This window comes from Pseudomonas sp. MWU318, from assembly GCF_016756945.1.
Lineage (GTDB): Bacteria > Pseudomonadota > Gammaproteobacteria > Pseudomonadales > Pseudomonadaceae > Aquipseudomonas > Aquipseudomonas putida_A.
In genome coordinates this window covers 173,015-230,685 of record NZ_JAESJL010000001.1, presented here as the reverse complement: position 1 = coordinate 230,685, position 57,671 = coordinate 173,015, and the positions used below count along the sequence as shown (strand labels likewise).

General features: G+C 59.8%; 47 protein-coding genes (1 of these 47 cut by a window edge). 31 read left to right on the top strand and 16 right to left on the bottom strand.

The window, feature by feature from the left end; genetic code table 11:
• Positions 1-77: the 3' portion of a hypothetical protein gene (locus JN524_RS00975; RefSeq protein ID WP_202368143.1), read on the top strand. Its footprint begins 940 nt before the window's first position; only the last 77 of its 1,017 coding nucleotides appear in the window; its start codon lies off the left edge, out of view; the stop codon is at positions 75-77.
• Between the two features lie 254 nt (positions 78-331).
• On the opposite strand, the gene JN524_RS00970 is transcribed toward JN524_RS00975, so the two are convergent.
• Positions 332-754, bottom strand: coding sequence for a hypothetical protein (locus JN524_RS00970; RefSeq protein ID WP_202368142.1), 423 nt, complete (start codon positions 752-754; stop codon positions 332-334).
• Positions 755-1,620: 866 nt separating this feature from the next.
• On the opposite strand from JN524_RS00970, the gene JN524_RS00965 reads away from it, so the two are divergent.
• Positions 1,621-2,844, top strand: a complete 1,224-nt coding sequence (locus tag JN524_RS00965) for a hypothetical protein (RefSeq protein WP_202368141.1) — start codon at positions 1,621-1,623, stop codon at positions 2,842-2,844.
• Positions 2,845-3,388: 544 nt separating this feature from the next.
• Here the strand turns inward: JN524_RS00965 and JN524_RS00960 are convergent.
• The 6 genes from JN524_RS00960 to JN524_RS00935 all read right to left on the bottom strand — a co-directional run bounded on the left by JN524_RS00960 (position 3,389) and on the right by JN524_RS00935 (position 10,763).
• Positions 3,389-4,582: a hypothetical protein gene (locus JN524_RS00960; protein WP_140669154.1), complete on the bottom strand. Its 1,194-nt coding sequence runs from the start codon at positions 4,580-4,582 to the stop codon at positions 3,389-3,391.
• Positions 4,583-5,185: 603 nt separating this feature from the next.
• Positions 5,186-5,701, bottom strand: a complete 516-nt coding sequence (locus JN524_RS00955; protein WP_202368140.1) for a cupin domain-containing protein — start codon at positions 5,699-5,701, stop codon at positions 5,186-5,188.
• A gap of 134 nt (positions 5,702-5,835) precedes the next feature.
• On the bottom strand, positions 5,836-8,232 hold the full coding sequence (locus tag JN524_RS00950) for a TonB-dependent receptor (protein WP_202368139.1): 2,397 nt from the start codon (positions 8,230-8,232) through the stop codon (positions 5,836-5,838).
• 67 nt (positions 8,233-8,299) lie between these two features.
• Positions 8,300-9,262, bottom strand: coding sequence for a FecR domain-containing protein (locus JN524_RS00945; protein ID WP_202368138.1), 963 nt, complete (start codon positions 9,260-9,262; stop codon positions 8,300-8,302).
• On the bottom strand, positions 9,262-9,771 hold the full coding sequence (locus tag JN524_RS00940) for a sigma-70 family RNA polymerase sigma factor (RefSeq protein WP_096796042.1): 510 nt from the start codon (positions 9,769-9,771) through the stop codon (positions 9,262-9,264). The genes JN524_RS00945 and JN524_RS00940 overlap by 1 nt, the downstream gene beginning before the upstream one ends.
• A gap of 95 nt (positions 9,772-9,866) precedes the next feature.
• The gene (locus JN524_RS00935) at positions 9,867-10,763 is read right to left on the bottom strand and encodes a helix-turn-helix domain-containing protein (protein WP_103367165.1); all 897 of its coding nucleotides are present in this window, start codon (positions 10,761-10,763) and stop codon (positions 9,867-9,869) included.
• A gap of 161 nt (positions 10,764-10,924) precedes the next feature.
• On the opposite strand from JN524_RS00935, the gene JN524_RS00930 reads away from it, so the two are divergent.
• The 5 genes from JN524_RS00930 to JN524_RS00910 all read left to right on the top strand — a co-directional run bounded on the left by JN524_RS00930 (position 10,925) and on the right by JN524_RS00910 (position 17,283).
• Entirely contained in the window at positions 10,925-12,283 is a 1,359-nt protein-coding gene (locus JN524_RS00930) for a glutamine synthetase family protein (protein ID WP_027611935.1), read from the top strand.
• A gap of 204 nt (positions 12,284-12,487) precedes the next feature.
• A complete protein-coding gene (locus tag JN524_RS00925) occupies positions 12,488-13,576 on the top strand; it encodes a polyamine ABC transporter substrate-binding protein (protein ID WP_202368137.1) in 1,089 nt (362 codons plus the stop codon).
• Positions 13,573-14,874 carry an NAD(P)/FAD-dependent oxidoreductase gene (locus JN524_RS00920; protein ID WP_202368136.1) on the top strand — a complete coding sequence of 434 codons (1,302 nt, stop codon included), beginning with the start codon at positions 13,573-13,575 and terminating at the stop codon, positions 14,872-14,874. Before JN524_RS00925 ends, JN524_RS00920 begins: the two co-directional genes overlap by 4 nt.
• A gap of 185 nt (positions 14,875-15,059) precedes the next feature.
• Positions 15,060-16,715, top strand: a complete 1,656-nt coding sequence (locus JN524_RS00915; protein ID WP_202368135.1) for a PqiB family protein — start codon at positions 15,060-15,062, stop codon at positions 16,713-16,715.
• Positions 16,716-16,731: 16 nt separating this feature from the next.
• Positions 16,732-17,283, top strand: coding sequence for a PqiC family protein (locus JN524_RS00910; protein ID WP_202368134.1), 552 nt, complete (start codon positions 16,732-16,734; stop codon positions 17,281-17,283).
• Here the strand turns inward: JN524_RS00910 and JN524_RS00905 are convergent.
• Positions 17,241-18,551 (bottom strand): sensor histidine kinase, encoded by a 1,311-nt coding sequence (locus tag JN524_RS00905; RefSeq protein ID WP_202368133.1) that lies wholly within the window; start codon positions 18,549-18,551, stop codon positions 17,241-17,243. The two genes, JN524_RS00910 and JN524_RS00905, sit on opposite strands and share 43 nt — an antisense overlap.
• Before the next feature lie 316 nt (positions 18,552-18,867).
• Here JN524_RS00905 and JN524_RS00900 point away from each other — a divergent pair, with 316 nt between their 5' ends.
• The 6 genes from JN524_RS00900 (at position 18,868) to JN524_RS00875 (ending at position 26,932) form a co-directional block, all read left to right on the top strand.
• Positions 18,868-19,548, top strand: a complete 681-nt coding sequence (locus JN524_RS00900) for a histidine phosphatase family protein (RefSeq protein WP_134786358.1) — start codon at positions 18,868-18,870, stop codon at positions 19,546-19,548.
• Between the two features lie 294 nt (positions 19,549-19,842).
• Positions 19,843-21,564, top strand: a complete 1,722-nt coding sequence (gene arnT, locus JN524_RS00895; RefSeq protein WP_202368132.1) for a lipid IV(A) 4-amino-4-deoxy-L-arabinosyltransferase — start codon at positions 19,843-19,845, stop codon at positions 21,562-21,564.
• The gene (locus JN524_RS00890) at positions 21,561-23,078 is read left to right on the top strand and encodes an ArnT family glycosyltransferase (protein ID WP_202368131.1); all 1,518 of its coding nucleotides are present in this window, start codon (positions 21,561-21,563) and stop codon (positions 23,076-23,078) included. Before arnT (JN524_RS00895) ends, JN524_RS00890 begins: the two co-directional genes overlap by 4 nt.
• Positions 23,079-23,264: 186 nt before the next feature.
• A complete protein-coding gene (locus JN524_RS00885) occupies positions 23,265-24,278 on the top strand; it encodes an iron ABC transporter substrate-binding protein (RefSeq protein WP_098963999.1) in 1,014 nt (337 codons plus the stop codon).
• A 3-nt stretch (positions 24,279-24,281) separates the two neighbouring features.
• On the top strand, positions 24,282-25,877 hold the full coding sequence (locus JN524_RS00880; protein WP_202368130.1) for an ABC transporter permease: 1,596 nt from the start codon (positions 24,282-24,284) through the stop codon (positions 25,875-25,877).
• On the top strand, positions 25,874-26,932 hold the full coding sequence (locus JN524_RS00875; protein WP_202368129.1) for an ABC transporter ATP-binding protein: 1,059 nt from the start codon (positions 25,874-25,876) through the stop codon (positions 26,930-26,932). Before JN524_RS00880 ends, JN524_RS00875 begins: the two co-directional genes overlap by 4 nt.
• Here JN524_RS00875 and JN524_RS00870 read toward each other — a convergent pair whose 3' ends face one another.
• On the bottom strand, positions 26,933-27,823 hold the full coding sequence (locus JN524_RS00870; RefSeq protein WP_027611947.1) for a site-specific integrase: 891 nt from the start codon (positions 27,821-27,823) through the stop codon (positions 26,933-26,935). It abuts the gene before it with no gap.
• Between the two features lie 438 nt (positions 27,824-28,261).
• Between JN524_RS00870 and arnB the strand changes: the two genes are divergently transcribed.
• From arnB to JN524_RS00800, 14 genes are all read left to right on the top strand, one after another.
• Positions 28,262-29,410: a UDP-4-amino-4-deoxy-L-arabinose aminotransferase gene (arnB, locus tag JN524_RS00865; RefSeq protein ID WP_202368128.1), complete on the top strand. Its 1,149-nt coding sequence runs from the start codon at positions 28,262-28,264 to the stop codon at positions 29,408-29,410.
• Positions 29,407-30,438 carry an undecaprenyl-phosphate 4-deoxy-4-formamido-L-arabinose transferase gene (gene arnC, locus JN524_RS00860; RefSeq protein ID WP_134786352.1) on the top strand — a complete coding sequence of 344 codons (1,032 nt, stop codon included), beginning with the start codon at positions 29,407-29,409 and terminating at the stop codon, positions 30,436-30,438. Before arnB ends, arnC begins: the two co-directional genes overlap by 4 nt.
• Positions 30,435-32,426: a bifunctional UDP-4-amino-4-deoxy-L-arabinose formyltransferase/UDP-glucuronic acid oxidase ArnA gene (gene arnA / locus JN524_RS00855; RefSeq protein WP_135295781.1), complete on the top strand. Its 1,992-nt coding sequence runs from the start codon at positions 30,435-30,437 to the stop codon at positions 32,424-32,426. The genes arnC and arnA overlap by 4 nt, the downstream gene beginning before the upstream one ends.
• On the top strand, positions 32,426-33,310 hold the full coding sequence (arnD, locus tag JN524_RS00850) for a 4-deoxy-4-formamido-L-arabinose-phosphoundecaprenol deformylase (RefSeq protein WP_202368127.1): 885 nt from the start codon (positions 32,426-32,428) through the stop codon (positions 33,308-33,310). Before arnA ends, arnD begins: the two co-directional genes overlap by 1 nt.
• Positions 33,307-34,956, top strand: a complete 1,650-nt coding sequence (gene arnT, locus JN524_RS00845; protein WP_183785028.1) for a lipid IV(A) 4-amino-4-deoxy-L-arabinosyltransferase — start codon at positions 33,307-33,309, stop codon at positions 34,954-34,956. Before arnD ends, arnT (JN524_RS00845) begins: the two co-directional genes overlap by 4 nt.
• Positions 34,953-35,297: a 4-amino-4-deoxy-L-arabinose-phosphoundecaprenol flippase subunit ArnE gene (arnE, locus tag JN524_RS00840; protein ID WP_098963994.1), complete on the top strand. Its 345-nt coding sequence runs from the start codon at positions 34,953-34,955 to the stop codon at positions 35,295-35,297. Before arnT (JN524_RS00845) ends, arnE begins: the two co-directional genes overlap by 4 nt.
• Entirely contained in the window at positions 35,294-35,707 is a 414-nt protein-coding gene (arnF, locus tag JN524_RS00835) for a 4-amino-4-deoxy-L-arabinose-phosphoundecaprenol flippase subunit ArnF (RefSeq protein WP_183785023.1), read from the top strand. The genes arnE and arnF overlap by 4 nt, the downstream gene beginning before the upstream one ends.
• Positions 35,704-37,083 (top strand): UDP-glucose dehydrogenase family protein, encoded by a 1,380-nt coding sequence (locus JN524_RS00830; RefSeq protein WP_186351698.1) that lies wholly within the window; start codon positions 35,704-35,706, stop codon positions 37,081-37,083. The genes arnF and JN524_RS00830 overlap by 4 nt, the downstream gene beginning before the upstream one ends.
• Entirely contained in the window at positions 37,080-38,678 is a 1,599-nt protein-coding gene (locus JN524_RS00825; protein WP_202368126.1) for an ArnT family glycosyltransferase, read from the top strand. Before JN524_RS00830 ends, JN524_RS00825 begins: the two co-directional genes overlap by 4 nt.
• Before the next feature lie 79 nt (positions 38,679-38,757).
• Complete coding sequence (locus JN524_RS00820; protein ID WP_202368125.1) at positions 38,758-39,276, top strand: GNAT family N-acetyltransferase; 519 nt, start codon at positions 38,758-38,760, stop codon at positions 39,274-39,276.
• A gap of 142 nt (positions 39,277-39,418) precedes the next feature.
• On the top strand, positions 39,419-40,597 hold the full coding sequence (locus JN524_RS00815) for an MFS transporter (protein WP_202368124.1): 1,179 nt from the start codon (positions 39,419-39,421) through the stop codon (positions 40,595-40,597).
• Between the two features lie 154 nt (positions 40,598-40,751).
• Positions 40,752-41,438: an HPP family protein gene (locus JN524_RS00810; protein WP_202368123.1), complete on the top strand. Its 687-nt coding sequence runs from the start codon at positions 40,752-40,754 to the stop codon at positions 41,436-41,438.
• Positions 41,439-42,085: 647 nt separating this feature from the next.
• Positions 42,086-43,192, top strand: coding sequence for an enoyl-CoA hydratase/isomerase family protein (locus JN524_RS00805; protein ID WP_202368122.1), 1,107 nt, complete (start codon positions 42,086-42,088; stop codon positions 43,190-43,192).
• A gap of 3 nt (positions 43,193-43,195) precedes the next feature.
• On the top strand, positions 43,196-44,347 hold the full coding sequence (locus JN524_RS00800; protein WP_202368121.1) for an acyl-CoA dehydrogenase family protein: 1,152 nt from the start codon (positions 43,196-43,198) through the stop codon (positions 44,345-44,347).
• 186 nt (positions 44,348-44,533) lie between these two features.
• On the opposite strand, the gene JN524_RS00795 is transcribed toward JN524_RS00800, so the two are convergent.
• The 6 genes from JN524_RS00795 to JN524_RS00770 form a co-directional block, all read right to left on the bottom strand.
• Positions 44,534-45,307 (bottom strand): enoyl-CoA hydratase, encoded by a 774-nt coding sequence (locus JN524_RS00795; protein WP_202368120.1) that lies wholly within the window; start codon positions 45,305-45,307, stop codon positions 44,534-44,536.
• Between the two features lie 15 nt (positions 45,308-45,322).
• The gene (locus tag JN524_RS00790; protein WP_027611962.1) at positions 45,323-46,450 is read right to left on the bottom strand and encodes an acyl-CoA dehydrogenase; all 1,128 of its coding nucleotides are present in this window, start codon (positions 46,448-46,450) and stop codon (positions 45,323-45,325) included.
• A gap of 131 nt (positions 46,451-46,581) precedes the next feature.
• Positions 46,582-47,775, bottom strand: a complete 1,194-nt coding sequence (locus JN524_RS00785; RefSeq protein WP_115989821.1) for an acetyl-CoA C-acyltransferase — start codon at positions 47,773-47,775, stop codon at positions 46,582-46,584.
• Between the two features lie 12 nt (positions 47,776-47,787).
• Positions 47,788-48,549: an SDR family NAD(P)-dependent oxidoreductase gene (locus JN524_RS00780; RefSeq protein ID WP_202368119.1), complete on the bottom strand. Its 762-nt coding sequence runs from the start codon at positions 48,547-48,549 to the stop codon at positions 47,788-47,790.
• Positions 48,550-48,564: 15 nt separating this feature from the next.
• Entirely contained in the window at positions 48,565-50,229 is a 1,665-nt protein-coding gene (locus JN524_RS00775) for an AMP-binding protein (protein WP_202368118.1), read from the bottom strand.
• A 261-nt stretch (positions 50,230-50,490) separates the two neighbouring features.
• The gene (locus JN524_RS00770) at positions 50,491-51,507 is read right to left on the bottom strand and encodes an AraC family transcriptional regulator (protein WP_202368117.1); all 1,017 of its coding nucleotides are present in this window, start codon (positions 51,505-51,507) and stop codon (positions 50,491-50,493) included.
• A gap of 288 nt (positions 51,508-51,795) precedes the next feature.
• Between JN524_RS00770 and efeU the strand changes: the two genes are divergently transcribed.
• From efeU to efeO (JN524_RS00750), 4 genes are read left to right on the top strand one after another with little or no spacing between them, the layout of a single operon-like run.
• Entirely contained in the window at positions 51,796-52,650 is an 855-nt protein-coding gene (gene efeU / locus JN524_RS00765) for an iron uptake transporter permease EfeU (protein ID WP_202368116.1), read from the top strand.
• A gap of 8 nt (positions 52,651-52,658) precedes the next feature.
• The gene (gene efeO, locus JN524_RS00760) at positions 52,659-53,858 is read left to right on the top strand and encodes an iron uptake system protein EfeO (RefSeq protein ID WP_202368115.1); all 1,200 of its coding nucleotides are present in this window, start codon (positions 52,659-52,661) and stop codon (positions 53,856-53,858) included.
• Between the two features lie 17 nt (positions 53,859-53,875).
• Complete coding sequence (efeB, locus tag JN524_RS00755) at positions 53,876-55,174, top strand: iron uptake transporter deferrochelatase/peroxidase subunit (RefSeq protein WP_202368114.1); 1,299 nt, start codon at positions 53,876-53,878, stop codon at positions 55,172-55,174.
• Between the two features lie 25 nt (positions 55,175-55,199).
• Positions 55,200-56,024, top strand: coding sequence for an iron uptake system protein EfeO (efeO, locus tag JN524_RS00750; protein ID WP_027611970.1), 825 nt, complete (start codon positions 55,200-55,202; stop codon positions 56,022-56,024).
• Between the two features lie 109 nt (positions 56,025-56,133).
• Here efeO (JN524_RS00750) and pssA read toward each other — a convergent pair whose 3' ends face one another.
• Positions 56,134-57,477, bottom strand: coding sequence for a CDP-diacylglycerol--serine O-phosphatidyltransferase (gene pssA / locus JN524_RS00745; protein WP_202368113.1), 1,344 nt, complete (start codon positions 57,475-57,477; stop codon positions 56,134-56,136).
• Positions 57,478-57,671 lie beyond the last annotated feature (194 nt).

Here is a 57,671-nt window from a genome sequence, read left to right as displayed (position 1 = left end):
TACGAGCGGACTACCTGGCGACGGGTTGCGAGGGATTGGCGGACTGGTCATTTGACAACGTTCGAGATGTACGGTGATCCGCATGAATGGCCAGAGCACCTTGGGGGAGGGCGCCGCTGGAAAGATGCGCAGGGCAGCGCTCAAAACAGCGGGGCGGTCGATCTTGGAGCCGACAGCACAGGCTCCGAGGCCATAGCTACTGCGTTGCTTCCGTTACGCGCGGGGCACATGGACGTTTCGCAAGCGCTCGAAGTACTGATCACATTCAAGCGCATTAGGAGGCCATGAGCCTTCCCTCGGCATTACAGGTTGGTATCTGATCCCATTCCACTTAATTGGGATCGTTCATCCATGCTTCGACTTCGGTACTCCAATCCTTAGCGCAAAAATCTAGTGTCGGCCAATAGTTCTGTAATTTGCTGTAATCAAGTTTTAATGCCTCCGCCCTGGATTTTTTGTCAATAACGATCCAAGCGGAATACATTCTAACTTTCCAGCTATCCGCGGAGAGCAATACATCCCCAATATCTAGACGCCCCCCTAATCCATAAAATCGCGTATTGAAAAAATCAACTCCAACGCGAGCATAGTTAGGCTGGCGCCGGGCGATTTCGTCAACCATGTGGTATAGCAGACCGATTCCTTGAAAAATTGATCGTTCAATTGACTCTTTTTTTTCTGTGGTGTGTTCTGCCTCTAACACGCGCCCAACATGAGTTTGTAATAGCCGAACATCGATGGAAAAGGTAGGCATGATCTGATCCTAATTTAATATCATGATTATCAGGCTAACAATGGATTTTTGGATGGCGCAAGAGTTTTCGGGTTGACAATTCAAATAAGAAGGTTAGAGAACTGGCCGTTATTAGGCAAAGTCTGCCGTGGATCGGATAAAATTTAAACATAATTACTGCGATGAATGGCTTCCGGAATCAGGATTGCAAACATTCGGCCAGTTACCTCGTGGTTGGCAGCACACTGTCTTTAGCTCAGAATGTACAAACGCGAGCTCTCTTCGTCCGAAGCTGTCCTTGATAGCTCATAGCAGAACAAAACAGATATCGCAGTTTTCTATAATAAAAAACTATGACCGTAAGGATAGAAGAAGAGAGCAGCCCACAAGCAACGGCCCCCTATAAAACAAAAGCCGTCCTATTTATCGCTATAATTATCGTCAATCTATTTATGTAATAATCGAGCGTCGTATCTATCTGATATAAAACGAATCTGCAGATTTTAGGTAAGGCTCCGTGTATTCTTTGTGTTTAATATTCGGCGCCGCGACCCTGAAACTTAATTTTCAATAAACACCTAATTAAACGAATCCTCAATATTCGGCTAATACGCACTAAAGCCGCTCGTCATCGCGACACCTTGGAAACCTTGACATGCAGCTTTGCTCAGCTACCGTAAACTATCGAGCACTTACACAAGTTGTATTGAGCCAAACTCAAAAATTATCACCCAATAAACACGTACAAACAATAGAGGACTTAATTTAAAAAGAAACTCATTAGGCGCACTTTTAAGACAAAATCACCAGATGAGTTATCCAACATTTATCACAATCACTCTCGATTCGAATGCGACATTCAGGGCCACAATCACTTGGAGACGACGATGGCTAATTTCATTGATAAGGCAGCCGATGATGCCGCAACAATATTGTTTCTTTCGGGTACAGAGGTCGATTACTCGATATTGAAGGAGGTTCTGGCGGGATGCCTTGGCTATGAATCTTTCAGTGCGCTAGAAAACGACGAAAATAACCTCGAACTCCCATACCATCTTGAGGATGCTGAGGCACTGGTGATAAACGTGGCTAGGGGAGCAGTGCGCGCTACCCAGCTATTTGGCCAATCCGAACCCATCATGGCAGCTTGTATAGGCGCCATTGAACGCACCTGTCAAATCTACCCGCAGCCCAAATTGGTTTCGCCTTCGAGTGGCTTTTCGGCTGACGCTAAAGCCTCCGGAATATCGGTTTATCTCGGGCTCGAGGACTTTTACTCCCGCCACGGTATCAACGCTATAAGGCGCTCCCTAGCCGCTAATGAAGATCTTGCCGTGAAGTTTGGTGAAGGCTGGATGGCGGTTGGCCGTTTTTGTGTGTCCAATACTCTTAGCCACTGCGTGACCGAGAACTTCTGGTGTGCTAGCGAGTATTGGACACTAAGGGGTGACTGTACCTGGCAACGTCCAGGCCACCCCGGGTGCTCAATTGACGGGCTGATCACGTATGCGAGAGCGGGGCGGACGGGACTGATCTTTGACTCGCAAGACTTCAACGTGGGCAACACCCATAAGCTCACTGTGAAGCTTAAAATTTTCACCCCTGAAATTTTCGTCCAGAGAAAGGACGGCTCAATGCACCAACCTCAAATTGCGCTCATCTACGACCCCATATCCCAGTGCATTTTGGCAAGTGCGGTATCCGTTGAGGGCGACACTACGCAATTGGCAATGGGTGCCATTCAGGATTCATTCCGGGGATCCAGGGCTAGCGGCGCTGCGGGACAATCAGAGATCCGCCAATTCGTACTAGACACCGTTGAAATGGTAGACAGGCGCGATATCAGAGCGATGAGTGAACTCTGTAAGCAGTTGGGCATTGTTGTTGAGCCTGCGCGAACAAGGTATGCAGGACGCACGGAGCGCTTCATCTCATCGATGAACAAGCGCATTGTTAATCACTTAGGCGACAGTGCGAAGTCGCCCACGGTACTTTCACTAGACCAGGCAATTGACTGCGTGGCGAATCTGAAAGTGCAGTACAACAACACCGTCCGTGTCGATGTTCCAGAAACCCCCATTCAAAGCCGGAAGCGTTACCTCAAATCCTGACTCTTCACTATCCGTGGCGCCGCGCCAGCTAGGTTTTTGCAATGCACTTATGAAAATGCCTCGCTGGCTTGGCGCGATCGTCCAACGGAAACGAACGAGCCATGCGTGGAAGGTCTGACAGCGCCAAGGGCGCTCCACACCGAATCAAACCTTTGGATTTATTAATGCGTAACTCGAATTGCACCACATCCGGGTCACCATGCATCGTGTTAGCAATCGCGGCAATATTAGGGTTGTGGGGCAGGGGATTGAGCTCATTCCAATCCGAATGCCCCAGCCTCAACTGATTTTCCTACCGGCCAAGCCGCCGGCCGGGAACCCTATAATCGCTCCCCAAACCCAGCAACTCCCGAGCTAACACTGCAAGCGGAGCGCGCAGGCGTGAGGATGGATGCCCGCCAGGGTCAAGACACGCGCAGGGCGCGGGCTTGATTCACGACAGCCGCGCTCGAAGAGCCACGCCCATCGTTACTTCTTCTGCCAATGAGTTCGACACGGAGGGCCGTGCAGCTTCACATTGTCAGATGTAGGCGCCCCGTGAATATCATCGAGACCACCTATGAGTGGTCGGTTTTTTACAGGCGAGTTCCAGATTCGCACGTGCCGAACGCCTCACTTGGCTGAACGTCAACTGGGCGAGTTTTGCCGCGGTTTCTGCTGCGTCTAGCAATGTCTCATCATTCCTTGCAGCATCAGCAATAGCGACCCGATGTCGCCGAATCATGGTCTGGACACCTTCGCTAGCCATGACTTTCGAACTCTGAGTTTCCGTCAACGTGCAGACATCAGGGAGCGCACCTCCGGTTGGCAGTCCTCGAGATTCAACATAATCCTTCAAAATCCCAATGAACTGGGTGCAGAGCGGGCGCTCAGTTTCCAGAGGTGCCCCCGGGTTATCAATGTATACCCAGGAACTGCAGCGAGGCGGATCAACAGGTTCGGGCGGGTGCTGGTAAGTCATAAATTGGCTGAGCAAACCTACGTGCTGGCCGTCCCGAGACAAGCCGGATAGCGGAATAGTCGTGAATCTGGCCACCGCGAGCATGAATCGGCACATCTCGTACTCAGGACTGGTTAGGCGCCAGCGTTCGAGGTGTGCGAAGAGCCAATCCATTTCGAGGGGCGATAGATTGGCAGCGTCCAAGGCCTTATCAGACGGGGTTTCAGGAGGCTTGGCCATCACAGGAGCCGGCTGTTTTCGAACGCCGATACGCCACAAATATTGGAGAAAATGGAAAGTAACTCCATGGACTTGGCGCATCACCGTGCTGACGATCGGGGCCTTGGGGTCGGGTCGGTAACATGGGCGCCAGCTCGGATTGATTGGCTGATTTGTGAGAGCCGGATAGCCACTGAGCAAGAAGCGAAATCCAGCCGGACTCTGAGCGACCCAATTGTCGTCAGGCTGTTTTATAAAGTGTAGAAATCGCGTCAGGCTCTCGGTATCCCACTCGGTCATGGGCCGCCGGTCAACCAGGAAACTCCAGTTCAGGGCCATATGCAGCACAGAGGTGTAGTCGCTGTATCGACCTGCCCAAGGTGTTTGCTTGATTTGCATCGATTCGAGGATGAAATCCGCCGCGTGACGGCACATTTCGACTGGGCGGCAGGACGGGTCAATGTCGGATAACCGTCGCAGAACATGGATGTTTGCGGGGAAATCCATGCCTTCGTCTAAGCAGCGAACGAACACCCACATCGTAGGGAAAATGGGGAACGGGTTTGACGTCCAGTTCATAAGAAATGCACGTTTTGTGAGCTCAGGAAAAGTGTAGTTCGGAGAACTCAATGTGGCCGACGTAGGACTCGCCGTGATTATTTTGGAACGGTGATCCGCGGAAATGCTTTGATGCGGTGTCGAAGTCTTCGTCGATAAACGATCGCGAGATGCTTCAACTTATTGGCAAGAGATGCTTACGCCGGCGAGCAGATGTCGATTGTTACTTGTCGCTTGTCGGCCGATGGAGATCCGTCGATGGGTGGATGTTTGGCAGATCAAGGGAAGGAGTATGATCAATCGACTGGAGATTCTCGGGGCTGAGATTTCACGCCCAGAGCATCCAGTATCAAAAAACGATTCTGAAGACACAGGATCGAGCAGAAAAGGGCAAGCCTATGAATTCTCAAAGGTTCTTGCGTCCAGATTTAGAAATTTTCCGTCCAGTAATTACGAAAGGCTGACACATGAACATCTATGACATAGCCTGTCGTTTAACATAATATACATTACACGTAACAAGATGTTTCTGGATTAGCCCGGTTGCACGCCAGATTTCAATCCAGCGTATTCCCCCAAAACCTCACTTTTCAAAACCTCGGCCTTGCCTGCAATTGGCGACCTTCAATCAGTATCCCGCGTCAGCTTTTCAATCAGCATCCGGTGCTGTGGAAATCGCGCAATCAGTTTGCGTCGATCACCCATCTCCATGTCCGCAAAATCAAATCCCGGCGACACGGCCTCGCTGATCAAGCCAAATCCATGTTCTCCCTCGAGCAATCGCGAAGCTTTCCAGATTCCGCCAGGCACGTGCATTTGCAGATGCTGTCCCGCCAGAATGTCGTTGCCCATTACCAGCGTCTCCAGCGAGCCGTCAGCATGGATCATGCTGTACTCGATGGGATCGCCCAGATGGAAAAAATGCACAATGTCGGAATGATTGAAATGAAACTGGCCCACTGGTGATTGTTCGGTCAACAGGTAGTAAATCGAGGTCATCAGGTACCGTGGGCCACCGTCGGTATCGAGCATCTCTCTATGATCGGCCTGATAGGTTCTGCGAAAGTAACCGCCTTCCACGTGAGATTGCAGATCCAGCGCCTGAATCAAGGCCTGTGCGTTTACTGTGCGTTGAGACATGCTCTGCTCCGGTGGATGGCGGCGTATTTTACGATAGCTCTACTAAACGGCTATTTAGTGTAGTTAACAGTAGATCGCTGAATTTAGAAGATTTTACCCTCCTTTTAAGCGACCCTTTTACTCAAGAAAGCAATTCAGAAATCCACCGTTGCCGATAGCAGATAAGTCCGTGGCGTCGAAAGCGTCAAACCGGGTTCACTGTCATCTGATGCGCCCGCCGAACTCCAATAGCGTTTATCCAATACGTTCTCGACATTGGCGCGTACGGTGATGGTCTTGTCGTCCAGTTTAAAGGCGTAACGCGTCCCCACGTCGAATCGCTCCCATGAGTCGATTTCCTTCTGGTTGGACTGATCCAGATACTGCGAACTCGAATAGATTCCGCGCCCGGTCAGCGTCAGCCCCTGCACATTGGGTACATCCCACTCTGCGCCGAGATTGACGTTGTATTTAGGGGTCGCGGGCGCGCGGTTACCGTCAAAGGTTCCATTGGTGGTCTGGGTCAGTTCGCTGTCGATGTACATCACGCCGCCGAGCAATCGAAACCCTTTGAACGGCTCGCCGAACACACTCAATTCCACACCATCGTTTTGTCGTTTGCCGTTCGGGCCGAAGACTCGTGTCGAGGCGTTGGTTTCGTACGCAGGCTGCTTGATCCGAAACACAGACGCTGTCAGCGCATACGAACCCGCGTCATATTTGGCCCCGACTTCGACTTGTCGGCTGATAAAAGGCGGGAAGATTTCATCCTCGTTGATCGACGTCGATGGCGCAATTTTCCCTTGGCTGAGGCCTTCCATGTAGTTGGCGTAGAGCGACAGCTTTTCCGTCGCCTTGAACAGAATGCCGCCCGATGGCGAGAGTTTTTCTTCGTCATAGGCTGTGTCGCCCTTCACATCATCGCTCCAGTCGTCGACTTGAACCCTTTGCCAGCGGGCGCCGAGGGTCAGCAACAGGCGATCATCGAAGAACCCCAGCGTATCGGACAGTGCTACGCCGCTGAAGCGGTTTTCCGTGTAGACCCTGGCGTCGTAGCGTGTTGGCGTGCGCGGCTTTGCGGTTTCCACCGGGTCATACAGATTGCTGCGCCCTGCTGCATACCGCGCGCCGCCATTTTCGAAATCCATGTAGAAGTAGCTGGCCGCCAGATTGACCTCGTGGCTGACTGAACCGGTATGGAACCAGTTGCGCACACCTGCCGTGGCAGTCCGGACATTTTCGTCACGGGTAAAATCCCGCGGTTGAACGCTGAAGTCGCCGGCGTCGTTGGTCACCGACACCGCATGCCGAAGGAAATCGTGGTTACTTTTACGGGCGCCGACGCCGCCATACAACATGACCGAATCGCTGACGTCGAACTCGCCATTGAGCGTGCCAAACGTATCTTTGGTTCGCGCCTGGCTCCAGGGTTGCGCGTAGTTGTCGCGCACATCATCAGCATCCGGAACTTTAGCGTTTGCACCGACCTGCACACGTTCTTGCGGTGCATCGGTATCGCGCTCGGTGTGACCGATATCGGTGGAAAGCCGCAGGCGCTCACCGCGAAAATCCAGGCCCAGCACTGCCATGTCGCGATCGACGCTCTGGTGATCCCATTCAGTGTCACCCGATTGTTTGACGCCGTTGAAACGCAGGCCGAACTGGTTGTCCTCACCAAAGCGACGGCCGATGTCGACGGCGCCGCCGAGCTGATTGTTCGAGGCGTAACTGGCCGTCAGCGATGTATTCGGCTGATCGCCGGCGCGCTTGGGCACCACGTTGATCCCCCCTCCTACACTGCCCCGCGGCGAAATGCCGTTGATCAGTTGGCTCGGGCCCTTGAGGATATCGACGCGCTCGGCCATTTCCATGTCGATCGTATAAGTGGGCAGAACCCCGTAGAGCCCGTTGTAGGAAACATCGCTGTTGAACAAGCTGAAACCGCGGATGGTGAATTGCTCATAACGGCCGCCTGCGGGGTTGGTCGCGCGCACCGAGGGATCGCTGGCGATCAGATCGCCCAGAGTGCGGGCCTGCTGGTTTTTCACCGTTTCGCTGGTGTAGGTGGTCATGCTGAACGGGGTCTCCATGAAATCCCTGGAACCCAGCAGTCCTTGCGATCCCCGGCGCGCCACCTGGCCACCGGCAAAAGAATCCGTGCTACCCGTCGATCCAAGAATCGACGTGGCTGCCAGTTCCAGACTGCCGCCGTCCGGCGCTGGAATGACTGTGTAAGCACTCTCGCCCGCCGGTTGCAGCTGTAGACCGGACCCCTGCAACAACCGGGTGAAGCCCTCCTCCACGCCGAACTCACCCGACAAACCATTGCTGTTGCGCCCGCTGACCAGGGCCGGATCTACCGACAGATTGACCCCGGCCAGTCCGGCAAAACGGGTCAGCGCCGCACCCAGGCTGCCGGCAGGCACCTGATAACCGCGCCGGTCGGCGCTTTCCGCCCAACTGCAGGGGATCAACACAGGGCTGGCACTCAGGCTCAACAAAAGGCTCAACTGCAACAACGGACGCAAACGACCTGGAAATACTGCAGGCATAGGAACAAGCTCTCGATTGGGTTCACTTGCCTGGAATGACCAGCGAGGCGAAAAAAAGGGACAGATCTCAAGCTGTTTTTTTAGACTGAGAGGGATTTCGCGGAACGAGAGAGACCCAAAAGCGCGTGCGCTTCTGCACGTCGATCGGCAGGCTGGCCGCCAATAGCGAGAGCACTTGATCGGTGTTATCCAGGCGAAAACTGCCGGTGATGCGCAGCGACTCCAGCTCCGGATCCCAGCGCAAAACACCTGGGCGATAACGGCTCAATTCGCGCAGAAAATCCCCCAGCGGCTGGTTTTGCGCCATCAATACACCGTCGCGCCAGCTCGGCATCGAGGCGTCAAACGCTCGGACAGCTCCCGCGCCAGAAGTCTGCAGCCTGATCTGCTGGCCCTGATCGAGGATCAGCGCCGGCCCGCTTGACGGTTGCAACTGCACCGAGCCACGGACCACCGACACATTGCAGTCACGCTCATTGAGACGCACGCAAATCTCGCTGTGACTGACGATGATCCGCCCGAACGGCAGATTGATGATCAGCGCTGAGTTGCCTGGTACATCAACGGCCATCTCTCCCCGCACCAGCGTCAGCTGACCGGCGGCAAGATCCAGATTGACGGCGCTGTCGGTATTGAGCTGCAACGAACTGCCATCGGCGAGCGGCAATTTTTTGCGTTCACCGGTGCCCGTCTGCAAATCAGCGCGCCAGACGTCCAGCGGCAGTTGCCGACTGATCAGCCAGGCAGCCGGCACAAGTGCCGCGATACCAAGCGCGCGTTTCAGCACGGCTCGACGCGCTGCGTCCGGACGATCCAGCGTAGCCATGGCCAGCGCAGAAGGCAGTGCGGAAAACCGTTCGCGCAAACGCTGGATTTTCTGCCACGCGTGTTCATGTCGGCTATCGCTGTTACGCCAGGCCTGCAATTGCGCATGATCGTCAGCGCCCGCTTCGCCGGACTCAATCAACGCCAGCCATTGCGCGGCGGCGCGGGCGACCTCGCGGGCTTCATCACTGGGGGCAACGCGCATCAAAGATCCACCAGCAGACAATGCTCGTAGGCCTGCGCCATGTAACGTTTGACGGTGCGCTCGGACACTTGCAGGCGCTCGGCGATTTCGCGGTAACCGAGGCCTTCAAGCTGACTCCACAAAAACGCTCGACGCACTGCTCGGGGCAATCCATCGAGTAACTCATCCAGTGCTTGCAGGGTTTCCAGCAGCAGCCAACGCTGCTCAGGCGATGGCACGCACTCGTCCGGCAGTTGCGCGAGGGCTTCGAGGTAGGCTTTTTCCAGACTGCGACGGGTGTAGAAGTTGCTCAGTAGACGCTTGCCCACGGTCAGCAGATAGGCACGAGGCTCACGCATGTCGGCAATCGGTTGCGCGCTGCACAGCACGCGCATGAAGGTGTCCTGGCTCAGATCCGCCGCATCCCAAGCGTTGCCCATGCGTCGACGCAGCCAGGTTTCCAGCCAGCCTCGGTGATCGCGGTACAGCGCGTGCAGGCTCTGCTCAGATGGCGTGGCGGCTTCAATCATCTCAAGAGACCTTGCGCGAAGTTAGATTCAAATGAGACTGATTCTATTTAACTTCGCTTGGGACAAAAAGATCTTTTTGTCCGTGACGGCAATCTCTAGCGTTTCAGCGTCTCGCTCGGCAGCTCTTTGAACAGCGCCCGATAACTGCTGGAAAACCGCCCCAGATGCCAGAACGACCAGCGCATCGCCACCTCAGCCACGGTGGTTTCCGTGGGCCGGCGCTTGAGCAATTCGCGGTGTGCACTGTTCAGCCGGCGCAGGCGCAACCAGTGACTCGGGGTCATCCCGGTATAGGCTTTGAACGCCTGCTGTAATTGCCGCAACGGCACCCCTGCGACCTTCGACAGTTCGAGCAGATTGACGGTGTCTTCCGGCGAATCCGCCGCCCACTCCCCTACTCGCTTCATGATCATCCGTTCTTCGCTACGCCGCTGTAATCCGCCGCGATCAAGACGGGTGTGTGCGTTGTCGAGGATGAACAGGCAGTCTTCGAGCAACTGCTGAGTCAGTGAGTCTTTATCAAACGGATCAACAGCTTGCGACAACTTCGTGAGAGTTGAGCTTAACCAGCGACTGAACAAGGCGTTCTGCCCGCAGTTAAGCGGCGCCATGAACAATCCTTCGAGTCTCGCCACCTCCAGACCATGCTGACGGACGAATTCCGGGCCGAACACCACGGCAATTTCCTGGTAGTTCTCCGGGGTGATCCAGATGTTGCGGCTGTCTTCGTTGAGCAGATACAGCGCGTTGTCGCTGCGATCGAAACAGAAGGCCAAGGCCCCCGATGGCGCGCTGAACGTCTGCTCGACGCGAGTGTTCATCTGTTCTTCGTAGACCTGCACACCCTCCAGGTCCAGATAGCGGATCTGCCCGGCGAAATGCCCGGGAGACATCTGCTGGTAATGCTGAACCCAACCCGGCGTGGCGCGGATCTGTTCGCTGACATCAGCGGTATTGAAAGCCTGAACCTGTAGCGGATTACACGTTGTCATGGGAGACCTTGCGCACTCTTTTGGTGCGCTTTGGTGCTGCTTAAAGTGGATAGATGGAACTGCAAGGCACGCCCAAGATAGTCGTCAACGCGCCACAGGGGAAGGGGCGGAAGATGAAACCCGACCTCCCCGGCGTCTATAAAACCAATAACGAGGTCTTTATGAATGCCCCTTTCGATCAGCTGTTCACGTGGCTGAAAGATCACAAGATTACCGAAGTTGAATGTGTGGTCAGCGACCTGACCGGCATCGCCCGCGGCAAGATCGCACCGACCAACAAGTTCCTGCATGAGCGAGGCATGCGCCTGCCGGAAAGTGTGCTGCTGCAAACGGTAACCGGGGATTTTGTCGACGACGATATCTACTACGACCTGCTCGACCCGGCCGACATCGACATGGTCTGCAAACCGGTGAGCGACGCCGTGTATGTGATTCCATGGGCGATCGAGCCGACCGCCATCGTCATCCACGACACCTTCGACAAGTTCGGCAACCCGATCGAACTGTCGCCGCGCAACGTGCTGAAGAAAGTCCTGCAGCTGTACACCGACAAGGGCTGGAAGCCGATCGTTGCGCCGGAAATGGAGTTCTACCTGACCCAGCGCTGCGAAGACCCGGACCTGCCGCTCAAGGCACCGCTGGGTCGTTCGGGCCGTGCGGAAAGCGGTCGGCAGTCGTTCTCGATCGATGCCGCCAACGAATTCGATCCGCTGTTCGAAGACGTCTACGACTGGTGCGAGCTGCAAGGCCTTGATCTGGACACGCTGATCCACGAAGACGGCCCGGCGCAGATGGAAATCAACTTCCGGCACGGCGACGCACTGGACCTGGCCGACCAGATCACCGTATTCAAACGCACCCTGCGTGAAGCGGCACTCAAGCACAACGTCACCGCCACGTTCATGGCCAAGCCGATTGGCGACGAACCCGGCAGCGCCATGCACCTGCACCAGAGCGTGGTGGAGATCGCCACCGGCAAGCCGATTTTCGCCAATGCCGACGGCACAATGAGCGAGCTGTTCCGCCATCACATCGGCGGCCTGCAGAAGTACATCCCGAAAGTCCTGCCGATGTTCGCGCCCAACGTCAACTCGTTCCGCCGCTTCCTGCCGGACACTTCGGCACCGGTCAACGTCGAGTGGGGCGAAGAAAACCGCACCGTCGGCCTGCGTGTGCCGACCTCCGGGCCGGAATCCATGCGCGTGGAAAACCGCCTGCCGGGCGCCGACGCCAATCCGTATCTGGCGATCGCCGCCAGCCTGCTGTGTGGCTACATCGGCATGGTCGAAGGCATCGAGCCGAGTGCCGCCGTCGAAGGCCGCGCCTACGAACGCCGCAACCTGCGCCTGCCGATCACCATCGAAGACGCGCTGACGCAAATGGAAGAGTGCGACACCGTTGCGCGTTACCTGGGCAACAAGTTCGTGCGCGGTTACGTCGCGGTCAAACGCGCCGAGCATGAAAACTTCAAGCGCGTGATCAGCTCCTGGGAGCGCGAGTTCCTGCTGCTGAGCGTCTGACTCCAGCACAAATCCCCTTCCTCCATGGCATGGCTTTTTGTGGGAGGGGGCTTGCTCCCGAAAGCGGTGTATCAGCCAGCTGTAATGTTGGAGGTACCGGCCTCTTCGGGAGCAAGCCCCCTCCCACAAAGAGCAGGGGAACAATGATCCATCTGAAAATCCAGAACCACCCGAAAAACTCCAATAACTCCAAGAGGTGTCGATATGCGTCTATTGAAATCCATGGTTCCCGCCGCGCTGGCGCTGTTGTGCAGCACCGCAGCCCTGGCCCAGCCACAGGTCAGCGTCTACAACTGGACCGACTACATCGGTGAAACCACCCTCGCCGACTTCCAGGCCAATACCGGGATCAAGGTGATCTATGACGTGTTCGACTCCAACGAGACCCTGGAAGGCAAGCTGCTCGCTGGCCGTACCGGCTATGACGTGGTGGTGCCATCCAACCACTTTCTCGCGCGTCAGGTGAAGGCCGGGGCGTTCCTCAAACTCGATCGCGAGCAGTTACCGAACTGGAAAAATCTCGATCCCAAGCTGCTCGAATTGCTTGAGAAGAACGACCCGGGCAACCAGCACTCCGTGCCATACCTGTGGGGCACCAACGGCATCGGCTACAACGTCGACAAGGTCAAGGCTGTGCTCGGCATCGATCACATCGACTCCTGGGCCGTGCTGTTCGAGCCGGAGAATCTGAAGAAACTCACCCAGTGCGGCGTGTCGATGATGGACTCGGCGGACGAAGTGTTCCCGGCGATCCTCAACTACATGGGCATGGACCCACGCAGCGAAAACCCGGAAGACTATAAAAAGGCCGAAGCGAAACTGCTGAGCATTCGCCCGTACATCACCTATTTCCATTCCTCGAAATACGTTTCCGACCTGGCCAATGGCGACATCTGCGTAGCCTTCGGCTACTCCGGCGATGTGTTCCAGGCGGCCAACCGCGCCAAGGAAGCCAAGAACGGGGTGAACATCGCTTACGCGATTCCGAAGGAAGGCGCCAACCTGTGGTTCGACCTGCTGGCGATCCCTGCCGATGCCAGCAACACCAAGGAAGCCCACGCCTTCATCAATTACCTGCTCGATCCGCAAGTGATCGCCAAGGTCAGCGCTTCGGTCGGTTACGCCAACCCGAACCCGGCCGCCAAGCAGTACATGGATCAGGCGCTGGTGAACAATCCCGAGGTCTACCCGTCGCAGGCGGTGCTGGACAAGCTCTACATCTCCTCTACCCCGCCCCAGTCGATCATGCGGCTGATGACCCGGTCCTGGAGCAAAGTGAAGTCGAACAAATGAATCAGTACAGCAAAGAACACGCCCGCTCCTATTACGCAGCTTCGGCCCGGGCCAGTACGCCCTGGCCGGCACTCGACGGTGACTTCACCGCCGATGTCTGCGTGATCGGCGGCGGTTTCACCGGGGTCAACACCGCGATTGAACTGGCGCAGCGCGGGCTGTCGGTGGTGTTGATTGAAGCCCGACGCATTGGCTGGGGCGCCAGCGGGCGCAACGGCGGTCAGTTGATTCGCGGCATCGGTCACGAGGTCGAAGGCTTTGCCCGCTATGTCGGCAATGACGGCGTGCGTTACTTGCAGCGCGCCGGGATCGACTCGGTGGAACTGGTGCGCCAGCGCATCACCGAGAACGCCATCGAGTGCGACCTGCGTTGGGGCTTCTGCGAGCTGGCCAACACTCCGGCGCAATTCGCAGCGTTCAAGGACGAACAGGCCAGCCTCGACGAACTCGGTTATCAACACCAGACCCGTCTGGTCGGCCCGGAGCTGATCCGCCAGCAAGTGGTCAACGCCGACGGCTACGCGGGTGGTCTGATCGACATGGGGTCCGGTCATCTGCACCCGCTGGATCTGGTGCAAGGCGAAGCGCGTCTGGCGGCGTCCCTCGGTGTGCGAATCTTCGAGCAAAGCCCGGTGCTGCAGATCATTCATGGCGAAACCGTTGAAGTGCGCTGCGCCACCGGCAGCGTTCGCGCCGGCAGTCTGGTGCTCGGTTGCAACGCGCATCTGGATGAACTCGAACAGCAACTCAGCGGCAAGGTACTGCCGGCCGGCAGTTACATCATCGCCACCGAGCCGCTGTCCGAGGAACGTGCCGCGCAATTGATCCCGCACAACCTCGCGTTGTGCGACCAGAAAGTCGGCCTCGATTACTACCGGCTCTCGGCGGATCGACGCCTGCTGTTCGGCGGCGCCTGTCATTATTCCGGGCGCGATCCGGCGGACATCGCCGCCTACATGCGCCCGAAGATGCTCAAGGTCTTCCCGCAACTGGCGGACGTGCGCATCGACTATCAATGGGGCGGCAAGATCGGCATCACCGCCAACCGCTTCCCGCAGGTCGGCCGGCTCCAGCAGCAGCCGAACGTGTTCTACGCTCAGGGTTACTCCGGGCACGGCCTCAACGTCACGCACTGGTGCGCCAAGCTGCTGGGCGAAGCGATTCACGCCGGGCACAGTCAGGGCATGGACGTGTTCAGCGCGGTGCCGCACATGACTTTCCCCGGCGGCCCGGCCCTGCGTTCGCCGCTGCTGGCACTGGGCATGTTCTGGTATCGCCTGCGCGAAATCCTCGGCTAACGCTCGCCCCTGTAGGAGCTGCCGAAGGCTGCGATCTTTTGACCTTAAAAACCAAGATCAAAAGATCGCAGCCTTCGGCAGCTCCTACACGTAACCTTATTTGCTCTATGGCCAAGCACTTCTATATTGATGAAGTGCTTTTGCGTTCCTGACGCTCAGCATCCACAAAACCGAGGAGGACATGGATGAAGTCGTCAGCCGCCGATGAGCCACGAGCACCGGGCCAAGCGCCGATCAAGACGCGTCGCTTCAGTATTTCACTGGTGTGGATCGTGCCGATCGTCGCGGTGCTGGTCGGTATTTCGCTGGTGGTGCACAACCTGATGCAGGAAGGCCCGACCATCGTCGTCAACTTCAAGACCGGCAGCGGCCTGACCGCCAACAAAACCGAAGTCAAATACCGCAATGTGGTGATCGGTCAGGTGACGGATGTCGAGTTGAGCGGCGATCAGAAGAGCGTCGACGCCACGATCAAACTGGCCAAGCAGGCCGAAACCTTTACCCGCGAAGACTCACACTTCTGGGTCGTGCGCCCGCGCATCGGCGCTGGTGGTGTGTCGGGCATCGACACCCTGCTCTCCGGCGACTACATCGGCGCCGACATCGGCCAGTCCGACAGCCGCGCCAAACACTTCAAGGGCCTGGAGAACCCGCCCCCGATCACTTACGGCGAACCGGGCAAGCGTTTCATGCTGCATGCGCCGGATCTCGGCTCGCTGGACATTGGTTCGCCGGTTTACTACCGCAAGATTCCGGTCGGTCAGGTGGTTACTTACACCCTCAATCCCGAGGGCAAAGGCGTGGACATCGAGGTGTTCATCCATTCGCCGAACGACGCGTTCGTCACCGAAAACACCCGGTTCTGGAACGCCAGCGGCATCGACATCAATGTCGGCGCCAACGGCTTTGCGGTGAAGACCGAATCGCTGTCGACCATGCTGGTCGGCGGCATTGCCTTCCGTGCGCCGGATTACAGCCCCAACGACGTTGCTGCCACGGACGACAAAGACTTCGAGCTGTTCGCCGATCAGCAGACCGCCCTCGCCCCGCCCAATGGCAAAGCGCAATACATGGTGCTGCGTTTCGAGCAGTCCTTGCGCGGGCTCAAGGTCGATGCGCCGGTGGAATTTCTCGGCATGGAAATTGGCCGGGTGGTCGGCATCAATCTCGATTTCGACGCTAAAAAACGCAGCTTCCCGCTGAACGTCGGCATCGTCATTTACCCGCAGCGCCTCGGTCAGGCCTACAAAAAAATGCTCACCGAATTCAAGCACGATCCCGACGACGAAGCCGCCGGCATTCGTTTGCTCGGTACCTTCGTCGACAACGGTCTGCGCGCCCAGGCCCGCAGCGGCAACCTGCTGACCGGGCAACTGTACATTGCGCTGGATTTCTTCCCGAAAGCCGAGAAAGTCGCCTTCGACGCGACGGCCCGGCCGGTGGTCTTGCCAACCGTGCCCGGCAGCCTCGAACAGTTGCAGGAAAAACTCGAAGCCGTGGTCGACAAGCTCAACAAACTGCCGGTCGAACGGATTGCCGGCAACCTCGACAGCAACCTCGTCGAGCTGCGCAAAGGCCTGACCCAGTTCAACGCGAAAACCCTGCCAAGCGTGCAGACCACCCTGGCCGACGTCAGCAAGACCTTGCAATCCGCCAGTTCGACCCTGGCCGAAGATTCGCCGCAGCGCGAGAAACTCACCGAGACCCTCGACGAACTCGGGCGCATGTCGCGTTCGCTGCGTGAGCTGTCGGATTATCTCGGTCGCCATCCGGAATCGCTGATTCGCGGTCGTCCCGACAACGCGGCGCCGCTGGATCTGAAAGGACCGCCGCGCAATTGAGCACAGGAGCTCCCCCATGGCTTTACCGCTGAAGATCACCCTGCTCGCTGCGTTCATGCTGTTGGGCGCCTGCCGCAGCGAGCCGATCAACTTTCACACCCTGACCCCGGTGCAACTGCCGGCGTCCCGCTCGGGCGCGCAGATTCCGATCGAGGGGATCAGCGTGCCGCCACAAGTCGACCGCCCGCAAATCGTCATCCGCCAGGGCAACAATGGCCTGGCGATTCTGGAAACCCAGTGGTGGGGGGCGAGTCTGGCGGATGAGCTGCGCAGTGCCTTGAACGATCAACTGAGCAATACCGGCAGTCGCGGCAACGTCTCGGTGCGCATCGATGTGCAGCGTTTCGACTCGATCCCCGGCCAGTACGGGCTGATCGACGTCAAATGGCGCCTGCGTCCCAGCGGTGCGGCGGACAATGCTCTGCTGACCTGCCATTCAACCTTGCAAACTCCGTCCGGCCCGAGCATCGACGACCTGGTGGCCGCGCAACAGAACAACGTCAAACGCCTGGCTGCCCTGATCAATCAGGCGGCGGGCAATTCTCGCGTCTGCCCTTCGGCCTCCTGAGCCGCCGACAGCGTGACGGTGAAACGGCAGCCGTTGGGTTCGCGAGTCACCAACTGAACCTGCCAGCGCTGATGGCTGCAGATCCGCTGCACCAGCGACAATCCCAACCCAAGACCTTCACCGCGCTGTTCGTCACCGCGCACGAATGGCTGGAACATCGCGTGACGTTTCTCTTCCGGAATACCGATGCCGCTGTCCTCGACCACAAAGCTGTCCTTGAGCAGGGTCAACCTTACAAAGCCCTGATCAGTGTAGTGCCAGGCATTGCGCAGCAGATTGCCCATGACCGACTGCAAGAACGTCAGGTCATAACGCGTGCTGCCCGCCAGTTGCGGCTCGTAGATGAATTCCAGGCCCTTTTCACGAATCAGTCGCCCCCAGATTTCCACCTGGGCGTCGGCGATCGATTTGAGTGTGCAGGTGGATTCGGTGCCAAGCTCTTCCGGCTTGCGCGCCAGCATCAAGAAAGTTTCGACCAGTTGGCGCATTTCAGCGCTGGCCCGGGCAATGCGTTTGACCTGCTGAGTGGAACGCTGATCCAGCGAGGGGTTGGCCAGCAACAGCTCGCAGGAGCTGGCCAGAATCATCAACGGTGTGCGCAGTTCATGACTGACATCACTGGTGAAGAGTTTTTCGCGGTTAAGGGTTTCGCGTAACCGGCCGAGTGTCTGGTCGAAAGACAGGGCCAGCTCCCCTACTTCATCATCGGCGTAATCCGGATGCAGGGCCGGCGCCAGCGCGATCAACTGATCACGATGCCGCACCTGCCCCGCCAGGCGAATCACCGGCGCCATGACCTGCCGCGCCAGCAGCCTGCCGAGCGCAACCGCCAGGATGACGCTGAGGATGAACCCGACTATCACCACCACGAACAGCAAGTGCTCGCGTTGTTCGAAGCTTTCCTGATTGCGCAGCAACACATACTTGCGTCCGCCGACTGCCTCGACCATCGCGTAAAAGTCATCACCGTTGAAGGTGATCTCCTGAAAACCCTGGGGCAGTGCTGCCAGTTGCGGCGTCAGCGCCATGGGCCCCGGGCCGTTTTCGAAAAAAAACAGTTCGCTCTTTTCCGGCTCGTGGCGCCACTGGTTGATGTCGTCCATCGCCAACAACCGGCGCAGCCCACCGCTGAGGGCGGTCATGGTCAACTTGTGCTCCACGACATGCACGGTAGCCACAATGCCCATCGCGAAGACACCGGCCACCACCGCGCTCATCAAGGCGAACACAATCACGATCCGATTGGCGAGGCTTTGCTTGAGGTCCATCCGGTTCAATGACTCCAGTGCTGATGTCGGGGGCTGAAAGCAGCTGCGCCACGACGTTATCCAAAGTCGCAGCTTCGCCTCCACTGGCGCCATTGTTAAGTGGCCAAAACAAACAAAACGACTATTTGAGTTTAGTTATCAAATAGACTTTTCCGCTAATACCTGCGCTTCTCTCGCAAATTTTTCACATGTTCTTCACTGCCCCGCCACGACTCTGAACGTAGTGTTCAGCAGCCATTCAAGCAGATCCCCGTAAAGTAACTAATCTCCTGGAGCTTACGTTGCACTTTGCGTGTTGACTGAATGGAACTCGGGAATGACAAGGGGCAACGTTGTGGTTGAATTAGTACAAGTACAATCAGCGTCCAAGCGATGGGACCTGTCTCGTCCGCGCACCTGGGCAATCATTGCCGTCGGTTTGCTGCTGATCGCACTGATTTGCGGCTTCGTCTGGATGCAACGTTCGCCCGCCAACCTGCGCTATGCGAGTGCGTCGGCTACCCAGGAATGGGTGAAGGCCTGGCAGGCCGGTGAGGTCGTCGCACTGGTGCGACATACCGAACGTTGCGACCGCTCGACCAATCCCTGTCTGGGGCCGGCGGACGGTATCACCCAGGCTGGCAGCATTGCTGCAGCCGACGTCGGCCGTGGCTTTACGCAACTGGGCCTGGAAAAGACCCAGTTCTTCAGCAGCCCGTTGACGCGCACCATGCAGACTGCGCATTACATGCTCGGCCACGATGCCGTGGCGGCGGAATGGCTGGAAACCTGTGGCCCGACGATGCGCAATGAATTGGTGGCGCACAAGACCCCGGGACAGAACATGATTCTGGTAACCCACAGCGGCTGCATTGCCGATTTCGAACGGCAGACCGGTTACCCGCGCGCGGTCGCCGCCGAATATGGCAGCACTGTTTTGGCCCGGATAGATGCGCAAGGAAAACTTGATGTAATCGGCATCATGAATCCCGAAGGCTGGCAACGATTGGCCAAGTAATCATCAAACTTAGTCGAGAACAAACGGCTCGGCCAATGCTCTGGCACAGGGTATTGGCGTGTATGAAATTTGTAATAAGAAATGTTTTTTACTTTCCAGAACTGGAAATATTTCATTTTAAAGCTTGTCTTCCCGAGGAGAACTTAAAGCTGGAAGCAGACCCGTTCTCTGAATGCAGGACACGCCCCTCGGCCGTGCTCGCCTCTGCATTCATTCAACCCAGTGCCGCGCCTGCTACGGAAATCGCCGGGCCGTCACTGAAACGCACACTTTGTACTGCACCAAGGTCCAGTCATGACGTCTGAGAACAAACCGCTGCACCATGCAGCGCTGAATTTGCCGCGCCTCCACCAGAGCTCCCTGATCGAACGCTTTGCGATACCCGGTCTGGTGCTGGCATTCGTGGTGTTTTATCTGCTGCCGCTGATGACTCACGGTCTGTGGATTCCCGATGAAACCCGTTATGGGCAGATCAGCCAGGAAATGCTGCAGAGCGGCAACTGGGTGGCGCCGCACTTCATGGGCATTCGCTACTTCGAAAAACCGATCGCCGGCTACTGGATGATCGCCATCGGCCAAGCGATTTTCGGTGAAAACCTGTTCGGCGTGCGCATCGCCTCGGCACTCAGCTCCGGGGTTAGCGTGTGGCTGGCCTACCTGTTGGCCCGGCGCCTGTGGAACAACCCGCGAATCAGCGCCGCGTGCGCCCTCCTTTATATGAGCTTCGGCCTGATCGCAGGACAAGCCGGCTATGCCAACCTCGATCCGCAGTTCACCTTGTGGGTCAACCTGAGTCTGGTGGCGATCTGGTTTGCCATCGACAGCAACACCCCGCGCGCGCGCCTGGGCGGCTGGGCTTTGTTGGGATTTGCCTGCGGCATGGGCCTGATGACCAAAGGTTTCCTCGCCCTGATGCTGCCGGTGCTGATCGCCCTGCCCTACATGATCTGGCAACGGCGCTTCGGTGAACTGGTGCGTTATGGACTGGTTGCCGTGGCGGTGGCCGCGCTGGTCAGCGTGCCATGGGCACTGGCCGTGCATGCGCGTGAACCGGATTTCTGGCGGTTCTTCTTCTGGCACGAACACATCCGCCGCTTCGCCGCCGGTGAAGACGCACAGCACGCACGACCATGGTGGTTCTACCTGCCGCTGCTGTTTGCGTCCACCTTGCCGTGGGCACTGCTGTTGCCTTCGACGCTGCTGCGTACTTGGCGCGAAAAGCGTGATCCGAAAATCGCCTTCCTCGCCTTGTGGTTCCTGCTGCCGCTGGCTTTTTTCAGCGCGAGCAGCGGCAAACTGCCGACTTACATCATGCCGTGCCTGCTGCCATTGGCTCTGTTGATGGGCTACACCGTGATGAACTGGATAGCTGACCAGAACGGCCGCGTCTTACGCATCAACGGTGTGGTCAACGTAGTGCTGGCCATCGCCGCACTGATCGCGCTGATTTATCTGCAAGCGACCCGTGAAATTTACGAACACACCGAAATGTTCAGCCTGTCGCTGGGCTATATCGTGCTGCTCGGCTGGCTGATTGCCGGATCGCTGCAAGCCTTGCGCCCTCTGGCGCTGTGGGCGATGCCGGCGTTGGGCATCGGCCTGCTCGTCGCATTGCTGCCAGCGGCGATGCCGGCGACCATCGTCAACAGCAAGATGCCGGATCAGTTCATTGCCGAACATCAGCAGGAACTGAGCGAAACCAGCTCGTTGCTGAGTAACGATCTGGGAGCCGCTTCGGCATTGTCATGGCGTTTGCGCCGCCCGCAAGTCGACCTGTTCAACACCGTTGGCGAGCTCAAGTACGGCCTCGATGACCCGGCCATGGCGTCACGCAAGGTCAGCCTCGACGGCGTAGGCGAATGGATGACCGAAGCACGCAAAAAAGGCTCGGTGGGCGTGGTGATGCGCGTCAACAGCACCTCTGACGAGCAACAACTGGAGCTGTTGCCGATAGACGGCAAGCACTACCGCCGTGGGCAGATCGAAATCCTCATCTTCAGCCAGAGCCAGCCATGACCCGGACCAGGACTGAACGGAGGCAATTGCTGCTTCTGCTGGCGGCGACTGCCCTGCTGTTATTGCTCGGCCTGGGCAGTCGCGAGCTGTGGGGGCCGGAGACCCGTTGGGCCAACATCGCCTTGCAGATGCTGCAAAGCGGCGATTATTTCGACCCCTATCTCAAGGGCAGTCCTTATTACGACAAACCGCTGCTGTCGTACTGGCTGATCACCGCCACCTCGTGGTTCACCGGCGGGCTGGGGCATTGGTCGTTGCGCCTGTCATCGGTGATTTCCGCGTGGTTCAGCGTGTGGCTGGTGTATCTGCTCGGCGAGCAACTGTTCCGCAAAGGCACCGGGCTGATCGCCGGCTGGATGCTGGCGACCACCTTCTATTTCGTGTTCTGGGCGCGAGTCGCCACCGCCGACATTCTCACCGTCTGCGGCGTGCTGGCGGCCGTCTGGTGGTACTGGCGCGGCCCGGATGACACCCGGTTCTGGCGCTATGTGGTGTTTTTCGGCTTGCTGTCGCTGACCTCGCTGTTCAAAGGCCTGATCGGTTTCATCCTGCCGGGGCTGGTGCTGCTGCCGCACCTGCTCAGCGAACACCGCTGGAAGCGCCACCTGAACTTGCGACTGTTCGGCGCGCTATTGATCGCCGGGGCGTTTTACATGGCGCCGTTCCTGTTGTCTCACCTCTACGGTGCGCCCAACTACGAACAAAGCGGCCTCGGCCTGGTGCTGCGTGAAAACGTGGTACGGTTTTTCCAGCCGTTCGATCAATTCGGACCGATTTACACCTACTTGATCTACCTGCCGGTCTACACCCTGCCATGGGCGCCGTACTGGTTGATCGCCTTGTGGGTGGCCGCGCGCAACTGGAAGCACATCGAACCGGATACCCGCTGGCTGATTCAAGGGCTTGCGCTGCTGATGCTGTTCTTCACCGCCAGTGGCAGTCGCCGCAGCTACTACGTCTTGCCGCTGGTGCCCTTCGCGCAATTGCTGGGTGCCTGGTGGGTGACCCGGCGCATGGCCGCCCGCAACAGCGAAGGCCGTGGGCTGAAGATCGGCTTCGCTGTCACTACTGTGTTGCTCGCTGCGGTACTGGGTGTGCTTTACCCATGGACCAACAGCGGCGGCGGTGTCATCCGCTTCGGCGAGCAGGTTCGCGAACAGGCCAGTCAGCAGGCACCGTTGAATCAATGGCGCATGGTCATGATCGAGGTCGACAACAAAGTACCGATGTACCTGCAAACCGGTGGTGCACCGTTCTACTACGTGCCGGAAACGATCGAGGACTTCCCGCACAATGGCAACACCGCGACGCTGATCGCCTGGCTGGAAAGGACCAGCGGGGAACATTGGGATCCGCAACGCACGATTTTCGTCGCGCAATACCGTTCCGGTGACGCCGTGCCACTGGATGCGCTGAAGGCTGATCATCAGGTCATCACCACCACCCCGACCCGTGGCGAACAGGTATTCCACGGGCGTGCAGACCAGAGCGTGGCTTACATTCCCCACTCCTGAGCAATGACGTTAAGACAAAAGGAGAGAGTCGCGGTAAATTTGAATGGCAATGACAAGTATTAACGGCTTCTTTGACGTTTTTTTCTCATTTGCCACCCTACATTGCCGCGACTCGACACTTGCAAATCGTTCGCATTGTTTCCTGCGAGGGTTTGCTCATAACGTCTGAAAACAGGAGCTGCCCGAATGAATCCACGCTTTCCATCCTTCTTCAAGCGCGCATTGCTGGCCACTGCGTTGCTCGGCACCGGGCAGGCTTTTGCCGCCGATTCGGTGGGTCTGGTGGTTTACAACGCCCAGCATGAAACCCTGACCAAGGCCTGGGTGGCCGGGTTCACCGAAGAAACCGGCATTCCGGTGACCATTCGCAACGGCGATGACACCGAGATGGGCAACCAGCTCGTGCAGGAAGGCGCCGCCTCGCCGGCAGACGTATTCCTCACCGAAAACTCGCCGGCGATGGTGCTGGTGGACAACGCCAAACTGTTCGCCCCGTTGGCGCCGACAACCCTTGAGCAAGTCGATTCCGCCTACCGTCCGGCCCACGGCAATTGGGTCGGCATCGCCGCCCGTTCCACCGTGTTCGTCTACAACCCAAGCAAACTGACTGAAAAGGACTTGCCCAAATCCCTGCTCGACCTCGCCACCCCGGCCTGGAAAGGCCGTTGGGCCGCCTCCCCGGCTGGCGCGGACTTCCAGGCGATCGTCGCCGCCGTCCTGCAACAGAAAGGTGAAGCTGCCACGCTGGAATGGCTCAAGGGCATGAAGACCAACGCAACGATCTATCGCGGCAACAGTGCGGTGCTCAAAGCGGTGAACGCCGGACAGATCGACAGCGGCGTGATCTATCACTATTACAGCTTCGTTGATCAGTCCAAGACCGGCGAAAACAGCAAAAACACCAAGCTGTACTACTTCAAACATCAGGATCCGGGCGCGTTCGTCAGCACCTCCGGCGCTGGCGTGCTGGCCTCGAGCAAGCATCAGGATGAAGCGCAGAAATTCGTCAAATACATCACCAGCAAGGAAGGTCAGGAAGTTCTCGAAACCGGCACCTCCTTCGAATACGCCGTGGGTAAAGACGCGCCGTCCAATCCGAAGCTGACCCCGCTGAAAACCCTCGACGCGCCGAAAGTCGATGCGTCGACCCTCGACAGCAAAAAAGCCGTCGAGTTGATGACCCAGGCCGGATTGCTCTGAGTGATGCCCGAAACCTTGCCTGCACCGGCCGTTGCGACGGCCCCCGCCAGCCTCCTTCATACGCCCCGCGCGCTGGGCGGGCGTGGCAGCTCGTGGGTGGTGAGCTCGGCGGTGCTGGTGTCATTGCTGTCACTGCTGCCGATTGCGTTCGTGATCGGCGTGGCGTGGTACACCGGTTGGGCAACCATCGAAGCCCTGATATTTCGCCCGCGGGTCGGCGAATTGCTGATCAACACCGTGCTGCTGGTGCTGATCACCCTGCCGCTGTGCATCCTGCTCGGAACCACCCTGGCCTGGCTGACCGAACGCAGCAATCTGCCCGGCCGACGCTTGTGGTCAGTGCTGGCGGTCGCACCGCTGGCCGTGCCGGCGTTCGTCCACAGTTATGCGTGGGTCAGCCTGATTCCGTCGATCCACGGTCTGCCGGCCGGTGTGCTGGTGTCGGTGATCGCCTATTTCCCGTTTCTGTATTTGCCGATTGCCGCGACCTTGCGCCGTCTCGATCCGGCGATTGAAGATGTCGCGCAATCCTTGGGACTCAAGCCGTGGGCGGTGTTCTTTCGGGTGGTGTTGCCGCAATTGCGCTTGGCAATCTGCGGTGGCGCGTTGTTGGTCGGTCTGCATTTGCTGGCCGAGTACGGCTTGTACGCGATGATCCGTTTCGACACCTTCACCACGGCGATCTTCGATCAGTTCAAATCGACGTTTAACGGCCCGGCGGCCAACATGCTCGCTGGCGTTCTGGCGCTGTGCTGTCTGGCGATGCTCACCGCCGAATCTGCCGCCCGTGGCAACGCCCGCTACGCGCGAGTCGGTTCCGGCAGCGCCCGCGATCAGCGCAGCGTGCGACTGAACCGAGGCGTGACAACCCTGGCTTTATTGCTGCAAACCTTGACCTGCCTGCTCGCGCTCGGTGTGCCGTTGCTCACGCTGGGCCGCTGGCTGCTGGCCGGTGGCGTGCAGGTCTGGCAAGGTGACGAGTTGCTGCCGGCGCTGCTGCAGACCTTGTCTTACGGCGTGGCCGGCGCATTGCTGACCAGTGTCGCGGCGATTCCCATCGCGTGGCTGTCGATCCGCTCGCCGGGCAAACTGCAGCGCTTGCTGGAAGGCTGCAACTACATCACCAGCTCCCTGCCCGGCATTGTCGTCGCGCTGGCGTTGGTCACTGTGACCATCCATTTCGCCCGGCCGATCTACCAGACCACCATCACCGTGCTGCTGGCTTACCTGCTGATGTTCTTGCCGCGAGCACTGGTCAGCCTGCGCGCCGGTTTCGCACAGGCCCCGGTCGAGCTGGAAAACATCGCACAAAGCCTTGGCCGCTCGCCGATACGCGCATTGTGGTTGATCACCGTGCGCCTGGCGGCCCCCGGCGCGGCGGCAGGTGCAGCGCTGGTGTTCCTGGCAATCACCAATGAGCTGACCGCGACCCTGCTGCTCGCACCCAACGGCACACGCACCCTCGCCACCGGTTTCTGGGCGATGACCAGCGAAATCGATTACGCCGCCGCAGCGCCGTATGCGCTGCTGATGATCCTGCTTTCCCTGCCGCTGACGGCCATCCTCTATCACCAATCCAGGCGTACCGCTGGCCGATGAACGCTCTCGAACTGCTCAACCTCAGTAAAACCTTCGGCGCGCAAAAGGCGCTCGACGACGTCAGCCTCAACGTGCCGACCGGCAGCCGCACGGTGATCGTCGGCCCCTCCGGCTCCGGCAAAACCACGCTGTTGCGGATGATCGCCGGCTTCGAGTTTCCCGACAGCGGCAGCCTCACCCTCAACGGCCAGACGCTGGTCGACCGCAGCCACGCAGTGCCGGCCTATCAACGGCAGATCGGCTACGTCCCGCAGGACGGCGCGTTGTTCCCGCACATGACGGTGGCGGCGAACATCGGTTTCGGCCTGGCCCTGACCGGTGCTGCGCGCCATCAACGCATTCTGCAATTGATGGACAGCGTCGCCCTCGACGCCAACATGGCCAACCGTTGGCCCCACGAATTGTCCGGCGGCCAGCAACAGCGGGTCTCGCTGGCCCGTGCACTGGCGCAACAGCCACGGCTGATGCTGCTCGACGAGCCGTTCTCCGCCCTCGACACCGGTTTGCGCAGTGCCATGCGCAAAATGGTCGCGCGCCTGCTCGAAGACGCCGGCGTCACCACCATTCTGGTGACCCACGACCAAAGCGAAGCGTTGTCGTTTGCCGATCAGTTGGCGGTGATGCGCAGTGGCCGGCTGGTGCAGTCCGGGCATCCGATGGATCTCTACCGCTATCCGCAGGATGAGCAGACCGCACACTTTCTCGGCGAAGCGGTGGTCCTGCCCGCGCGAATCGAGGCGGGTTGGGCGCATTGCGATCTGGGTCAGGTGGCGGTGAACAGCAACGGCTTCAGCGGCGCCGCGCAGATCATGCTGCGCCCCGAGCAATTGCAGATCGCCGAAGGGGCATCTGACAGTCAAGGCTGCCATGCGCTGGTCACCGACCGTGACTTTGCCGGCAACACCTGCACCCTGACGGTTGAACTGAGCTCATCCGCGACTCAGGATCCGGCCCGTTCGATTCTGGTGCGCAGCTCCGGCATGCACGCGCCGCCCGCCGGCAGCGCGGTGCAGCTGTCGGTACTCGGTGCGGCGCATGTGTTTGGCCTGAGCTGATCAGAGATCGAAGCGATCCACCGCCCGCCGCCGCTCGTTGTCATCGCGCACATCGTAGTTGGCGGTGGTCTGGATGTTGCTGTGATGCGCCAGTTTCTGTGCGATCGACAGGTCGTGCTCCTCGATCACCCGAGTGATGAACGAGCGACGGAAATCGTGGGGCATGATCTTCACCCCGACCTGCGTGCCGCGCTGGCGAGCGATGTAGTAGATCGCATGCTTGGTGATCCGCTCGCGGGTGATGTGGCTGCCACGGCGAATACGGTTGAACAGGAAGGCATCGTCGCTCTCGCCTTCCTTGAGCTGCGAGCGGCGCAGTTCGAGCCATGCATCGAGCTTGCTGAAAGCCCATGCCGGCGCGTACTTGATCAACTGCTTGTTGCCCTTGGCGGTGACGCACAGGCTGCGCTCGCTGAAGTCGACCTGATTCAGGTCCAGATCCACCGATTCCGACTTGCGCATGCCGGTGCCGTACAGCAACGCGATGATTGCCGCATCACGCAGGCCCTGCGGGCGTGGGTCGGCGGCGCAGACTTCCATCAATTCGTGAATCAGCGTGCGCTTGAGATTGCGCCCCTGAGACAGCCGCGTGCCGGCAATGCCCTTGACCGAGCGCATCTTCAACAGATGTTCCTGGCTGATCAGACTCATGCGCCAGGCCTCATTCATCACCCCGCGCACCGCATTCACATACAACGAAGAAGTGTTCGGTGCGTAGTTGTCTGCGCGTAATGCAGCGACCAGCGCTACAACATCTTCCGGTTGCAAGGCATGCCAGGGAATCTCTTCGACATTCATGTCTTCAAAGCCCAGGCGATCGGCCGCATCTTGCAGCACATAGCGCATGGTCAGTTGGCTGGAAGGCGCCAAACGCGCGAGGTACAGGCTCATCGGGTTGGTTTTTGGAGCGTCGGGGGTTGCAGCAACTAAATCAATCAAACGTTAAACCTTGAGTAAAAAATGTACAGCACTACAACAACTAACAAATGCAATGTACTTGAAGTAAAGAAGGTACTTGAGCGGCACTGTCCGACAAAAAACTGCGATGGACGGCAGAAGCCTGAACAGCGGCTGTATAAGTGACAGATAAACGATTCGCCAACCGGTTTTTCATGTTCCTTTCACAAAAACCGGCATAACCTTAATTCCCATAGGTTCGGTAGTGGCTATGCCCCAACCTGCCGGGCAAATCGTGAAAAGTCAATCAATCCCCGACGTCATGCTTTTTTTGCCAAGTTATTGATGCAGGAGCGCTTTTCTGTGTCTACGCTGTGGTTGGATCCAACAGTTACGTGAGTCCATCCTTTTATTTTTTGCAATGAGGTGCCCATGAGTCAGGCGTTTCTCCCCTTCTCCCGCCCAAGTATTGGCGATGAGGAAATTGCCGCTGTCGAGCAGGTGTTGCGCTCGGGCTGGATCACCACGGGGCCGAAAAACCAGGCACTCGAAGAGCAGTTTGCGCAGTACGTGGGTTGCAAGCACGCAGTGGCCTTGTCTTCGGCCACCGGCGGCATGCACATCACGCTGCTGGCCCTGGGCATCGGCCCGGGCGACGAAGTCATCACCCCGTCGCAGACCTGGGTCTCGACCGCCAACATGATCTCCCTGCTGGGCGCCAAACCGGTGTTTGTCGATGTCGACCGCGACACGCTGATGACCGACGCTGCGCGCATCGAAGCGGCCATCACCCCGCGGACCAAGGCAATCATTCCGGTGCACTACGCCGGCGCTGCGTTCGATCTTGATCCGCTGTACGCCCTGGCCGACAAGCACGGCATCCCGGTCATCGAAGACGCCGCCCACGCCGCCGGCACCCGCTACAAGGGGCGCCACGTCGGTTCGCAAGGCACGGCGATCTTCTCGTTCCATGCGATCAAGAACATGACCTGTGCCGAAGGGGCGATGTTCGTCACCGACGACGAAGCGCTCGCCAGCCGCGTGCGCATGCTCAAATTCCACGGCTTGGGCGTTGACGCCTATGACCGTCTGACCGGTGGCCGCAAGCCGCAGGCGCAAGTGATGGAACCGGGCTTCAAGTACAACCTGGCCGACATCAACGCCGCGATTGCCCTGGTGCAGCTGCAACGTCTGGACGAAATCAACGCCCGGCGCACCGAACTGGCCACCAGCTACCTGCAAAAATTCGAAGGCCTGCCGGTGCAACCGCTGGCCCTGCCCGTCTATGCCCAGCAACACGCCTGGCACCTGTTCATCCTGCGCATCGACAGCGAGCGTTGCGGCATGGATCGCGAAGCCTTCATGAAGGCGTTGCAGGATCAGGGCATCGGCACCGGTATCCATTTCATCGCCACCCACCTGCACACCTGGTATCGCCAGCGTGACCCCGACCTGTACCTGCCAAACACCGAATGGAACTCGGCGCGGCTGTGCTCGATTCCGCTGTTCCCCGACATGACCGGTCAAGACCTTGACCGGGTGGTCGGTGCCATCGCACACATCATGGAAAAACGCCTGTGAAACCTTATCCAATCCGTAGCGTGTCGATCGTCATCCCGGTCTACAACGAACAGGAAAGCCTGCCAGAGCTGCTGCGTCGTACCGAGGCGGCCTGCCGCCAACTGAATCACGATTTCGAAATCGTGCTGGTCGACGACGGCAGCCGCGACGAATCGGCGAACATGCTCGAAGAAGCCGCCGGGCGTGAAAACAGCCCGTTCGTGGCGGTCATTCTCAACCGCAACTATGGTCAGCACGCCGCGATCATGGCCGGTTTCGAACAGTGCAAGGGCGACGTGGTGATCACCCTCGATGCCGACCTGCAGAACCCGCCGGAGGAAATCCCCCGGCTGGTGGCCGAAGCCGAAAAAGGTTACGACGTGGTCGGCACCGTGCGCGGCAATCGTCAGGACTCGGCGCTGCGACGTTATCCTTCGAAGCTGATCAATCTGGCCGTGCAACGCTCCACCGGCGTCGCCATGAGCGACTACGGCTGCATGCTGCGCGCCTACCGCCGCACCATCATCGACGCGATGCTCGCCTGCCGTGAACGCAGCACGTTCATCCCGATCCTGGCCAACAGCTTCGCCCGTCACACCACCGAAATCGTCGTGGCCCACGCCGAGCGTGAACACGGCGACTCGAAATACAGCCCGATGCGCCTGATCAACCTGATGTTCGATCTGGTCACCTGCATGACCACCACCCCGCTGCGTCTGTTGAGCATCGTCGGCTTCGCCATGGCCGGATTGGGCGTGCTGTTCGCGATTGCGTTGATTGTCTTGCGTCTGGCCTTCGGTGCCGGTTGGGCCGGTGACGGTACCTTCGTGCTGTTCGCCGTACTGTTCGTGTTCACCGGTGGTCAGTTCATCGGCATGGGGCTGCTGGGTGAATACCTCGGCCGCATGTACAGCGATGTGCGCGCCCGTCCACGTTTCTTCATCGAAAAGGTGTTGCGCAGCCAGCCGGCCGATCCGGCCCCTGCCGTCACCGTCGATGGTCTTTCTTCTACCGCTACTTCTTCCACTTCCGATCAGGTTCTCTCATGAGTGCAAAAACTGTTGTCTTCGCCTACCACGATATTGGCTGCGCCGGCATTGAAGCCCTGCTCAACAGCGGCTTTGACATTGCAGCAGTGTTCACTCACGCCGACGATCCGAAAGAAAACGCGTTCTATGCGTCGGTTGCCCAGCTGTGCGCCAACAAAGGCATCCCGGTACACGCACCGGAAGACGCCAACCACCCACTGTGGATCGAGCGCATCGCCAAGCTGGACCCGGAGTACATTTTCTCCTTCTACTACCGCAACCTGCTGAGCGAGCCACTGCTGGCCCTGGCCAAAAAAGGCGCGTTCAACCTGCACGGTTCGCTGCTGCCACGCTATCGCGGCCGCGCTCCGGCGAACTGGGTGCTGGTCAACGGCGAAACCGAAACCGGCGTTACCCTGCACCGCATGGTCAAGCGCGCTGATGCCGGCGCCATCGTTGCCCAGCAGCGCGTTGCCATCGACCGCAGCGATACCGGCCTGACCCTGCACGCCAAACTGCGCACCGCCGCCAGCGACCTGCTGCGCGACACCCTGCCGAACATGCTGCAAGGCAAGATCACTGAAACCCCACAGGACGAATCGAAAGCCACCGTGTTCGGTCGCCGCACCCCGGCGGACGGCAAACTGGTCTGGGCCAAACCGGCGGAAGAACTGTTCAACCTGGTGCGCGCCGTCACCCGTCCTTACCCGGGCGCGTTCTGCGCCGTGGGCGAACACAAACTGATCGTCTGGAGCGCTGAAGTCGTCAAGGGCAACGAAGGCCAGGCGCCAGGTCGCGTGATCAGCGTCGATCCGCTGCGCATTGCCTGCGGTCAGGACTCGCTGGTGATCAACGCCGGTCAGCGCAACGACAACGGTCTGTACCTCAGCGGCCCGCAACTGGCCAACGAACTGGGTCTGGTCGATGGCTCGTTGCTGCGCGGCGCCGAATCCGGTCGTGCGCCACGTCGTACTCGCGTACTGATCCTGGGCGTCAACGGTTTCATCGGTAACCACCTGTCCGAGCGCCTGCTGCGTGACGACCGCTACGAAGTCTACGGTCTGGACATCGGCTCCGACGCCATCGAGCGTCTGCGCAGCCACCCGAACTTCCACTTCGTCGAAGGCGACATCAGCATTCACTCCGAGTGGATCGAGTACCACATCAAGAAGTGCGACGTGGTCCTGCCGCTGGTGGCCATCGCCACCCCGATCGAATACACCCGCAACCCACTGCGCGTATTCGAGCTGGACTTCGAGGAAAACCTGAAACTGGTTCGCTACTGCGTCAAGTACAACAAGCGCGTGATTTTCCCGTCGACTTCGGAAGTCTATGGCATGTGCCAGGACAAGAACTTCGACGAAGACAGCTCGAACCTGATCGTTGGCCCGATCAACAAGCAGCGCTGGATCTACTCGGTCTCCAAGCAACTGCTGGACCGCGTGATCTGGGCTTACGGGGCCAAGGGCCTGAACTTCACCCTGTTCCGTCCGTTCAACTGGATGGGCCCGCGTCTGGACCGTCTGGATTCAGCGCGTATCGGCAGCTCCCGCGCCATCACCCAGTTGATCCTCAACCTGGTGGAAGGTACGCCGATCCGTCTGTTCGACGGTGGCGAGCAGAAGCGTTGCTTCACTGACATCGCTGACGGCGTTGAAGCCCTGGCGCGGATCATCGACAACGACAACGATGTCTGCAACGGCCAGATCATCAACATCGGCAACCCGGACAACGAAGCCAGCATCCGTCAGTTGGGCGAAGAGCTGCTGCGTCAGTTCGAAGCGCACCCGCTGCGTCACAACTTCCCTCCGTTCGCCGGTTTCCGCGACGTGGAAAGCAAGGCGTTCTACGGTGCCGGTTACCAGGACGTGGAACACCGCAAGCCAAGCATCGCCAACGCCAAGCGCCTGCTGAACTGGGAGCCGACCGTGGAAATGCGCGAGACCATCGGCAACACCCTGGACTTCTTCCTGCGTGAAGCCATGCTCGAAATCGCGGACAAGAAGTAATGCAGGCAGGTCTTCGTATCGATGTCGACACCTACCGTGGCACCCGAGAAGGTGTGCCGCGGCTGCTGGAGATGCTCGACGAGGCGCAGGTCAAGGCAACGTTTTTCTTCAGTGTCGGCCCGGACAACATGGGTCGGCATCTGTGGCGCCTGATCCGCCCGCAGTTCCTCTGGAAAATGCTGCGCTCCAACGCTGCCGGCCTCTACGGCTGGGACATTTTGCTGGCCGGCACTGCCTGGCCCGGCAAACCGATTGGCCGTGATCTCGGGCACCTGATGCGTCAGGCCCGGGATGCCGGTCACGAAGTCGGCCTGCACGCCTGGGATCACCATGGCTGGCAGGCCAACGCCGGGCGCTGGAGCGACGCGCAACTGATCGAACAGATCCGGCGCGGCGTCGACACCTTGAGCGACATCCTTGGAGAAAAGATCCAGTGTTCGGCCGCCGCCGGTTGGCGTGCGGACGAGCGCGTGATCGAGGCCAAGCAGACCTTCGGCTTTCGCTATAACAGCGATTGCCGCGGGCAGAGCCTGTTCCGTCCGCTGCTGGCGGACGGTTCGCTGGGCACTCCGCAGATTCCGGTGGACCTGCCGACCTTCGACGAAGTCGTCGGCCCGCACGTGGCGGCGAAGGAGTTCAACTCCTTCATCCTCGACCGGTTCCAGGCGCAAGCACTCAACGTCTACACCATTCATGCCGAAGTAGAAGGGATTCTGATGGCTCAGGACTTTCGTCAATTGCTGGCCGATGCACGCCAGCGCAATATTGACTTCAAACCCTTGGGCGACTTGTTGCCCGAGTTTTTCAACACCCTGCCCGTGGGCCGCGTGCAACGCGGTGTGCTCGAAGGCCGTGAAGGCTGGCTGGGAGTGCAAGGCGCATGACCAGACGCTGGGCACTGCCGCTGTTGGTCGGCCTCTGTCTGCTGGCCTATCTGTTGCCGTTGAGCACCCATGGCCTGTGGATCCCCGACGAAACCCGCTACGCACAGATCAGCCAGGACATGCTGCTCAGTGGCAACTGGGTGTCGCCGCATTTCATGGGGCTGCGGTATTTCGAGAAACCGATTGCCGGCTACTGGATGATCGCCATCGGCCAGGAATTGTTCGGACAGAACCTGTTCGGCGTGCGCTTCGCGTCGGCACTCAGCACGGCGTTGAGTGTGCTCCTGGCCTACCTGGTCGCGCGGCGGTTGTGGAACGATCCGCGCAAGAGCTTCGTCTGCGCCCTGCTCTACATGAGCTTTACAGTCGTCGCCGGTCAGGCCGGGTATGCCAACCTCGATCCGCAATTCACCTTCTGGGTCAACCTGAGCCTGGTGGCGCTGTGGTTTGCGCTCGACAGCAAAAGCACCGGGCACCGTCTGGGCGCCTGGGCGCTGCTGGGGCTGGCCTGCGGCATGGGTTTCATGACCAAGGGCTTTCTCGCCTGGTTGCTGCCGGTACTGATCGCGTTGCCGTGGATGCTCTGGCAGAAACGCTGGCGTGAACTACTGGTGTTCGGTCCGGTGGCGATCGCCATCGCGATCATCGTCAGCTTGCCGTGGGCGCTGGCGGTGCACGCACAGGAACCGGATTACTGGCGGTTCTTCTTCTGGCACGAACACATCCGGCGCTTTGCCGGTGACGATGCGCAGCACGATGCACCGTGGTGGTTCTACTTGCCGCTGCTGGTGGCATTCAGTCTGCCGTGGGTTGGCCTGTTGCCGACCGCGTTCAAGCAAGCCTGGCAAACCCGGGCCCAGCCGAACATGGTCTTTCTGTTGTTGTGGTTGTGGCTGCCGCTGGGCTTTTTCAGCCTGAGCAACGGCAAGCTGCCGACCTACATTCTGCCGTGCCTGTTGCCATTGGCACTGCTGCTGGGTAATGCGCTGGCTGATCGCCTGCGTCTGGAACAAGGTCGGGCACTGGGGATCAACGGTCTGCTGAACCTGCTGCTGGGTGTGGTCACGCTGATCGCACTGGTTTACCTGCAACTGAACAAACCGGTGTACGACCACGAACTGCACAGCCTGGTGCTGGTGTTCATCGCCCTGATCGGCTGGATCATCGCCAACCTGGCGCAAGCGTTCCTGCCGTTGCAGTGCTGGGCGGCGCCGGCGCTGGGCAGTCTGTTACTGGCCGGGATCCTGCCGGCGGCGTTGCCCAAGTCGGTGGTGGCCAACAAAACCCCGGATCAGTTCATCCGCCACCATGTCACCGAACTGTCCGGCGCCACGCACCTGCTGAGCAATGATCTGGGCGCGGCGGCAGCGCTGGCCTGGCGCATGAAACAACCGGAGGTCGCGCTGTACAACACCGTCGGCGAACTCAAATACGGTCTTTCCTACCCGGAAGGCGCCGAGCGCCGACTCACCAAGGACAACGTTCAACAATGGGTACGCGAAGCGCGCCGCAGCGGATCGGTCGGTGTGCTGATGCGTGTCAAGGGCCAGGACGAGCTCGAAGAGCTGGACCTGCTGCCCAAGGACGGTACCCGTTACGAATCGGGCAATCTGGTGATCATGGTGCTGCCCAAGGATCCGTCATGAGTTGGTTGCTGTTACTGACGGCGTGTCTGCTGACGTGCCTGGGGCAAGTCGCGCAGAAATTCGCCGTGGAGAGCTGGCGCGGCGTTGAGTCGTCGTGGGCCGCCAAACTGCGTTCGCCATGGTTGTGGCTGGCGCTGTTTTCGCTGGGTAGCGGGCTGCTGGTCTGGCTGCTGGTGTTGCAACGTCTTGAAGTGGGCATCGCTTACCCGATGCTCAGCCTCAACTTCGTGCTGATCACCCTGATCGCCCGCTTCGTCTTTCGCGAGCCCATCGACCGCCAGCATTGGCTGGGCGTGGCGCTGGTGATCGGCGGCGTGGTTTTGCTGGGGCAACAGTCATGAACCAGGCTCGAGGAATCGGTTTTGCTCTGGGCAGCGTAATGCTGGTCAGTGGCGCCCAACTGGGCATGCGCTGGAGCATGACGCGCCTGCCGCAACCGGAACAATGGCTGACGGCGCTGAGTGCCGGCAGTGTCGATCTGTCGGCAATGGCCGTGGTGGTGGCGGCGATTTTCGCCTACGCCCTGTCGATGCTCTGCTGGCTCGCGGCATTGCGCGATCTGCCGTTGGGCCGGGCTTATTCACTATTGAGCATCAGCTACGCGCTGGTGTACCTGCTGGCGGCCAGTCTGCCGCTGTTCAACGAATCGTTCAGTTTCACTAAATCGCTGGGCGTGGCACTGGTCATGCTCGGGGTCATCACTATTAACACTCGTCCGTCTCGTGCGCCCGAATTCAGGAGTGCTCCATGAAAATCACAGTATTTGGTAGCGGTTATGTCGGCCTGGTACAGGCCGCCGTGTTGGCCGAAGTCGGTCACGACGTCGTGTGCATGGACATCGATCAGAAGAAAGTCGAACTGCTGCGCCAGGGTCACGTCAGCATCTTCGAACCGGGCCTGTCGAGCCTGGTGCGCGAAGGCCTGGACTCCGGCCGCCTGCATTTCACTTCCGATGAAAAACTCGCCGTACAACACGGTCGCGTCGCGTTCATCGCCGTCGGTACACCGTCCAGCGAAGACGGCTCGGCCGATCTGAAATACGTGCTGTCGGTGGGTGACGCCGTGGCGCGCCACCGTGAGCAGCCGCTGATCCTGGTGGAGAAATCCACCGTACCGGTCGGCACCGGCGACACCCTGCGTGCGCACATTCAGGCCGCGCTGGACAAGGCCGGTCGTGAGCTGCAGTTCGATATCGTCTCCAACCCGGAATTTCTCAAGGAAGGTTCGGCGGTGTCCGACTGCCGTCGTCCGGACCGCATCGTCATCGGCTGCGAAGGTGACGAAGTGCGCGATGTGATGCGCGACCTGTACTCGCCATTCAACCGCAACCATGACCGCATCATGTTCATGGACCTGCGCAGCGCCGAGCTGACCAAGTACGCCGCCAACTGCATGCTGGCGACCAAGATCAGCTTCATCAATCAGATCGCCGAACTGGCCGAACACCTGGGCGCCGACATCGAGTCGGTCCGTCAGGGCATCGGTGCCGACACGCGCATCGGTTACCACTTCATCTACCCCGGCTGCGGTTATGGCGGTTCGTGCTTCCCCAAAGACATGCGCGCGCTGATCCACAGTGCCGAACAGGCGCATTGCTCCAGCGACCTGCTGCAAGCGGTCGAAGCGATCAACGAGCGGCAGAAGCACAAGCTGTTCGACCGCATCAATGCGTTCTACAAAGGTGATCTGCGCGGTAAGACCTTCGCCCTGTGGGGCCTGGCGTTCAAGCCAAACACCGACGACATGCGCGACGCGCCGAGCCGTGTCCTGCTCGATTCGTTGTTCGCCGCTGGCGCCAGCGTTCGCGCGTTCGACCCGGAAGCGATGCAGGAAACCCAGCATCTGTATCCGAACGAAGAAAAACTGATGCTGATGGGCACTCCGGAATCGGTGCTGGCGGGTTCCGATGCGCTGATCATCTGCACCGAATGGCAGCAGTTCAAGGCGCCGGACTTCGACCTGATCGAGCAACGCCTGAAAGCCCCGGTGATCTTCGACGGCCGCAACCTGTACGACGCCGAGCGTCTGGCGCGCAACGGCTTCAAGTACTTCCCGATCGGCCGTGGTGACTCGCGCAAACTGCCGATGCCGCTGCAGCAGTGGCCTAACACTGCGGACGTCGCTTGATCACGTTGTCGCCTGTCATCCGCCGGCAGTCCCTGATCGCAGGGCTGCTGGCACTGCTGTTGTTTATCGCCGGGGTTTACGGACAGGCTCCCATTGGCTTCGATTCACGGTTCGTACTGTTTGCCCAGGAAATGCTGAGACACGGGCCGACCGTATTCCCGACCACTTACGGTCAACCTTACGCCGACTATTCAGCCCTCTCGACGCTGTTCATCTGGTTGTTGTCGTTGCCCTTCGGCGCGATCAACACCCTGACGGCATGGCTGCCGAGCGCCATTGCCGGCGGCGTGATCGTGACGTTGATGTATCGCTTGCTGGCGGTGCATTCGCAGCGCTGGGCCTTGATCAGCATTGCGCTGTTGATGCTCACCAGCACCTTCGTCACCGAAGTGCGCGCCGTGTCGCAAGACCTGATGCTCGCCGCCGTGGCGCTGTCGGTGTTTTACCTGGGTTACGCGCACGACCACTTCGGCTCACGCCGTCGCTGGCCGCTGATCTTTGTCCTGCTGTTGCTGGGCTTCGGGATTCGCGGGCCTATCGGCCTGGTGGTACCGACCGGCATGCTCTGCAGTTACTACCTGCTCAACCGTGAGTGGAAACGCCTCTTCGTGTTCGGCGTGATCGCTTCTGTGTTACTCGCAGCGTGTGTCAGCCTGCTGTTGTGGCTGGCGAAACTCAGCGGTGGCGAAGCCTTCCTGCAGGACGTGATCCGCATGCAGTTCATGGGGCGCATGGACGGCAGTGAGGGCGTCAGTGGTTCGCTGTATTACTTCACCAGCTCCATCGGCAACTACGCACTGGCGTATCCGCTGGCGATTCTGGCGTTGGCCGCGACCTGGCTGAGCAAACCGCATCAACGCGGCCCGGCGTTGCGTCTGGTGCAATATTGCGCGGCTGCCGGGCTGATCGTCATGGTCGGTCTGTCGATTCCACAGGCGAAGAAGGCGCGTTACCTGCTGCCGATGTTGCCGATGGCGGCGATCATCGCGGCGTACCCGTTCCAGGTGCTGCACGGGCGGGTGTTCCGTGTATTGCGCGGGGTGATTCAAGGTATCTGGCTGGTGACGCCGGGACTGTTGATGGTAGCCCTGCTGGTTGCCAAGCGCCGCTTTCCCGAGCAACTCGACGGCATCACTCTGGTGCTGATCGTACTCGGCGTTCTGCAATTGCTCGCACTGTCGCGCCTGTTGATGCCGCGCCGGCGTGCCGAAGTATTGGCGCTGTGCTCGGTGTTAGCCTTGTGGACGGTGTATGCCGCGGTGTTCGAACCGGTGGAGCGACGTCTGTACGACACGCAGGCCTTCAGTCGTGCTGCCTTCGCGCAGGTGCAGCAGAACCCGGCACCGCTGGTGCTGCACGGCATGGGCAAAGACGCCAAGGCGATCAAGTTCATGGTCAACGTCGAGCAGGACCTGCAACCGCAGTTCACCGAAACGGTGCAGCAACTCGAAGCCCTCAAAGGCCCGGCCTGGCTGATGATGGACAGCAAGGACCTGCAATCGCTACAGGGCACCCCGCTGGCCAGCCTGCAACCGGTGCTGACCGGGCGTTTCGACAAGAACGATTACGTGCTGTTGTATCTGAAGCCCTTGTAGGAACTGATTGAGGCTGCGATCTTTTGCGCTTTCAGGAAAAAGATCGCAGCCTGCGGCAGCTCCTACAGGGATTTTTACCATGAGTTTTGTTGTACGCCGGGCGCGGCAGAATGATGCCGCCGCCCTCCCCGCCATCGAACGCTCGGCTGCCGAGCTGTTTCGCACAGATCCGACCCTCGCCTGGCTTGCCGACACCGACGTGGCCGGCGCCGCGCAACACCGCCAAGCCATCGACAATGCCTACGTCTGGGTCGCCGAAAACACCTCGGCGCAGCTCGCAGGATTTATTCGCGCGCTGGATTTCGACAACCAACTGCACATTGAAGAACTGTCGGTCAGCCTCGCGTTTCAGGGTCAGGGCGTGGGCCGGCAACTGCTGCTGGCCGCGATTGAACATGCCCGCCTTCAGCACATGCACGCCGTGACCCTGACCACGTTTCGCGACGTGCCGTGGAATGCGCCGTTTTATCAGCGGATGGGGTTTGTGGAAGTCGCATCCGGTGAGCACGAAGCGCATTTGCTCGATGCTCTGCAGAAAGAAATCGAGCATGGCTTTGCCGCCGATCGACGCTGCGCCATGCACCTGATATTGCCCTGACAGGACAAATCCCTTGTAGGAGCGAGCCTGCTCGCGATAGCGTCCTGTCAGTCAACTGGGTTGGCGCCTGACACTCGGTATTCGCGAGCAGGCTCGCTCCCACAAGGTTTCTCATCATAAAAATAAGGACATTTGCACTGCCGTGGCCACCTACTCCCGCCTGATCCGCCGACTGATGATCACTTCGCTGAGCATCGTCATCAGCCGTGCCCTGATCAGTCCGCTGCTGACTCTGTTCCTCAGCAACAAACTGGGTCTCAACCCGCAAGACGTCGGCCTGCTGTTGGGCATCGCCGTGTTCAGTGCCACGCTGTTATCGCTGTACGGCGGCTACATCATCGATCGCCTCGACAAGCGCCAGCTGTTGATCCTGACCATGCTTTCCAGCGGTGTCGGCCTGATGCTGCTGACCTTCGCGCAGAATCTGTACCTGGTCACGCTGGTGCTGATCATCAGTGAAACGGCGTCGGCGCTGTTCCTGATCTGTTCCAAAGCGATGCTCAGTGAAAACCTGCCGGTCAGCCAGCGGGTCAAGGCGTTTTCGCTGAACTACACGCTGACCAACATTGGCTACGCCGTCGGCCCGATGATCGGCGTGGTGATTGCCGGGGTTCAGCCTTCAGCGCCATTTATCGTCGCGGGGCTGATTGCCGCTGGCAGCGTTTTTCTGCTGCTGGGCGTCTCTCGCGAGGTCAGCCCGCTGTCGCAGGCGAGCCAGCCGCAGAGTTTCCTGAACACCCTGATCATCCTGAAAAACGACCGCACGATGATCCTGTTCACCCTTGGTTGCCTGCTCAGCACCCTGGTTCACGGGCGCTTCACCCTGTACCTGTCGCAGTATCTGCTGGTGACCCACACGCAAGAGCAGACCCTCGACACCATGGCCGCCCTGCTCGCCTGCAACGCGATCACGGTGATCCTGCTGCAATACCAGATTGGGCGCTTTCTCAAGCGCGAGCACCTGCGGTTCTGGATTGCCGGCGGCACCGCGTTGTTCATCGTCGGCCTGATCGGCTTCAGCGTGGCCGACAGTCTGGTCGGCTGGTGCATGGCGATGTTCATCTTCACCCTCGGCGAGATGATCATCTATCCGGCGGATTTCCTCTTCGTCGACACCCTCGCTCCCGAGGAGCTGCGCGGCAGTTACTACGGTGCGCAGAACCTCGCGGCGCTGGGCGGTGCGCTGAGTCCGGTGATGTGCGGGTTCCTGCTGATGCACACGCCGGCGCCGAGCATGTTATACGCCTTGAGCGCTCTGGCGGGGCTGGGTGGGTATCTGTGTTTTGTCAGTGGACGCCGCGTGGCGACAATTCAAAAATAATGCACTGAAGCAGCATTTATATGAATTTGTCAGCATCGACTTTGCACGGCACACTGTGCGCGTTCCTCCCCCAATAGTTGGAACACTTCGAGGACTTTCCGAAACGGACAAGTCCTTTTTTTTGCCCCGAATTTACCGCAAGGACCCGATTCACATGCTCGCTCGCTGGTTGCCCGCCGCCATCAACACCCGCCCCACCGAATGGAGCCGCGCCGCGATCGGCATGGCGCTGGGCACCTTGTTCAGCGTCTGGGCGTGCAGTCAGGTATTCGGCATTGAGGTGGCGTATCACCTGATCGGGCCGTTGGGCGCCTCGGCCGTGTTGCTGTTTGCCGTGTCTTCCGGCGCACTCGCGCAACCTTGGTCGATCATCGGCGGCTACCTGTGCGCCAGCGTGGTCGCGCTGCTGGTGGCCCACGTCCTCGGCCGCACCTTGGGCAGCGCCTGCCTGGCGGCGGGCATGGCACTGATCCTGATGTGTTGGCTGCGTTGCCTGCATCCACCGGCCGGCGCACTGGCACTGACCTTGGTACTGGCCGATCCGGCCACCATCGCCATGGACTGGAAAGCCATGGAACCGGTGATGCTCGCCGCCGCCTGCATGCTGCTCAGCGCGCTGGCCTACAACAACCTGACGCGCATCCGCTATCCGAAACGCCCGGCCGAGCCAGCGCCTGTGGTTGCCCCGATCGACAGTCAGGCAATCACCGCCGAAGACCTGAAGCTGGCCTTGGCTGACATGGAAGCGTTCATCGATGTCACCCCCGAAGACCTCGAACAACTGATCCACGCCAGCGAACTGCACGCCAAACGCCGCAGCATCCGCGAAGTCTTCTCCTGACATCCCACACTCCCTGTAGGAGCTGTCGAGTGCAACGAGGCTGAGATCTTTCAAGATCAAAAGATCGCAGCCTTCGGCAGCTCCTACACAAACAAATACCGATCAAACACCGAAGTATCCGCGAAGTTTTCTCCTGACACCCCACACTCCCTGTAGGAGCTGTCGAGTGCAACGAGGCTGCGATCTTTCAAGATCAAAAGATCGCAGCCTTCGGCAGCTCCTACACAAACAAATACCGATCAAACACCGAAGTATCCGCGAAGTTTTCTCCTGACACCCCACACTCCTTGTAGGAGCTGTCGAGTGCAACGAGGCTGCGATCTTTCAAGACCAAAAGATCGCAGCCTTCGGCAGCTCCTACACAAACAAATACCGATCAAACACCGAAGTATCCGCGAAGTTTTCTCCTGACACCCCACACTCCCTGTAGGAGCTGTCGAGTGCAACGAGGCTGCGATCTTTCAAGATCAAAAGATCGCAGCCTTCGGCAGTCCCTACATCAGCAAATAGCGATTTTTCCTTAAGGCAAAAACGCAAACTCCCCCTGCACATATCCCGGTTGTACACGGCAAATTTGCACTGTTACGATCCGTCAACGCTCGCGCGCGAGCTTCTCGAATAAAGACAATAAAAGCAGGGAGTTAGTGATGACTGCTCAGGCTTCATCCCCGCGGACGCCGTCCATGGATGCCACGCCAGACGAAGTGCTGGCCGAGGTTCGCAATCACATCGGTCACCTGACCCTCAACCGCCCCGCCGGTCTCAACGCCATCACCCTCGACATGGTTCGTCAGTTGCAGCAGCAACTCGATGCCTGGGCGACTGACGCCAGCGTGCACGCCGTGGTGCTGCGCGGGGCCGGTGAAAAGGCGTTCTGCGCCGGTGGCGACATTCGTTCGCTGTACGACAGCTTCAAAAGCGGCGACACGCTGCACGAAGATTTCTTCGTCGAGGAATACGCCCTCGACCTGACGCTTCATCATTACCGTAAACCGGTGCTGGCCTTGATGGACGGTTTCGTCCTCGGCGGCGGCATGGGCCTGGTGCAAGGCGCGGATCTGCGGGTGGTCACCGAAAAGAGCCGGCTGGCGATGCCGGAAGTGGCGATCGGGTATTTCCCCGATGTCGGCGGCAGCTATTTCCTCTCGCGGATTCCCGGTGAACTGGGGATCTATCTGGGCGTCAGCGGCGTGCAGATTCGTGCGGCCGATGCGTTGTACTGCGGGCTGGCGGACTGGTTTGTCGACAGCAGCAAATTGCCGAGCCTCGACGAACAACTCGATCATCTGGAATGGCGCGACACGCCGCTCAAGGATCTGCAGGGCCTGCTGGCGAAAAACGGCGTGCAAACCCTGGCCGATGCGCCGCTGGAGAAACTGCGCCCGGCCATCGACCACTTCTTCGCCCTGCCGGACGTGCCGAGCATTGTCGAGCAACTGCGCGCAGTCACCGTCGCCGACAGCCACGAGTGGGCGACAAGCACCGCTGACCTGCTGCAGACCCGCTCGCCACTGGCGATGGCCGTGACCCTGGAAATGCTCCGTCGCGGTCGGCACTTGAGCCTGGAACACTGTTTCGCCCTCGAACTGCATCTGGATCGCCAGTGGTTCGAACGCGGCGACCTGATCGAGGGCGTGCGCGCCCTGCTGATCGACAAAGACAAGACACCACGCTGGAACCCGCCGACCCTTGCTGCGCTGGACGCCGGGCATGTCGCGAGTTTCTTTAACGGTTTTGATGAGAGCGGGAGCTGAGCCATGCACGATCTCGAACTGACTGAAGAACAAGTAATGATCCGCGACATGGCCCGGGATTTTGCCCGTGGCGAAATCGCACCTCACGCGCAAGCCTGGGAAAAGGCCGGCTGGATCGACGACGCACTGGTGGCGAAGATGGGCGAACTCGGTTTGCTCGGCATGGTGGTGCCCGAGGAATGGGGCGGCACTTACGTCGATTACGTGGCCTATGCGCTGGCGGTGGAAGAGATTTCTGCCGGCGACGGCGCCACAGGTGCGTTCATGAGCATCCACAACTCGGTGGGCTGCGGACCGGTGATGAATTACGGCAGCGAAACGCAGAAACAGACCTGGCTGGCGGATCTCGCCAGTGGCCAGACGATTGGCTGCTTCTGCCTCACTGAACCGCAGGCCGGCTCCGAAGCGCACAACCTGCGCACCCGCGCCGAACTGCGCGACGGCCAGTGGGTGATCAACGGCGCCAAACAATTCGTCAGCAATGGCAAACGGGCGAAACTGGCAATCGTGTTTGCGGTGACGGATCCGGATCTGGGCAAGAAAGGCATTTCCGCGTTCCTGGTGCCCACCGATACTGCGGGTTTCATCGTCGATCGCACCGAACACAAGATGGGCATCCGCGCCTCCGACACCTGCGCGGTGACCCTGAACAACTGCGGCATTCCCGAAGCCAATCTGCTCGGCGAGCGCGGCAAGGGTCTGGCGATTGCCCTGTCCAACCTTGAAGGCGGCCGCATCGGCATTGCTGCGCAAGCCTTGGGCATCGCCCGGGCGGCGTTTGAAGCGGCGCTGGTGTATTCCCGCGATCGCATCCAGTTTGGCAAGCCGATCAACGAACACCAGAGCATCGCCAACCTGCTGGCCGACATGCACATGCAAATCAACGCGGCGCGCTTGATGATCCTGCACGCGGCGCGCCTGCGCACGGCGGGCAAACCGTGCCTGTCGGAGGCATCGCAGGCCAAACTGTTCGCCTCGGAAATGGCCGAAAAGGTCTGTTCTTCTGCGATTCAGATTCATGGCGGGTATGGGTATCTGGAAGACTATCCGGTCGAGAAGTACTACCGCGATGCACGGATTACCCAGATCTACGAGGGATCTAGCGAGATTCAGCGGATGGTGATTGCGCGGGAGCTGAAGAACTACCAACTGTAAAAGCAAAAGATCGCAGCCTTCGGCAGCTCCTACAGGAAACCGGTGTAGGAGCTGCCGAAGGCTGCGATCTTTTGATGTTGCCTCAAAAGCTTCGCCAGCAGGCTGGCTCCCGCACTGGATCTGTGTCGTACACAAATCCAGTGTGGGAGCGGGCTTGCCCGCGATAGCGTCAGTGAGGACGCAACGTTACTTACCGATAAACTCCGGCGCACGCTTCGCCACAAACGCCGCCATCCCTTCCTTCTGATCCTGCGTGGCGAACGCCGCATGGAACACCCGGCGCTCGAAGCGCACGCCTTCGGTCAGGTTGACCTCAAAGGCGCGGTTGACGCTTTCCTTGATCATCATCGCAATCGGCAACGACTTGCTGGCGATCACCGCGGCGACTTTCAACGCCTCGTCGAGCAGTTCATCACTCGGCACGATCCGCGCAACGATGCCGCAGCGTTCGGCTTCCACCGCATCGATCATCCGCCCGCTGAGGCACATTTCCATGGCCTTGGCCTTACCCACCGCGCGGGTCAGGCGCTGGGTGCCGCCCATGCCCGGGAGCACGCCGAGGTTGATTTCCGGCTGGCCGAATTTGGCGTTGTCACCGGCCAGGATGAAGTCGCACATCAGCGCCAGTTCGCAGCCGCCACCGAGGGCAAAGCCGTTGACCGCAGCAATGATCGGCTTACGGCGGTTGGCCACACGGTCGCTGTCGCTGAACAGATCATCCATGTAGATCTGCGGATAGGTCAGTTCGGCCATTTCCTTGATGTCGGCGCCGGCGGCGAAGGCTTTCTTCGAACCGGTGATGATGATGCAACCGATGTTCGCATCCGCTTCCAGACCATCGAGGGCATGGTTCACTTCGCTGACCAGTTGCGCGTTCAGGGCATTCAGCGCCTGTGGGCGGTTGAGGGTGATCAGGCCGACGCGGCCGTGGTTTTCCAGCAGAATCGTTTCGTAAGTCATGGGCAAGGTTCCTTGTCAGAGATTGCGCGAAATAACCATGCGCTGAATGTCGCTGGTGCCTTCGTAGATCTGGCAGACGCGCACGTCGCGGTAGATGCGCTCCAGCGGGAAGTCGTTGAGGTAACCGTAACCGCCCAGCGTCTGCAACGCCATTGAGCAGACCTTCTCGGCCATTTCCGAAGCGAACAGTTTCGCCATCGAGGCCTCGACCAGTGCCGGTTGACCGCTGTCACGCAGGGCCGCGGCGTAATGCACCATCTGCCGGGCGACGGCGATCTGCGTGGCCATGTCCGCCAGGCGGAAAGCCACGGCCTGGTGTTCGATGATCGGTTTGCCAAAGGTGTCGCGCTCGCGGGCGTAATCGCGGGCCGCTTCGAACGCAGCGCGGGCCATGCCCACCGCTTGCGACGCGATGCCGACCCGCCCGCCTTCGAGGTTGGCCAAGGCGATTTTGTAGCCTTCGCCCTCCTCACCCAAGCGGTTGGCGACCGGCACCTTCACGTCTTCAAACAGAATCTGGCAGGTGTCCGACGCGTGCTGGCCGAGCTTGTCTTCGACCCGGGCGACTTTGTAGCCGGGCGAATCGGTGGGCACGATGAACGCCGTGATCCCGCGTTTGCCGGCACTCGGATCGGTCACCGCAAACACGATCACGATCCCGGCGTTCTGCCCGGAGGTGATGAACTGTTTGCAGCCGTTGAGCACGTAGTGATCACCTTCCAACCGTGCGCGGGTTTTCAGGCTGCTGGCGTCGGAACCGGCCTGCGGTTCGGTCAAGGCGAAGGCGCCGAGCATGGCACCGCTGGCCAACGGTTTGAGGAAGCGTTCGCGCTGGTCGTCGTTGCCGAACTTGAGGATCGGCACGCAGCCCACCGAGTTGTGCACGCTCATGATGGTCGAGCAGGCGCCGTCGCCGGCGGCGATTTCTTCCAGGGCCATGGCGTACGCCAGGTAGCCGGTGTCACAGCCGCCCCACTGCTCCGGCACGAGCATGCCGAAGAAGCCCAGTTCGGCCATCTCGCCGATGGCTTCCTTGGGGAAACGATGCTCGCGATCCCACTCGGCGGCGAACGGTTTCAGCCGTTCCTCGGCGAACTGCCGGGCCATGTCGCGGATCTGGGTCTGGTCTTCGTTGGGAATCATGGTGAATCCTTAATCCGGGTTACGCACGATCTCCTGTAGGAGCTGCCGCAGGCTGCGATCTTTTGATTTTGATTTTTAAAAGCAAGATCAAGAGATCGCAGCCTGCGGCAGCTCCTACAGGGGCCGCGTGTTTAGTAGACGCATTCCACGGCCATGGCCGTGGCTTCACCACCGCCGATGCAGATCGCCGCGATCCCGCGTTTCAGGTTTTTCTGGCGCAGGGCCGAGAGCAAGGTCACCAGAATCCGCGCACCCGAGGCACCGATCGGATGGCCCAGCGCGCAGGCGCCGCCGTGCACGTTGAGCTTGTCGTGGGGGATTTCCAGATGGGTCATCGCGGCCATCGCCACCACGGCGAACGCTTCGTTGATTTCGAACAGATCGACCTCGTTCAACGCCCAACCAGTCTTCTTCACCAGCTTCTTGATCGCGCCAATCGGTGCCACCGGGAACAGGCCCGGCGTGTCGGCAAATGCCGCGTGACCATGAATCACCGCCAGCGGTTTAAGCCCGAGTTTCTGCGCTTGCGACTGGCGCATCAGCACCAGTGCCGCCGCACCGTCGGAGATCGAGCTGGAGTTGGCCGCCGTCACCGTGCCGCCTTCGCGGAACGCCGGTTTCAGCGAGGCGACTTTGTCCAGTTTGGCTTTCGGCGGCTGCTCGTCGTTGCTGATCAGCACCTGCTCTTTGCCGACGGTCACGGTCAGCGGCACGATTTCGGCCTTGAAGCTGCCGTCCTTGATCGCCTGTTGGGCCCGAGTGGTCGAAGCGATGGCAAACGCATCCTGGGCTTCGCGGCTGAAGTCGTTGGTTTCGGCGCAGTCTTCGGCGAAGGTGCCCATCAGACGGCCCTTATCGTAGGCGTCTTCGAGGCCGTCGAGGAACATCGAGTCGAGCACCCGGCCATGGCCCATACGGTAACCGGCACGGGCGCGATCAAGCAGATATGGCGAGTTGGACATGCTTTCCATGCCGCCGGCGATCACCACATCGGCGCTGCCGGCCAGCAGCATGTCGTGGGCGAGAATGGTGGTTTCCATGCCCGAGCCGCACATTTTGTTGACGGTGGTGCAGCGCGTCGATTTATCCAGCCCGGCACCCAGTGCCGCTTGACGTGCCGGTGCCTGACCGAGGCCGGCCGGCAATACGCAACCGAACAACACTTCGTCAACCGCGTCGCTGGCAACCCCGGCGCGTTCAACCGCCGCCTTGATCGCGGCAGCGCCAAGTTGCGGCGCGGTGAGGCTTTTCAGTTCGCCCTGAAAACCGCCCATCGGGGTGCGGACGGCGCTGACGATAACAATCGGATCGTTGGCAATAGTCATGACAAATCCTCCTTACTTGGCGGCCATGCGCAAGGCGCCGTCGAGACGGATCACCTCACCGTTGAGCATGCTGTTTTCGATGATATGCCGAACCAGCGCGGCGTACTCGGCAGGTTTGCCAAGACGCGGCGGGAACGGCACGCCAGCGGCCAGCGACTCGCGCACTTCCGGGGTCATGCCGGCCATCATCGGGGTTTCGAAAATGCCCGGGGCGATGGTCATCACGCGGATGCCGAAACGCGCCAGTTCACGGGCGGCCGGCAGGGTCAGGCTGGCGATCGCGCCTTTGGAGGCGGAATACGCGGCCTGACCGATCTGGCCGTCGAACGCAGCGACCGAGGCGGTGTTGATGATTACCCCGCGCTCGCCATCGGCATTGGCTTCGCTCTCGGCGATGGCCGCCGCGGCCAGACGCAACATGTTGAAGCTGCCGATCAGATTGACGTTGATCACTTGGGCAAAACTCGACAGCGCATGCGGGCCGTTCTTGCCGAGAATCTTCTCGCCCCGGACGATGCCGGCGCAGTTGACCAGACCGTTGAGGCTGCCAAAGGCTTTGAGCGTCGCCTGCACCGCAGCTTCGGCAGCGACTTCGTTGCTGATGTCGGCCACCACGCTGTACGCGCCGAGGCGCTGGGCCTGGGCGGCTACCGCTTCGGCGTTCATATCCACCAGCATCACTTTGGCGCCGGCGTTGACCAGCAACTCAGCGGTGGCGGCACCGAGGCCGGAGGCGCCGCCGGTGACGATAAAAACCTTGTTCTCGATCTGCATGACTGACTTCCTGATTCAAGCTGAAACGTTGTGCGCCGCGGCCTCTTGAGCCTTGGCGATTTCCTGGTTGCGCAAGATAAAGCGCTGCAATTTGCCGCTTGGGGTTTTCGGCAATTCGCTGACAAATTCGATTTCCCGCGGGTACGAATGCGCGGCCAGGCGTTTGCGCACGTGTTGCCGCAGCTCTTCGGCCAGCGCCGGTTCGGCGCGGTATTGCGGGTTGAGCACGACGAAGGCCTTGACCAGCTCGGTGCGCTCCGGATCAGGCTTGCCGACCACGGCGGCTTCGACCACTGCCGGGTGCTCGATCAGCGCGCTTTCGACGTCGAACGGGCCGACGCGGTAGCCGGAAGTGGTGATCACGTCATCACTGCGGCCGACGAAGCTGATGCTGCCGTCCGGGTTCCATTCCACCGTGTCGCCGCTGAGGTAGTAATCGCCGACGAAGGCTTTGGTCGGCACGCCCTCGTAGCCGCCGAACCAGCACATCGGCGACTGGGTGCGGTCGATGGCGAGAATGCCCGGCTGGCCGACGCCGAGTTCGTTGTACTGCTCGTCGAGCACCACGATGCGATGGCCCGGCGAGGCGAAACCGGCGGCGCCGAGGTGGATCGGGTGCTCCAGACCGTGGTGGTTGCACAGGACCATGCCCAGTTCGGTCTGGCCGTAATGGTCGTGAATGACTACGCCGAGATTGTCGGCGAACCAGCGGATCACTTCCGGGTTCAGCGGCTCGCCGGCGCTGCTGACGATGCGTAGCTTGCCCTTGATCGACTTGGCGAACTCGTTGCCACCGGCAATCAACAAGCGGTACGCGGTCGGCGAGCCAGTGAGGTTGGTGATGCCGTATTTGTTGATCACCCGGCAGGTGCTTTCGAGAGTGAACGGGCCATCGTAAAAGGTGATCGGGTGCCCCATCGACATAGGGCCGGTGACGCCGAAATAGATGCCGTAGGCCCAGCCCGGATCGGCGACGTTCCAGAACGAATCCTCAGGACGCAGATCCACCGCGTCGCGGGTGTAGCTCTGGAACGCGACGATCGCCTTGAGCGGCACCGACAGTGCTTTCGACGGGCCGGTGGTGCCCGAGGTGAACATCAGCAGGAACGGATCTTCGCCGCTCAGCAGCACCGGCTCGCAAACGCTGGAATAGTTGGCCAGCTCGGCCCAGAAACTGAAATCGCCACGGACGATGCCCTGACCTTTGGCGCCGCCGACGGTGACGATGGTCGGGCAATCGCTGACTTCAGCGAGTTTTGGCCGGTTGACCGCGTCGGTGACCACCACTTTGGCGCCGGAACTGTTCAGGCGATGCTCGATGGCCTTCGGGCCGAACGCGGTGAACAGCGGCTGATACACCGCGCCGATGCGCCAGGTGGCGAACACGGTGATGAGCAATTCGATGTTGCGTGGCAGCAGACCGGCGACCTTGTCGCCCTTCTGCACGCCTTGTTCGAGAAGGAAATTGGCGAAACGCGCGGCTTGGTCTTGCAGCTCGCTGAAGGTGTACGTGGCACTCGCGCCGTCGCGGCCCTCCCAGAACAACGCAATGCGCCCAGGCAACGCGTGGCGGTCGCAACATTCGACGCAGGCGTTGACCGCCTCCAGCGTGCCGCTGAGCGCAGCGTCCACGGTGTGCTGATAGTTGAACTGTTCGGTGGCAGACAAGTAATCGCGCATTGCCAGAATCCCTCGGTGTTTTTATTAGGCTGGGAACCGTAAACAACACAGGGATAGTCGCGCTGCGGCGCTGAGGCGGCAATGGTCAAAGCCATCAAAGTGGCTGACTGGTTTGGCCATGCTTGCAGAATGACAAACAACCCCCTGTAGGAGCTGCCGCAGGCTGCGATCTTTTGATCTTGTTTTTTAGAACATCAAAGGCAAAAGATCGCAGCCTGCGGCAGCTCCTACAGGGGAAGCGCATTCCAAATGTGCGTCGGATCAGACCGCCTCGTTAAGGATCAGCGTGCGGTAATGCCCAGGATTGGACCCCGACCACTTGCGAAAAGCCTTGTAGAACGAGCTCGCATCGGCAAACCCCAGCCGCGTGGCGATCTCGACGAAGCTGATCGACGGCTCCGCCAGCCAGGTAATTGCCAGTTCCTTGCGCACGCTGTCCTTGAGCCCCTGATAGGTCTGCCCCTCCTCGGACAGTCGCCGGCGCAGGGTCGAGGCGGACATGCACAGCTGTTGCGCCAAGGCTTCGGTCTCCGGCCACTGTTCGGCGGGTAGCTGCCGCAGGTCCTGTTTGATCCGGCTGGCCAGGCTTTCCGGGTCGCGGTATTTCACCAGAATGTTCGCTGGCGCATGGGCCAGAAAGCGTTTCAGTTCTTCGGCCGTACGCTTGATCGGCAGGTCGAGGCAGTCAGCAGCAAAGATCATCCGCGTGCGCGGACGCTCGAAACGCAGGTTTTCCGAGAACATCACCCGGTAGTCGTCGCAGAAATCCGGCTCGGCGCAGCGCAGTTCGATCGCCAGAATCGGAATCCGCCGCCCCGCCAGCCAACAGGCCACGCCGTGGACGATCATCCAGTAGGTGAAATAGGTAAACGCCCGGCGCGGCTCGGGATCGTCTTCGAACAGGACGATTTCCGCCAAGCTCTGCTGATGCGCCAATTGCGCGGGCATTTTTTCCAGCATCAAGGAGAGGAAATTCAGGCCCATGCCCAGACCGGTGGCCAGCGTCGGTTGCGCCATGGCGCTGCGGCAAAGGAACTCAAGACTGCCGGACTTGAGCTTGCGTGGGTCCATGCCGAAGAACTCGTCATCACCGCGCCGGGCCAGCAAGCGCCAGAGTCTGGCGTATTGCGAGGCCGGCACCCGCCCCTGTTCGCTGTGCAGCAGGGCCGGCGCAATCCCGATCTTGTTCAGGACTTCATCCGTGGCCACGCCCGGGGCACAACTTTGCAGCAGCGCTTCACGCACCAGTTGAACGGCAATGGTGTCTTTTTCCGACATGGAGCGAGGCAGACCTTGTTGTTTTCGAGTGACGGGCATCTTACCCCAGTCATCCCGATTCACCACAAACCCTGTAGGAGCTGCCGAAGGCTGCGATCTTTTGATCTTGTTTTTAAAAATCAGAGTCAAAAGATCGCAGCCTTCGGCAGCTCCTACAAGAGGAAGGTGCGAGGGCGAAAAACAGGTCGTTCAGCGAATGTTCAGGTAAATGTCAACCATCCCCATTTGGGAATGAGTGTCATTATGTTACAACTTAGCCACCTATCTAAATCACTCGTGGTTGCCGCAATGCTCGTTCCCTTTCTGATCATGCTGCGCGAAGGCATTGAAGCCGCGCTGATCGTTGGCATCATCGCCAGCTACTTGCAACAAACCGGACGTGGCCAGTGGATGCCGGCGGTGTGGATCGGCGTATTTCTCGCCGCCGCTCTGGCACTGCTGGTCGGCGGTGGCCTGGAGCTGGTCAGCGCCGAATTCCCGCAGAAACAGCAGGAGTTGTTCGAAGGCATTGTCGGTCTGGTCGCGGTGGGCATTCTCAGTTCGATGGTGTTCTGGATGCGCAAGGTCGCGCGGTCGATCAAGCATTCGTTGCAGGCCTCGCTGGATCACGCCCTGACTTCGTCAAAGCATCAGGTAATCGCGCTGATCGCCATGGTGTTCTTCGCCGTGGCTCGCGAAGGCCTGGAAACCGTGTTCTTCCTGCTCGCGGTGTTTCAGCAGAGCGAAGGCCCAGGCGCGCCGATCGGTGCCCTGCTCGGCCTGGTGCTGGCGATTGTCGTCGGTTTCCTGATCTACAGCGGCAGCATGCGCCTGAACCTGTCGGCGTTCTTCAAGTGGACCGGGTTGTTCATTCTGGTGGTCGCCGCCGGGATCCTCGCCAACTCGGTGCAAGCCCTGCATGAAGCGGGCGTGTGGAATCACCTGCAAACCGTGCTGTTCGACTTCAGCGCGACGCTGCCGATGGACGGCCCGCTGGGTTCGGTGCTGGCCGGCATGTTCGGGTATCAGGATGCGCCGACCGTCAGCACTCTCGGTGCGTACCTGATCTATCTGGTGCTGGCGCTGATGATGTTTTTCTACCCCGCCGCGCCGGTCTCCAGCGCTGACGCCGCCGGCAAATCGTCTTCCGTTTCCAGCCAATAAGGGCCCCCATGTCAAAGCCTAATACTCCTCAGGCCTCGCCTCCCCGCGCCTTGCGCTGGGCGGTGGCCGGTTCGGTGGTCGTGATGATCGCCGCCGGCGGCCTGTTCTACTACGCCTCGAAAATGGCCGCGGCCAAGCGTCAGCACAACCATGATGAAGTGGTGGTCAACATCAACGCCCACAGCTGTGATCCGAACGAGTTGACGGTTCCCGCTGGCCGCGCCAGTTTCCGCATCGTCAACCGCTCCGACCGGGCGGTGGAATGGGAAATTCTGGACGGCGTGCTGGTGATCGAAGAGCGCGAAAACATCGCGCCGGGCCTGAGCCAGGTGATCAACGCCAATCTGCAGCCCGGCGACTATGCGATCACTTGCGGTCTGCTGAGCAATCCACGTGGCGTACTGCACGTAACGCCGACGGCGGCTTCCGATGCTGCCGCCAAGGCCAAGCCGTCGATGGTCGCTTTCGTCGGGCCGCTGTCGGAGTTTCGCGTGTATCTGGCGACGCAGGGCAGCGCGCTGATCAAAGCCGAGACCGCGCTGAATCAGGCGATTGCCGGTGGCGACCTGGCCCAGGCACAGGCGCTGTACCTGCCGGCGCGTGCCGCTTACCAGCGTCTGGCGCCTGCCGCGCAACGTCTGGCCGAACTGGACAACAGCATCAATGCCCGCGCCGATTACTTCGAAAAACGCGAACAGGATCCGGCCTTCGTCGGTTTCCACCGCATCGAATACGCGCTGTTCCAGCAACGCAGCCTCGATGGCTTGAACCCGGTTGCCGAGCGTCTGCTGGCCGACGTCACCAACCTAAAACAGCAACTGCTGGCCCAATCGCTGCCACCGGAGCAACTGGTGAGCATCGTGGTGCGCAACCTCAACACCCTGGCCGACGTGCGCGCCGCCAGCGGCGAAGAGGAACGCTACAGCCACGCCGACCTCAATGGCTTCGCCAGCAACCTGGAAACCGCGCACAAAGTGGTCGAGCTGCTGCGGCCGATGCTGACCAGGTCAGCGCCGGATCTGCTGCCGAAAATCGACGCGGCGCTGAGTGATTTCGACAGCGTACTGAACAACTTCAAGGTCAAGGACGGCTACGCCACTTACGACACGGTCAGTGGCGAACAACGCAAACAGATCGCCGACAAGGCTCAGGCCCTGGCTGACGCTCTGGATGGCATCGATCCCGCCCTCGGCCTTTCCGGCCTGTAAGCAGAAGACGAATACCGATGAAAGAATTGCAAAACCTCGATCTGCAACGTCGCCGCCTGCTGATGGGCATGGGTGTCGCCGGCGTCGCCCTGGCCGGTTCGGCCCTGAGCTGCCCGGCCATGGCGGCAGCCCCGGCGCAAGTCACCGAAGCGCCGAGCAGCGACAAGACCGAAGACCGCCACGATTTCCATGGCGTGCACCAGACCGGGATCGTCACCCCGCGTCCGGCGTCCGGCATGTTCGTGTCATTCGACGTGCTGGCCAGTGATCGCGAAGACCTTGAGCGGCTGTTCCGTACCCTCAACGAGCGCATCGCGTTCCTGATGAAGGGCGGCCCGGTGGCGCAGATCGACCCGAAACTGCCGCCGCCGGATTCCGGCATCCTCGGCCCGGTGGTGACTCCGGACAACCTGACCATCACCGTCTCGGTAGGCGAATCGCTGTTCGACGAGCGCTTCGGCCTGGCCGACGCCAAACCGAAGCGCCTGCAACGCATGGTCGGCTTCCCCAACGATGCACTGGAGGCCGATTGCTGCCACGGCGATCTGAGCCTGCAATTCTGCTCGAACACCGCCGACACCAACATTCACGCCCTGCGCGACATCGTCAAGAACCTGCCGGACCTGCTGCTGGTGCGCTGGAAACAGGAAGGCAGCGTGCCGCCACAAGCCCCGGCCAAACCGGGTGTGCCGGCGCAATCGGCGCGTAACTTCCTCGGTTTCCGTGACGGCTCGGCCAACCGCGATTCCAACGACGCCAAAGCGATGGACAAGATTGTCTGGGTGCAACCGGGCAGCGATGAGCCGGCGTGGGCGGCCCACGGCAGCTATCAAGCGGTGCGGATCATCCGCAATTTCGTCGAGCGCTGGGACCGTACGCCGTTGCAGGAACAGGAAAGCATCATCGGTCGGGTCAAGACCACTGGCGCGCCGATGGGTGCGCAGCACGAAAGCCAAGTCCCGGATTACAGCAAAGACCCGGAAGGCAAACTGACCAAGCTCGACGCGCACATCCGCCTTGCCAACCCGCGTACCGCCGCGAGCCAGGCCAACCTGATTCTGCGTCGGCCGTTCAACTACTCCAACGGCGTGAACAAGAACGGCCAGCTCGACATGGGACTGTTGTTCATCTGTTACCAGGCCGATCTGGAAAAAGGCTTCATCACCGTGCAGACCCGGCTCAACGGCGAGCCGCTTGAGGAATACCTCAAACCGGTCGGCGGCGGTTACTTCTTCACCCTTCCGGGTGTCACCGGCGACAAGGATTTCATCGGTCGCTCGCTGCTCAACGCCACCCAACCCAAAACAGCTGCCTAACCATAAAAAACCTCGGAGCCGCTCCATGAAAAAGTCGCCACTCGCGTTACTGCTAACCCTCGGTTTGCTCAACACCCCGCTGTCGGCGTTCGCCGCGACGGCGCCACTGGATCTGGTCGGCCCGGTGTCGGACTACAAGATCTACGTCACCGAGCAACTGGATGAACTGGGCAGCCACACCAAACAATTCACCGATGCGGTGAAGAAAGGCGATCTGGCCACCGCGCAGAAGCTGTACGCGCCGACCCGCGTCTACTACGAGTCGATCGAGCCGATCGCTGAGCTGTTCAGTGACCTTGATGCGTCCATCGACTCGCGCGTCGACGACCACGAAAAAGGCGTGAAGGCTGAAGACTTCACCGGTTTCCATCGCATTGAATATTCGCTGTTCTCGGAGAAAACCACTGAAGGCCTGACCGCTCTGGCTGACAAGCTCGATAGCGACGTGAAAGACCTGCAGACCCGCGTCGCCGGCCTGACCTTCCCGCCGGAGAAAGTCGTTGGTGGTGCGGCCGCGCTGCTGGAAGAGGTTGCCGCGACCAAGATCTCCGGTGAAGAAGACCGTTACAGCCACACCGACCTGTACGACTTCCAGGGCAACATCGACGGCGCGAAGAAGATCGTCGACCTGTTCCGTCCGCAGATCGAAAAACAGGACAAGGCGTTCGTTGCCAAAGTCGACAAGAACTTCGCCACCGTGGACAAGATCCTTGCCAAGTACAAGACCAAGGACGGTGGTTTCGAGACTTATGACAAGGTGAAGGACAATGATCGCAAGGCGCTGGTTGGCCCGGTCAATACCTTGGCGGAAGACCTGTCCACATTGCGTGGCAAGCTCGGTCTGAACTGACGGATTTGAGTCGCCAGTAAAAAAGATCGCAGCCTTCGGCAGCTCCTACAGGGTGTTCACATTCCCACTGTAGGAGCTGCCGGAGGCTGCGATCTTTTGCTTTTAACGGTTACAAAATCCGGTACAGCAACCGCTCGATCCGCACCCGACTCACACGCTTCAAAAACTTCGCCACCCCCGCCGGGTACTCCGGCAGAGTCTCCAGGTTCTGGAAGCTGGCGATCCGCGTGGTGTTGCGGAAAATCTCTTGCTGCTCCTTCGCCCGTGGCTCAAGCCAGTCGCCTTGCGGATCATCGATCAGCAGCGCGTTTTCCAGGTCGAGACGGAACGCCCGTGGATTGAGGTTGTTGCCGGTCAGCAGCGTATAGCGCTGGTCGACCCACATGCCCTTGAGGTGATAGCTGTTGTCGCCGTCACGCCACAGATGCAGGTTCAACTGGCCGCTGTCGATGTTGCGCTGATGCCGCTTGGCAAAACGCCGCAGGCTGATTTCGTACAGATACGGCAGCGCCGCAATCACCTTGAACGGCTCGCTCGGCGGAATGTAGAAATCGTTGGCGGTTTTGTCGCCGACCACGATGTCGATCTTCACCCCACGGGCCAGCGCACGGTTGACCTCGCGGATGATCGGCAGCGGCAGGTTGAAGTACGGCGTGCAGATAGTCAGTTGCTGTTGCGCACTGGCGATCAGCTCGACGATCACCCGGTTCAACGGGTTGTTCTTGCCCACGCCCAGCAACGGACTGACCGACAGGCCGGTATGCGCGGTGCTGCCGGCACTGGTGTCGTACGCCGCATATTTGAGGCGGCTGCGCAGGTCGCCAATGTCGTTGCGCAGGCTGCGGGTGGTCGGCAGGTTGGGCAGGTCGAGGCGATGCACAGCCTTGGATTCGATCAGGCCGTGCTTGACCAGATGATGCATCGAGTCGGCCAGTTCGCGGGTGTGCAGCACGTGATAGCGGTCGAAACGGTACTTGTCGAACTTGTGCAGGTAGACGTTGTTCAGGCTTGCACCGCTGTAGACCACGCAATCGTCGATCACGAAGCCTTTCAGATGCAGAACGCCGAACAGCTCGCGGGTCTGCACCGGCACGCCGTAAACCGGCACTTCGCTCTGATGGGTGCGGGTCATTTCCTGGTACCACGCCGAGTTGCCCGGCTGTTTGCCGGCACCGATCAACCCGCGCTGGGCGCGCAACCAGTCAACCACCACGACGACTTCCAGCTCCGGGCGCTTGAGCTTGGCGGCGTGCAAGGCATCGAGGATTTCCTGACCGGCCTCGTCGTGCTGCAGATACAGCGCAACGATGTAGATGCGCCGGGTCGCCTCGGCGATTTTCTCCAGCAGGCAACGACGGAACTCGGCGGCGCCGGACAGAATGGTCACGGCCTCGGCAGTCAGCGGAAAGCTGCGCAGTTTGGGCAGCAAAGAGCGTTTGAAAAGCAACGGCATAGGGCTCGCAATGGGTCGAATCCGAAGAACCCGAGAGCTTACACCATCAACCGGTTCGGGTCTTGTGAGTGTCTGTAAAGAGATCAAAAGATCGCAGCCTTCTGCAGCTCCAACACTGATCTCTGTAGGAGCTGCCGAAGGCTCGGGCCGCGATCGGACGATCTTTTGATTTCAAAAACAGCTTGCGAAAGGAG

What these genes read in the sequence shown, in the direction of transcription:
- JN524_RS00870 (WP_027611947.1), bottom strand. Translation starts at nt 27,823, where the DNA reads ATGAGCCTGTACCTCGCGCGTTTGGCGCCTTCCAGCCAACTGACCATG.
- arnA (WP_135295781.1), top strand. Translation starts at nt 30,435, where the DNA reads ATGAGTGCAAAAACTGTTGTCTTCGCCTACCACGATATTGGCTGCGCC.
- JN524_RS00945 (WP_202368138.1), bottom strand. Translation starts at nt 9,262, where the DNA reads ATGCGCGTTGCCCCCAGTGATGAAGCCCGCGAGGTCGCCCGCGCCGCC.
- JN524_RS00785 (WP_115989821.1), bottom strand. Translation starts at nt 47,775, where the DNA reads ATGACTATTGCCAACGATCCGATTGTTATCGTCAGCGCCGTCCGCACC.
- JN524_RS00940 (WP_096796042.1), bottom strand. Translation starts at nt 9,771, where the DNA reads ATGATTGAAGCCGCCACGCCATCTGAGCAGAGCCTGCACGCGCTGTAC.
- JN524_RS00800 (WP_202368121.1), top strand. Translation starts at nt 43,196, where the DNA reads ATGCACGATCTCGAACTGACTGAAGAACAAGTAATGATCCGCGACATG.
- JN524_RS00915 (WP_202368135.1), top strand. Translation starts at nt 15,060, where the DNA reads ATGAAGTCGTCAGCCGCCGATGAGCCACGAGCACCGGGCCAAGCGCCG.
- JN524_RS00920 (WP_202368136.1), top strand. Translation starts at nt 13,573, where the DNA reads ATGAATCAGTACAGCAAAGAACACGCCCGCTCCTATTACGCAGCTTCG.
- pssA (WP_202368113.1), bottom strand. Translation starts at nt 57,477, where the DNA reads ATGCCGTTGCTTTTCAAACGCTCTTTGCTGCCCAAACTGCGCAGCTTT.
- JN524_RS00885 (WP_098963999.1), top strand. Translation starts at nt 23,265, where the DNA reads ATGAATCCACGCTTTCCATCCTTCTTCAAGCGCGCATTGCTGGCCACT.
- JN524_RS00935 (WP_103367165.1), bottom strand. Translation starts at nt 10,763, where the DNA reads ATGACAACGTGTAATCCGCTACAGGTTCAGGCTTTCAATACCGCTGAT.
- JN524_RS00900 (WP_134786358.1), top strand. Translation starts at nt 18,868, where the DNA reads ATGACAAGGGGCAACGTTGTGGTTGAATTAGTACAAGTACAATCAGCG.
- JN524_RS00880 (WP_202368130.1), top strand. Translation starts at nt 24,282, where the DNA reads ATGCCCGAAACCTTGCCTGCACCGGCCGTTGCGACGGCCCCCGCCAGC.
- JN524_RS00805 (WP_202368122.1), top strand. Translation starts at nt 42,086, where the DNA reads ATGACTGCTCAGGCTTCATCCCCGCGGACGCCGTCCATGGATGCCACG.
- JN524_RS00875 (WP_202368129.1), top strand. Translation starts at nt 25,874, where the DNA reads ATGAACGCTCTCGAACTGCTCAACCTCAGTAAAACCTTCGGCGCGCAA.
- JN524_RS00775 (WP_202368118.1), bottom strand. Translation starts at nt 50,229, where the DNA reads ATGCGCGATTACTTGTCTGCCACCGAACAGTTCAACTATCAGCACACC.
- JN524_RS00830 (WP_186351698.1), top strand. Translation starts at nt 35,704, where the DNA reads ATGAAAATCACAGTATTTGGTAGCGGTTATGTCGGCCTGGTACAGGCC.
- JN524_RS00810 (WP_202368123.1), top strand. Translation starts at nt 40,752, where the DNA reads ATGCTCGCTCGCTGGTTGCCCGCCGCCATCAACACCCGCCCCACCGAA.
- JN524_RS00925 (WP_202368137.1), top strand. Translation starts at nt 12,488, where the DNA reads ATGCGTCTATTGAAATCCATGGTTCCCGCCGCGCTGGCGCTGTTGTGC.
- efeB (WP_202368114.1), top strand. Translation starts at nt 53,876, where the DNA reads ATGAAAGAATTGCAAAACCTCGATCTGCAACGTCGCCGCCTGCTGATG.
- JN524_RS00780 (WP_202368119.1), bottom strand. Translation starts at nt 48,549, where the DNA reads ATGCAGATCGAGAACAAGGTTTTTATCGTCACCGGCGGCGCCTCCGGC.
- JN524_RS00795 (WP_202368120.1), bottom strand. Translation starts at nt 45,307, where the DNA reads ATGACTTACGAAACGATTCTGCTGGAAAACCACGGCCGCGTCGGCCTG.
- JN524_RS00955 (WP_202368140.1), bottom strand. Translation starts at nt 5,701, where the DNA reads ATGTCTCAACGCACAGTAAACGCACAGGCCTTGATTCAGGCGCTGGAT.
- JN524_RS00930 (WP_027611935.1), top strand. Translation starts at nt 10,925, where the DNA reads ATGAATGCCCCTTTCGATCAGCTGTTCACGTGGCTGAAAGATCACAAG.
- JN524_RS00970 (WP_202368142.1), bottom strand. Translation starts at nt 754, where the DNA reads ATGCCTACCTTTTCCATCGATGTTCGGCTATTACAAACTCATGTTGGG.
- JN524_RS00950 (WP_202368139.1), bottom strand. Translation starts at nt 8,232, where the DNA reads ATGCCTGCAGTATTTCCAGGTCGTTTGCGTCCGTTGTTGCAGTTGAGC.
- arnE (WP_098963994.1), top strand. Translation starts at nt 34,953, where the DNA reads ATGAGTTGGTTGCTGTTACTGACGGCGTGTCTGCTGACGTGCCTGGGG.
- JN524_RS00820 (WP_202368125.1), top strand. Translation starts at nt 38,758, where the DNA reads ATGAGTTTTGTTGTACGCCGGGCGCGGCAGAATGATGCCGCCGCCCTC.
- arnB (WP_202368128.1), top strand. Translation starts at nt 28,262, where the DNA reads ATGAGTCAGGCGTTTCTCCCCTTCTCCCGCCCAAGTATTGGCGATGAG.
- arnT (WP_183785028.1), top strand. Translation starts at nt 33,307, where the DNA reads ATGACCAGACGCTGGGCACTGCCGCTGTTGGTCGGCCTCTGTCTGCTG.
- arnD (WP_202368127.1), top strand. Translation starts at nt 32,426, where the DNA reads ATGCAGGCAGGTCTTCGTATCGATGTCGACACCTACCGTGGCACCCGA.
- JN524_RS00910 (WP_202368134.1), top strand. Translation starts at nt 16,732, where the DNA reads ATGGCTTTACCGCTGAAGATCACCCTGCTCGCTGCGTTCATGCTGTTG.
- arnF (WP_183785023.1), top strand. Translation starts at nt 35,294, where the DNA reads ATGAACCAGGCTCGAGGAATCGGTTTTGCTCTGGGCAGCGTAATGCTG.
- efeU (WP_202368116.1), top strand. Translation starts at nt 51,796, where the DNA reads ATGCTCGTTCCCTTTCTGATCATGCTGCGCGAAGGCATTGAAGCCGCG.
- JN524_RS00905 (WP_202368133.1), bottom strand. Translation starts at nt 18,551, where the DNA reads ATGGACCTCAAGCAAAGCCTCGCCAATCGGATCGTGATTGTGTTCGCC.
- JN524_RS00770 (WP_202368117.1), bottom strand. Translation starts at nt 51,507, where the DNA reads ATGTCGGAAAAAGACACCATTGCCGTTCAACTGGTGCGTGAAGCGCTG.
- JN524_RS00890 (WP_202368131.1), top strand. Translation starts at nt 21,561, where the DNA reads ATGACCCGGACCAGGACTGAACGGAGGCAATTGCTGCTTCTGCTGGCG.
- JN524_RS00960 (WP_140669154.1), bottom strand. Translation starts at nt 4,582, where the DNA reads ATGAACTGGACGTCAAACCCGTTCCCCATTTTCCCTACGATGTGGGTG.
- JN524_RS00965 (WP_202368141.1), top strand. Translation starts at nt 1,621, where the DNA reads ATGGCTAATTTCATTGATAAGGCAGCCGATGATGCCGCAACAATATTG.
- arnT (WP_202368132.1), top strand. Translation starts at nt 19,843, where the DNA reads ATGACGTCTGAGAACAAACCGCTGCACCATGCAGCGCTGAATTTGCCG.
- efeO (WP_027611970.1), top strand. Translation starts at nt 55,200, where the DNA reads ATGAAAAAGTCGCCACTCGCGTTACTGCTAACCCTCGGTTTGCTCAAC.
- efeO (WP_202368115.1), top strand. Translation starts at nt 52,659, where the DNA reads ATGTCAAAGCCTAATACTCCTCAGGCCTCGCCTCCCCGCGCCTTGCGC.
- JN524_RS00790 (WP_027611962.1), bottom strand. Translation starts at nt 46,450, where the DNA reads ATGATTCCCAACGAAGACCAGACCCAGATCCGCGACATGGCCCGGCAG.